The organism is Companilactobacillus nuruki, from assembly GCF_002872255.1.
In the GTDB taxonomy this organism is placed as follows: domain Bacteria; phylum Bacillota; class Bacilli; order Lactobacillales; family Lactobacillaceae; genus Companilactobacillus; species Companilactobacillus nuruki.
Genome location: NZ_NIPR01000001.1, coordinates 115,344 through 173,014, shown reverse-complemented (window position 1 = coordinate 173,014; position 57,671 = coordinate 115,344). Strand labels below are relative to the sequence as shown.

At 34.2% G+C, this 57,671-nt stretch carries 57 protein-coding genes (1 of these 57 only partly in view); 29 read left to right on the top strand and 28 right to left on the bottom strand.

Translation table 11 applies throughout. The features are described 5' to 3' along the window. Positions 1-686 carry the 3' portion of a redox-regulated ATPase YchF gene (gene ychF / locus CBP76_RS00850; RefSeq protein ID WP_102195037.1) on the top strand. Its footprint begins 418 nt before the window's first position, so the window shows 686 of its 1,104 coding nt (coding positions 419-1,104); the start codon falls outside the window, past its left edge; the stop codon is at positions 684-686. A gap of 14 nt (positions 687-700) precedes the next feature. After that, positions 701-1,447, top strand: a complete 747-nt coding sequence (locus tag CBP76_RS00845) for a DUF1129 domain-containing protein (protein WP_102195036.1) — start codon at positions 701-703, stop codon at positions 1,445-1,447. Between the two features lie 133 nt (positions 1,448-1,580). On the opposite strand, the gene CBP76_RS00840 is transcribed toward CBP76_RS00845, so the two are convergent. Continuing rightward, complete coding sequence (locus CBP76_RS00840; protein ID WP_102195035.1) at positions 1,581-1,916, bottom strand: iron chaperone; 336 nt, start codon at positions 1,914-1,916, stop codon at positions 1,581-1,583. A gap of 304 nt (positions 1,917-2,220) precedes the next feature. Here CBP76_RS00840 and CBP76_RS00835 point away from each other — a divergent pair, with 304 nt between their 5' ends. The 10 genes from CBP76_RS00835 (at position 2,221) to CBP76_RS00790 (ending at position 11,063) form a co-directional block, all read left to right on the top strand. After that, positions 2,221-2,907, top strand: coding sequence for a response regulator transcription factor (locus tag CBP76_RS00835; RefSeq protein WP_102195034.1), 687 nt, complete (start codon positions 2,221-2,223; stop codon positions 2,905-2,907). Positions 2,908-2,909: 2 nt separating this feature from the next. Continuing rightward, positions 2,910-4,004 (top strand): sensor histidine kinase, encoded by a 1,095-nt coding sequence (locus tag CBP76_RS00830; RefSeq protein WP_102195033.1) that lies wholly within the window; start codon positions 2,910-2,912, stop codon positions 4,002-4,004. A 21-nt stretch (positions 4,005-4,025) separates the two neighbouring features. Continuing rightward, complete coding sequence (locus CBP76_RS00825; protein WP_102195032.1) at positions 4,026-5,255, top strand: D-alanyl-D-alanine carboxypeptidase family protein; 1,230 nt, start codon at positions 4,026-4,028, stop codon at positions 5,253-5,255. Positions 5,256-5,269: 14 nt separating this feature from the next. Continuing rightward, positions 5,270-6,799 carry a UDP-N-acetylmuramoyl-L-alanyl-D-glutamate--2,6-diaminopimelate ligase gene (locus CBP76_RS00820; protein ID WP_102195031.1) on the top strand — a complete coding sequence of 510 codons (1,530 nt, stop codon included), beginning with the start codon at positions 5,270-5,272 and terminating at the stop codon, positions 6,797-6,799. Positions 6,800-6,803: 4 nt separating this feature from the next. Next, positions 6,804-7,541: an aspartate/glutamate racemase family protein gene (locus CBP76_RS00815; RefSeq protein WP_102195030.1), complete on the top strand. Its 738-nt coding sequence runs from the start codon at positions 6,804-6,806 to the stop codon at positions 7,539-7,541. A 74-nt stretch (positions 7,542-7,615) separates the two neighbouring features. Continuing rightward, positions 7,616-8,179: a hypothetical protein gene (locus tag CBP76_RS00810; RefSeq protein ID WP_102195029.1), complete on the top strand. Its 564-nt coding sequence runs from the start codon at positions 7,616-7,618 to the stop codon at positions 8,177-8,179. A gap of 120 nt (positions 8,180-8,299) precedes the next feature. Then, complete coding sequence (locus tag CBP76_RS00805; RefSeq protein ID WP_102195028.1) at positions 8,300-9,172, top strand: metal ABC transporter solute-binding protein, Zn/Mn family; 873 nt, start codon at positions 8,300-8,302, stop codon at positions 9,170-9,172. A gap of 2 nt (positions 9,173-9,174) precedes the next feature. Beyond that, positions 9,175-9,840 carry an ATP-binding cassette domain-containing protein gene (locus tag CBP76_RS00800; protein WP_102195027.1) on the top strand — a complete coding sequence of 222 codons (666 nt, stop codon included), beginning with the start codon at positions 9,175-9,177 and terminating at the stop codon, positions 9,838-9,840. Between the two features lie 2 nt (positions 9,841-9,842). Continuing rightward, positions 9,843-10,640 (top strand): metal ABC transporter permease, encoded by a 798-nt coding sequence (locus CBP76_RS00795; RefSeq protein ID WP_102195026.1) that lies wholly within the window; start codon positions 9,843-9,845, stop codon positions 10,638-10,640. Positions 10,641-10,655: 15 nt separating this feature from the next. Beyond that, positions 10,656-11,063, top strand: coding sequence for a GtrA family protein (locus CBP76_RS00790; RefSeq protein WP_102195025.1), 408 nt, complete (start codon positions 10,656-10,658; stop codon positions 11,061-11,063). A gap of 134 nt (positions 11,064-11,197) precedes the next feature. On the opposite strand, the gene CBP76_RS00785 is transcribed toward CBP76_RS00790, so the two are convergent. The 7 genes from CBP76_RS00785 to CBP76_RS00755 form a co-directional block, all read right to left on the bottom strand. Further along, positions 11,198-11,884 (bottom strand): VTT domain-containing protein, encoded by a 687-nt coding sequence (locus tag CBP76_RS00785; protein WP_102195024.1) that lies wholly within the window; start codon positions 11,882-11,884, stop codon positions 11,198-11,200. Positions 11,885-11,960: 76 nt separating this feature from the next. Beyond that, positions 11,961-14,492: a MucBP domain-containing protein gene (locus CBP76_RS00780; protein ID WP_102195023.1), complete on the bottom strand. Its 2,532-nt coding sequence runs from the start codon at positions 14,490-14,492 to the stop codon at positions 11,961-11,963. A 264-nt stretch (positions 14,493-14,756) separates the two neighbouring features. Continuing rightward, entirely contained in the window at positions 14,757-15,629 is an 873-nt protein-coding gene (gene scrK, locus CBP76_RS00775) for a fructokinase ScrK (protein ID WP_102195022.1), read from the bottom strand. A 79-nt stretch (positions 15,630-15,708) separates the two neighbouring features. Further along, positions 15,709-16,185 carry a nucleoside deaminase gene (locus CBP76_RS00770; RefSeq protein ID WP_102195021.1) on the bottom strand — a complete coding sequence of 159 codons (477 nt, stop codon included), beginning with the start codon at positions 16,183-16,185 and terminating at the stop codon, positions 15,709-15,711. Between the two features lie 227 nt (positions 16,186-16,412). After that, a complete protein-coding gene (locus tag CBP76_RS00765) occupies positions 16,413-18,023 on the bottom strand; it encodes a putative polysaccharide biosynthesis protein (RefSeq protein ID WP_102195020.1) in 1,611 nt (536 codons plus the stop codon). Between the two features lie 49 nt (positions 18,024-18,072). After that, the gene (locus tag CBP76_RS00760; RefSeq protein WP_102195019.1) at positions 18,073-18,444 is read right to left on the bottom strand and encodes a DUF1304 domain-containing protein; all 372 of its coding nucleotides are present in this window, start codon (positions 18,442-18,444) and stop codon (positions 18,073-18,075) included. Between the two features lie 164 nt (positions 18,445-18,608). Continuing rightward, entirely contained in the window at positions 18,609-18,923 is a 315-nt protein-coding gene (locus tag CBP76_RS00755; protein WP_102195018.1) for a nucleoside triphosphate pyrophosphohydrolase, read from the bottom strand. 144 nt (positions 18,924-19,067) lie between these two features. Here CBP76_RS00755 and CBP76_RS00750 point away from each other — a divergent pair, with 144 nt between their 5' ends. Together CBP76_RS00750 and guaB are read left to right on the top strand one after the other, a co-directional pair. After that, positions 19,068-19,421: a protein kinase family protein gene (locus tag CBP76_RS00750; protein WP_102195017.1), complete on the top strand. Its 354-nt coding sequence runs from the start codon at positions 19,068-19,070 to the stop codon at positions 19,419-19,421. Positions 19,422-19,551: 130 nt separating this feature from the next. Further along, positions 19,552-21,030 carry an IMP dehydrogenase gene (gene guaB / locus CBP76_RS00745; protein WP_102195016.1) on the top strand — a complete coding sequence of 493 codons (1,479 nt, stop codon included), beginning with the start codon at positions 19,552-19,554 and terminating at the stop codon, positions 21,028-21,030. 88 nt (positions 21,031-21,118) lie between these two features. Here guaB and CBP76_RS00740 read toward each other — a convergent pair whose 3' ends face one another. The 4 genes from CBP76_RS00740 to CBP76_RS00725 all read right to left on the bottom strand — a co-directional run bounded on the left by CBP76_RS00740 (position 21,119) and on the right by CBP76_RS00725 (position 25,113). After that, a complete protein-coding gene (locus CBP76_RS00740) occupies positions 21,119-21,874 on the bottom strand; it encodes an SDR family NAD(P)-dependent oxidoreductase (RefSeq protein ID WP_102195015.1) in 756 nt (251 codons plus the stop codon). Between the two features lie 11 nt (positions 21,875-21,885). Continuing rightward, positions 21,886-22,602 (bottom strand): IclR family transcriptional regulator, encoded by a 717-nt coding sequence (locus CBP76_RS00735; protein ID WP_102195014.1) that lies wholly within the window; start codon positions 22,600-22,602, stop codon positions 21,886-21,888. A gap of 96 nt (positions 22,603-22,698) precedes the next feature. Next, on the bottom strand, positions 22,699-24,087 hold the full coding sequence (locus tag CBP76_RS00730) for an amino acid permease (RefSeq protein WP_102195013.1): 1,389 nt from the start codon (positions 24,085-24,087) through the stop codon (positions 22,699-22,701). Between the two features lie 87 nt (positions 24,088-24,174). Further along, entirely contained in the window at positions 24,175-25,113 is a 939-nt protein-coding gene (locus CBP76_RS00725) for an AEC family transporter (RefSeq protein WP_102195012.1), read from the bottom strand. Between the two features lie 208 nt (positions 25,114-25,321). Between CBP76_RS00725 and CBP76_RS00720 the strand changes: the two genes are divergently transcribed. Then, positions 25,322-26,737 carry an NAD-dependent succinate-semialdehyde dehydrogenase gene (locus tag CBP76_RS00720; protein ID WP_102195011.1) on the top strand — a complete coding sequence of 472 codons (1,416 nt, stop codon included), beginning with the start codon at positions 25,322-25,324 and terminating at the stop codon, positions 26,735-26,737. 75 nt (positions 26,738-26,812) lie between these two features. Here CBP76_RS00720 and CBP76_RS00715 read toward each other — a convergent pair whose 3' ends face one another. Next, positions 26,813-28,240 (bottom strand): amino acid permease, encoded by a 1,428-nt coding sequence (locus CBP76_RS00715; protein ID WP_245865521.1) that lies wholly within the window; start codon positions 28,238-28,240, stop codon positions 26,813-26,815. Between the two features lie 286 nt (positions 28,241-28,526). On the opposite strand from CBP76_RS00715, the gene CBP76_RS00710 reads away from it, so the two are divergent. Continuing rightward, entirely contained in the window at positions 28,527-29,423 is an 897-nt protein-coding gene (locus tag CBP76_RS00710) for a helix-turn-helix domain-containing protein (protein WP_102195010.1), read from the top strand. 20 nt (positions 29,424-29,443) lie between these two features. Here the strand turns inward: CBP76_RS00710 and CBP76_RS00705 are convergent, their stop codons facing one another. Next, a complete protein-coding gene (locus CBP76_RS00705; protein ID WP_102195009.1) occupies positions 29,444-32,797 on the bottom strand; it encodes a Cna B-type domain-containing protein in 3,354 nt (1,117 codons plus the stop codon). Positions 32,798-32,960: 163 nt separating this feature from the next. Here CBP76_RS00705 and sufC point away from each other — a divergent pair, with 163 nt between their 5' ends. The 5 genes from sufC to sufB are packed head-to-tail and all read left to right on the top strand — an operon-like array spanning position 32,961 to position 37,978. Further along, positions 32,961-33,755, top strand: coding sequence for a Fe-S cluster assembly ATPase SufC (sufC, locus tag CBP76_RS00700; RefSeq protein ID WP_102195008.1), 795 nt, complete (start codon positions 32,961-32,963; stop codon positions 33,753-33,755). Between the two features lie 10 nt (positions 33,756-33,765). Beyond that, entirely contained in the window at positions 33,766-34,950 is a 1,185-nt protein-coding gene (sufD, locus tag CBP76_RS00695; protein WP_245865518.1) for a Fe-S cluster assembly protein SufD, read from the top strand. Continuing rightward, the gene (locus CBP76_RS00690; RefSeq protein WP_102195006.1) at positions 34,922-36,151 is read left to right on the top strand and encodes a cysteine desulfurase; all 1,230 of its coding nucleotides are present in this window, start codon (positions 34,922-34,924) and stop codon (positions 36,149-36,151) included. The genes sufD and CBP76_RS00690 overlap by 29 nt, the downstream gene beginning before the upstream one ends. After that, positions 36,148-36,594 (top strand): Fe-S cluster assembly sulfur transfer protein SufU, encoded by a 447-nt coding sequence (gene sufU, locus CBP76_RS00685; protein ID WP_102195005.1) that lies wholly within the window; start codon positions 36,148-36,150, stop codon positions 36,592-36,594. The genes CBP76_RS00690 and sufU overlap by 4 nt, the downstream gene beginning before the upstream one ends. Then, the gene (gene sufB / locus CBP76_RS00680; RefSeq protein WP_174683311.1) at positions 36,587-37,978 is read left to right on the top strand and encodes a Fe-S cluster assembly protein SufB; all 1,392 of its coding nucleotides are present in this window, start codon (positions 36,587-36,589) and stop codon (positions 37,976-37,978) included. Before sufU ends, sufB begins: the two co-directional genes overlap by 8 nt. 191 nt (positions 37,979-38,169) lie before the next feature. On the opposite strand, the gene CBP76_RS00675 is transcribed toward sufB, so the two are convergent. Then, complete coding sequence (locus CBP76_RS00675) at positions 38,170-38,892, bottom strand: GntR family transcriptional regulator (protein ID WP_102195003.1); 723 nt, start codon at positions 38,890-38,892, stop codon at positions 38,170-38,172. A gap of 145 nt (positions 38,893-39,037) precedes the next feature. Here CBP76_RS00675 and CBP76_RS00670 point away from each other — a divergent pair, with 145 nt between their 5' ends. Together CBP76_RS00670 and CBP76_RS00665 are read left to right on the top strand one after the other, a co-directional pair. Then, a complete protein-coding gene (locus CBP76_RS00670; protein ID WP_102195002.1) occupies positions 39,038-40,408 on the top strand; it encodes a glycoside hydrolase family 1 protein in 1,371 nt (456 codons plus the stop codon). Between the two features lie 19 nt (positions 40,409-40,427). After that, a complete protein-coding gene (locus tag CBP76_RS00665; protein WP_102195001.1) occupies positions 40,428-41,747 on the top strand; it encodes a PTS sugar transporter subunit IIC in 1,320 nt (439 codons plus the stop codon). 52 nt (positions 41,748-41,799) lie between these two features. Here CBP76_RS00665 and CBP76_RS00660 read toward each other — a convergent pair whose 3' ends face one another. Together CBP76_RS00660 and CBP76_RS00655 are read right to left on the bottom strand one after the other, a co-directional pair. Next, positions 41,800-43,014: an amidohydrolase gene (locus CBP76_RS00660; RefSeq protein ID WP_102195000.1), complete on the bottom strand. Its 1,215-nt coding sequence runs from the start codon at positions 43,012-43,014 to the stop codon at positions 41,800-41,802. An 18-nt stretch (positions 43,015-43,032) separates the two neighbouring features. Continuing rightward, positions 43,033-44,223 (bottom strand): MFS transporter, encoded by a 1,191-nt coding sequence (locus tag CBP76_RS00655; protein WP_102194999.1) that lies wholly within the window; start codon positions 44,221-44,223, stop codon positions 43,033-43,035. Between the two features lie 198 nt (positions 44,224-44,421). Between CBP76_RS00655 and CBP76_RS00650 the strand changes: the two genes are divergently transcribed. Then, positions 44,422-44,754: a metal-sulfur cluster assembly factor gene (locus CBP76_RS00650; protein WP_102194998.1), complete on the top strand. Its 333-nt coding sequence runs from the start codon at positions 44,422-44,424 to the stop codon at positions 44,752-44,754. A gap of 49 nt (positions 44,755-44,803) precedes the next feature. Here CBP76_RS00650 and CBP76_RS00645 read toward each other — a convergent pair whose 3' ends face one another. The 3 genes from CBP76_RS00645 to trpX are packed head-to-tail and all read right to left on the bottom strand — an operon-like array spanning position 44,804 to position 47,444. Next, positions 44,804-45,553, bottom strand: a complete 750-nt coding sequence (locus CBP76_RS00645; protein WP_102194997.1) for an ABC transporter ATP-binding protein — start codon at positions 45,551-45,553, stop codon at positions 44,804-44,806. Then, the gene (locus tag CBP76_RS00640; RefSeq protein WP_102194996.1) at positions 45,550-46,440 is read right to left on the bottom strand and encodes an ABC transporter permease; all 891 of its coding nucleotides are present in this window, start codon (positions 46,438-46,440) and stop codon (positions 45,550-45,552) included. The genes CBP76_RS00645 and CBP76_RS00640 overlap by 4 nt, the downstream gene beginning before the upstream one ends. Continuing rightward, positions 46,437-47,444, bottom strand: a complete 1,008-nt coding sequence (trpX, locus tag CBP76_RS00635) for a tryptophan ABC transporter substrate-binding protein (protein ID WP_102194995.1) — start codon at positions 47,442-47,444, stop codon at positions 46,437-46,439. The genes CBP76_RS00640 and trpX overlap by 4 nt, the downstream gene beginning before the upstream one ends. Positions 47,445-47,826: 382 nt before the next feature. Between trpX and CBP76_RS00630 the strand changes: the two genes are divergently transcribed. The 4 genes from CBP76_RS00630 to CBP76_RS00615 all read left to right on the top strand — a co-directional run bounded on the left by CBP76_RS00630 (position 47,827) and on the right by CBP76_RS00615 (position 52,128). Next, a complete protein-coding gene (locus CBP76_RS00630) occupies positions 47,827-48,903 on the top strand; it encodes a YibE/F family protein (protein WP_102194994.1) in 1,077 nt (358 codons plus the stop codon). Continuing rightward, a complete protein-coding gene (locus CBP76_RS00625; RefSeq protein ID WP_102194993.1) occupies positions 48,903-49,652 on the top strand; it encodes a YibE/F family protein in 750 nt (249 codons plus the stop codon). Before CBP76_RS00630 ends, CBP76_RS00625 begins: the two co-directional genes overlap by 1 nt. 94 nt (positions 49,653-49,746) lie before the next feature. Further along, positions 49,747-51,420, top strand: coding sequence for a glycoside hydrolase family 13 protein (locus CBP76_RS00620; protein ID WP_102194992.1), 1,674 nt, complete (start codon positions 49,747-49,749; stop codon positions 51,418-51,420). Positions 51,421-51,534: 114 nt separating this feature from the next. Then, positions 51,535-52,128 (top strand): helix-turn-helix domain-containing protein, encoded by a 594-nt coding sequence (locus CBP76_RS00615; protein WP_102194991.1) that lies wholly within the window; start codon positions 51,535-51,537, stop codon positions 52,126-52,128. 10 nt (positions 52,129-52,138) lie between these two features. On the opposite strand, the gene CBP76_RS00610 is transcribed toward CBP76_RS00615, so the two are convergent. The 8 genes from CBP76_RS00610 to CBP76_RS00575 form a co-directional block, all read right to left on the bottom strand. Further along, positions 52,139-52,999, bottom strand: coding sequence for an NFACT RNA binding domain-containing protein (locus tag CBP76_RS00610; protein ID WP_245865515.1), 861 nt, complete (start codon positions 52,997-52,999; stop codon positions 52,139-52,141). 37 nt (positions 53,000-53,036) lie between these two features. Then, positions 53,037-53,678, bottom strand: a complete 642-nt coding sequence (locus CBP76_RS00605; protein WP_102194990.1) for an FMN-dependent NADH-azoreductase — start codon at positions 53,676-53,678, stop codon at positions 53,037-53,039. 172 nt (positions 53,679-53,850) lie between these two features. Beyond that, a complete protein-coding gene (locus CBP76_RS00600) occupies positions 53,851-54,258 on the bottom strand; it encodes an Asp23/Gls24 family envelope stress response protein (RefSeq protein ID WP_102194989.1) in 408 nt (135 codons plus the stop codon). Between the two features lie 16 nt (positions 54,259-54,274). Next, the gene (locus tag CBP76_RS00595; RefSeq protein WP_102194988.1) at positions 54,275-54,709 is read right to left on the bottom strand and encodes an Asp23/Gls24 family envelope stress response protein; all 435 of its coding nucleotides are present in this window, start codon (positions 54,707-54,709) and stop codon (positions 54,275-54,277) included. Between the two features lie 3 nt (positions 54,710-54,712). Continuing rightward, positions 54,713-54,907, bottom strand: a complete 195-nt coding sequence (locus tag CBP76_RS00590; protein WP_102194987.1) for a hypothetical protein — start codon at positions 54,905-54,907, stop codon at positions 54,713-54,715. Between the two features lie 10 nt (positions 54,908-54,917). Further along, the gene (amaP, locus tag CBP76_RS00585) at positions 54,918-55,463 is read right to left on the bottom strand and encodes an alkaline shock response membrane anchor protein AmaP (protein WP_102194986.1); all 546 of its coding nucleotides are present in this window, start codon (positions 55,461-55,463) and stop codon (positions 54,918-54,920) included. Positions 55,464-55,475: 12 nt separating this feature from the next. Continuing rightward, the gene (locus tag CBP76_RS00580; RefSeq protein ID WP_102194985.1) at positions 55,476-55,730 is read right to left on the bottom strand and encodes a GlsB/YeaQ/YmgE family stress response membrane protein; all 255 of its coding nucleotides are present in this window, start codon (positions 55,728-55,730) and stop codon (positions 55,476-55,478) included. Between the two features lie 186 nt (positions 55,731-55,916). Beyond that, on the bottom strand, positions 55,917-56,837 hold the full coding sequence (locus tag CBP76_RS00575) for an aldo/keto reductase (protein WP_102194984.1): 921 nt from the start codon (positions 56,835-56,837) through the stop codon (positions 55,917-55,919). 338 nt (positions 56,838-57,175) lie between these two features. On the opposite strand from CBP76_RS00575, the gene CBP76_RS00570 reads away from it, so the two are divergent. Further along, entirely contained in the window at positions 57,176-57,610 is a 435-nt protein-coding gene (locus CBP76_RS00570; protein ID WP_102194983.1) for a MaoC family dehydratase, read from the top strand. Positions 57,611-57,671 lie beyond the last annotated feature (61 nt).

Sequence of the window (57,671 nt, the reverse complement as noted above, 5' to 3'; positions counted from 1 at the left end):
TCAATAAGCGTTATACACGTGTCGAAAAAGCTGCTAAGAGTGCTAAAGATAAGGAAGCTCAAGCTGAATTTAAGGTGCTTGAAAAGATCAAACCAGTACTTGAAGAGGGCGGAGCAGTTAGATCAATTGATTTTGATGAAGAAGAACAAAAGATTGTTAAAGGATTGTTCCTATTAACCTCAAAACCAGTTTTGTATGTTGCTAATATTGCTGAAGATGATATGGCTGATCCAGAAGCTTCTAAGTATTATAAATTAATTGAAGATTATGCTAAAAAAGAAAATGCTCAAGTTATTGGTGTTTCAGCTAAAACTGAAGAGGAAATTGCTGAATTAGATGATGACGAAAGAAAAGAATTCCTTGAAGCCGAAGGTGTAACTGAATCAGGTCTAGATAAATTGATCAAGGCAAGTTACAAATTGTTAGGTCTTAGAACCTTCTTCACTGCCGGTGGTAAAGAAACACGTGCATGGACATTCAATGAAGGAATGAAAGCACCACAAGTTGCCGGAATTATTCATTCTGATTTCGAACGTGGATTCATTCGTGCCGAAGTAACAGCCTTTAGTGATTTGGATACTTTAGGTAGCGAGAAAGCCGTCAAAGAAGCCGGTAAATTACGTGTTGAAGGTAAAGATTACGAAGTTCAAGATGGCGATATTATTGAATTCCGATTCAACGTCTAACCAGGGGGACTAAAATGTCAGAGGATTTAAGAGAGAAGAATAAGCAAGCTGCTGAGCAACAAAAAGTTAATTCAGCTAAGAATGAGAAAAAAGAAGAATTAAAGAGTGAGATCTATAGCACAGATGCTAATGATCTACGTAAGAAATTGAGTAATAAAAATGCTGAGTATGTTTTTAAGTTAAATAAGTATTTGACAGAAAATGGTTTCAAAGAGGAGGAAGCAAAAGAGGCCATTGATGGTTTGCTTCCTGAGATGATTGACAATCAATATAAAGGTATTCCTGCCAATCAACTTTATGGACCAGTAACTCAAAAGGCTAAGGATATTGTTCATCCAGCTAAAAAGGTCAAGAAAACTCCGTTCTGGGCTTCATGGATTGACACATCATTACTATTCTTCGCATTGTTTGGTGTACTTTATGGAATAGTTGCCTTAACAAGTAAGAAGCAAGATCCAAACAGTCAAACTGGTATCATCACATTGATCGTACTTTCTGCAATGTGGGGTGCATTATTGAATTGGTTCAATACCAAGATGAAATTACCTAAGTCAGAAAGACCAGGTTGGGGTATTACAATCGGCTACATGGTAGTTGGTTTAGCCTTTATGTTCGTCTTCTTGGCTGCTATGACGGTTGTTCCAGCAACAATTAATCCAGCACTTAATGCTATTGGTTACTTTATTGCTGCAGTTGTTGCGTATGGTGTTCGTTTTATATTCCGTCGTACAATGGGCATTCATGATCGTTCATTCTTTTAGATATCCAATTTTCGAATATTAAAATAAAAACTCCTAGTAATCAAAATATGATTACTAGGAGTTTTTATTTTAATCGGAAATCTTTCAAATCTTCTTTGTGTACAGTAAACAATCTTATTAAGATATCGGAATATTAATTTTCCAAATTCCAAACGGCAATTCTTTGAATTAACTTAGTAGGAACTTTGTCCATATCCTTCGGAAATTTTAGGGTAGTTTTTCCACTAAGATAAGTTTTTATTTCATCCTTAAAATGTTCAATTGGTTTATCGGTGGGATAAAAACCAATGTGTTGTTTATTGATGCCGAAGAAACAGACTTGTTTAGGTTGGTAGTAGCCAAGCAATCCATAAGATATTCTGATTTCAGCATCAGGCAAAGCATCTGAAATAATCTGATTCATAGCGATAGCCAATTCTTTGTCTTCAGATGAGGAAAGGCGGTTGAGATATTCTGTTAAGACATCCATATTATTTCACCCTGAAAAATTGAATTAAGCCGTACAATCCATAACCGCTACAAGCAATTTGTAAGATGGTCATATAGATGCCGACTTTTTTGAGATCTAGATTTTTGTCGTAATTTAGTTCATATTGGACGAATAAAATTATGGCTACAGAGAAAATAATTATCAATAAAAATTTCATTCGCTTTTTTAAATATTCCATAAAAACTCACTTTCGTTGTCTAATTAGTAATCTAGTGACTTCTTATTGTATAATACTAACTAGTTGTAGACTTGTAAATATATGTACGCTTGAGAGGTTTATTAAATGAAAATCTTAGTAGTAGACGATGACAAAGAAATTGTAGAACTACTTAGTATCTATATTAAAAATGAAGGTTATGAGCCAATTACGGCCAATTCGGGGCAAGAGGCTCTAGACCAATTGTCCGCTCATAGCGATATAGCGTTAATGGTTTTAGATATTATGATGCCTGGTATTGATGGAATTGAGGTCGTTAAACGAGTACGTAAAAATTCTCAAATACCAATTATTATAGTTTCGGCCAAAACAACTGATATGGATAAGATACAAGGTCTTATTACCGGTGCGGATGATTACGTTACAAAACCATTTAATCCATTAGAGATTATGGCTCGGATTCGTTCACTGCTTCGTCGTAGTACACAACAAACATCAAAAAATGTTCCTGATAAACTCGAAGTAGGTCCTATTACAATCTATAAAGATTCTCATGAGGTCGTTACCGATTCAGGCCAAAAAGTACAGTTAACTGCGCTAGAGTTTGGGGTGCTTTATTTATTGGCTAGCCATCCCAATCGAGTTTTCTCTGCAGATGAAATTTTTGAACGTGTTTGGAAACAGGAAAGTGTCGTCTCAGCTAAGACTGTCATGGTTCATGTGAGTCATTTGAGAGATAAGCTAGAAGAAGCAACTAACGGTGAAAAGGTGATTGAAACTGTTTGGGGCGTCGGCTACAAAGTGGAGGTTTGATTTTGGGTAAAAGAATCAAACTGAATGTAAAAGAAAAAGGTGTCCTCCTTTTTGAGGGAATAGGCACCTTTCTTTTATTTCAGGTAATAAATGTGGTATTAATCAGTAGTATTGGTAAAAATGATTTTTTAAGCAATTTACAAGTCAATTTTCAAATAATCATGTCTGATAGAATTTGGATAATAGGGTTAATCCTTCTTTTGAATCTATTCTTAACGTATCTTATCGTTATAAGTACTTATCATCAGATGGAATTGAATCAGATTAAGCTAGTCCTTCATAAAACAGCAACAGATAATTTAACCAAACCCGTAAAAATCAAAGTGAATTCTAGTTTGCAGAGTATTATTATCAGTTTTAATTTGTTGATATCTAATATGGATCGAAGAGCTGAAGAACAGCGACAGTCTGAAGAGAGCAAGGATGAATTAATAAGCAATGTTAGTCATGATATTAGAACGCCTTTGACATCAGTTATTGGTTACTTAGGTTTGATTGAGAGTAAAAACTACAATGACTTAGGACAAATTCTTAAATATACACACATTGCATATAAAAAGTCTTTAGAAATGCAAAATTTGGTTAATTCATTATTTGAATATGCCAATGTTCAACATGCTACAAGTCGTTTAAGTATGACACGATTTGATATGGCTCAGATGCTAGATCAGTTGTCGGCTGATTTTGAATTGGAAGCTAATAAGCGAGGTATGGAAATCCTTGTTAATTCAAAACCAGAAAAAATTATTATGGAGGGTGATACTGAGAAATTAGGTCGCGTTTTTAATAATTTAATTATGAATGCTTTAAAATATGGAAAAGGTGCAACTCATATTTGGCTAACGGCCGAAAAGAAGGAAACAGAGGTCGTTGTGACAGTTGCTAATAACGGTAAACCTATTCCTGAGGATTCTTTGAAACATGTTTTTGATCGTTTCTATCGAGTAGAAGATTCTCGTTCTAAAAAAACTGGTGGAACTGGTTTAGGGTTGGCCATTGCCCAAAGTATGGTGCAATTACATGGTGGTACAATTGCCGTAACATCAAATGAGGAAAAGACATCTTTTATTAGTCATTTTCCAATTTCTGAATCCTAGGATTTATGTGAGAGGTAAGTAATGAAAAATTTCGTCAGAAAATTAGTGTTGGTAATGTCAGTAGTAATCTTGACGTTACCAATTTTTACATCAACCGTTCAAGCGGAAACAACTGAGCCAGAAATAAATGCAACAGCGGGGATGGTTTTTGATGAACAGACAGGACAAGTCATTTATCAAAAAGACGCTGATGAAAAATTAGCAATTGGTTCGATTACAAAAATAATTACATTGTATTTAGTAACGAAGGCCATCAATAACGGCCAAATTTCGGAAAAAGATCAAATAACACCTACACAAGCTCAGGCATCAATGACACAAAAAAACGAATTAACAAATGTTAGGTTAGATGCTGATAAGAGTTATTCAGTAAAAGATCTATATGATGCTGCTTGGATTGTTTCATCCAATTCGGCGGCTATGATGTTGGCAGATAAAGTAGCAGGAAGTCAGAAAAATTTTGTCAAAAGAATGCGCCAGACTCTTAAAGATTGGGGCATTAAAGGTGCCCAAATTTATAACGTTTCAGGCTTGAATAATTCAGATTTGGATTCTGATATGTATCTAGGGACAAAAGATGGAGAAAACAAACTATCAGTTAATGATATTGGAATAATCGTTAAACATGTGTTGGATCAGTATCCAGAGATATTACAAACAACATCTCAAGCTAAATTATCTTTTCCAGTTGGTAATGAAACGAAAGAATATGAGTCATTGAATTTATTATTGAAAGGTAATCGTGACTATCAAGAAGGATATGAATTTGATGGTTTAAAAACAGGAACAACAGAAGCGGCTGGAGAGTCATTTGTTGGAACATTACCATTTAATAATACTAGAATCGTAACGATCGTTTTAAATGCTCAAGGCGAAAAAGCTGATAAGGATAAACGATTCCGTAGTACTCAAAATCTAGTTCATTATTTAAAAGATAATTATGAGCGTAAAGAAATTCTGAAAAAAAATCAGAGCATAACAATTAATAATAAAAAATATAAGACTTATGAACCGGTTTATACATGGTTACCTAAGAATTATAATGTTGAAGATATTAGTTATAATGTAAGTAATAATAAGTTAGGCTTTACAGCCATTAATGATAAAAAAACAGTCAAAGTTTTAATTAATAGCAATGGTAGCAGTTATTTGCCGTTCAAGAAGACAGATGTTAAAAAAACGATACATAAAAAAGCGGTCCATAAATCTTGGTGGGATCAAATCGTAGAATTTTTTAACCATTTATTTTAGAGGAGTGTCAAAAAATGAGTTTAAAAATTAAAAATGCTATAAAGATTTTGCAGGAGCATGATTTATTGGTTTCTAGCTCAATTAGTGATGAAAAGCTTGAATTAACCCATATTAGTTACAATTCCAGAGAAAATCAAAAAGATGGGATATTCTTTTGCAAAGGTAATAATTTTAAAGCTGAATATTTAAATCAAGCTATTGATAATGGGGTTAGGCTCTATGTTTCAGAACAAGAATATAGCCAGAAAGTGGATCGTTTGATTGTTAAAAATGCCTCCAAAGCGTTGTCACTTTTGAGTGCTGAATTTTTTGGCAATCCTCAAAATGATCTATTCATCGTAGCTTTCACAGGAACTAAGGGAAAAACAACGACATCATATTTTCTTTATGACATTCTTAAAAGATCTTATCCTAAACAAGTCGGTCTTTTTTCAACCGTTGATAGAATTGTGGGATCAGAGCCAAGTGATAAATTTAAATCTGATCTGACAACTCCAGAATCAATGGAGTTATTCCGTGACATGAGAAGATGTGTTGATAATGGAATTAAGTATTTAGTCATGGAAGTATCATCTCAAGCATATAAGAAAAATCGAGTTTACGGTTTGACATTTGATATTGGTGGTTTCTTGAACATTACTCCAGATCATATTGGCCCTAATGAACATCCAACCTATGCCGATTATTTGAATTGTAAGAAACAGTTAATGATCAATTCCAAAGTTAATATTATTAATCGTCAAACAAATGATTATGATACGGTTTATGAAGCTGCTAAGCAGACTAGTTCTGATGCTGATATTTACCGCTTTGCCAAGGGTTCAGTTGAAGATGCTGATTTTATTATTCAAAGTAAGGAATCAAATCTGAATGATTCGGTATTTACATTTACGGCTAGAAGTACCAAAGCTAAGGCAATTCAAGAACAAGATGAGTGTACATATCGTTTAGGTCTTGTCGGCGATTTTAATGAGCTTAATGCTGCTGCTGCGATTATTGCGGCTAAAAAGATGGGTATTAAAAATGAGATAATTGAACAGAGTTTGAAATCAGCTTTTGTACCAGGCAGAATGGAACATATTAATACAAAATCTCATGGTACGATATTTGTTGATTATGCTCATAACTATGCTAGTATGAATGCTTTATTAGGATTTCTGAAGCGAGAGTATCCTCAATCAAAAATCAAAGTGGTTGTCGGTAGCCCTGGTGATAAGGGCGTTTCCAGACGTGAGGGATTTGCTAAAGTTTTAACCGAGTTAGCTGATTATGCTATTCTAACGACTGATGATCCAGGATTTGAGAATCCGGCTGATATTTGTAAACAAATTGATGATAAAATTGATCATCAAAAAGTACAGATCAAAACGATATTGGATCGAAAGGAAGCAATTCGCAATATGATCGAATCAAGTACTAATGGTGACATTATTGTTCTTGCTGCTAAGGGTAATGATGCTTACCAAAAGACTAAAGGTGTCGATGTACCATATCCGAGTGATCCGGTAGTTGCTAAGAAAATTTTGAAAGATATTGAAGGTTAAAAAAATGAAGAAATTCTTTACTGTGTTGGGTGGCATGGGAAGTTTAGCCACTGAGAGTTATGTGCATTTATTGAATGAAAGAACACCGACTAAGAAGGATCAAGATTACTTAGATTATATTTTGGTTAATCATGCGACTGTTCCTGATCGAACAGCACATATTCTTGACCACAGCCAACCAAGTTTCTTGCCACCATTGCTTGAAGATATCAAACAACAAAGTAGTTTACATCCAGAGTTTATGGTGTTGATTTGCAATACAGCACATTATTACTATAAAGAGTTGCAAGCAGCTACGGATATACCATTAATTCATATGCCACATATGGCTATTAGCGTGATGAAGAAAAAGTATCCTAATGCTAAAAGGATTGGTTTGATTGCGACTAAGGGTACGATTGCTGATCATATCTATGAAAACGAGATCAAAGATGCCGGGTTTGAATATAGTCTCGGCGATCAAGAGGTTCAAGATAAAGTTGAAAGCCTGATTTATGATGACATCAAGGTCAAGGGAAAAGTAAATGCACCGAAATATTTTGAAATATTAAAAACTATGCATGATAAATTTGATTGTGATGTTATCGTTTTGGGATGTACAGAATTGTCCTTTGCTCAAGAGAAGGCATCTGATCATCCCTATAATGTGATTGATGGTCAAGGAATCATAGTAGATAAGTCAATTGAATTTGCTGAAAAGATTCGACAAGGCGAAAAAATTGAATTTGATAAGATTTATTAATGTTTCTCGTGGAACATTGCGGGGATAGGTGGATCTCCGATATACTATTAAGTGTATAAGGAGGTACTTTCCATATGTTTAAGAGATTATCTATTTTTACAGTTATCTTGTCAGGTATTTTATTGACAGGCTGTGCTAACCAGCAATCTGCAAGTACGCAATCAGCTGATAAAACTGAACAAACTAAGAGTAGTAAAAAAGAAACCCCTAAGAAATCTACCAAACCCGCTTCTTCAGCTGATAAAGATACTGAAGTAAATAGTAAAGATACAAATTCTGAAAATAGTGCTGCTAATTCTAAAACAACAACATCTCAGAACGGAAATAATAGTCAAACTACTAATAATCAAAATAGTGGTAATAATTCAAGTACTAATACAAATACAACTGATAGTAATCAATCCACGGATCAAACTCAATCAACGGTTAATTTGACAACGGCGGATCAAGCAACAGAGTATTTATCTGATCAATTGAGTTCAACGTATGATAAGACAACAACTCAATATGTTGCTAACGGTAAGGTTACTTGGAATGATGTTAATGGATATCAAATTAATATCTATAGCAAAAATTCTGATACACCAGTAGGAAGTTATTTGGTACCTGCTAATGGTCAGTATTTCCAAATTTGGTAATAGGGCATAACTTGCCTTTATAATAATAATTAGTTATATTTTTAAGAGGTCGGTACAAAACTTTAAGTTTTGTTCAGGCCTCTATTTTAGTTAGGCAATTATTTGAATAGAGGATAATAAATGCGAAAAAGAAAAGTAGTTTTATTGGTTTTATTTTCGCTACTGATATTTATAGGGGGATGCAGTCAAAAAACTACATCTCAAAAAGTTATCACAACAACGGTTAATACATATAAAGAACCGATTCAAAGCGTTGTGGGAAATAAGTATAGAGTTGAATCAATCATTAAGTCGGTCAATGTTGATCCACATAGTTTTTCACCATCTAGTAATGATGCTAAATTAATTGCGGATTCAAGACTGATTGTTTCTAGTGGCTTAGGTTATGATGATTGGGTTGAAAAAATTGTTACAGCCAATAGTCAAAATAAAAATTTAATTGATTTTGCCAATGTTTTGCATAAAAAAGATGGCGATAATGAACATATTTGGTTTAGTGTAAAAAACATTCAAAAATTAAGTCAGACAATATATCTTCATATGGCTACAGTCGATCCCAAAAATAAAGCTTATTATCAAGCTAATCTTAAGAAATATAATTTAAAATTAGATAGTTTAATCAAACGAGAACAAGCTTTAAAGAAGGAGACGAATGGCAAAAGGGCCTATGTCACAGAACCATTGCCTTACTATATACTAAGAGATTTGGGTGTAACAATTGCTAATCCACATTTTGCTAAGTCAATTGAGGATGATACCGATCCTTCAATTACTGATGTAAAAGATATGGAAAATGGTTTGAAAAATCACAAGGTCAGTTTTCTAGTAGTTAATAAACAAGTAACGAGTGGAATTATTACAAAAATGACTGGATTAGCTAAAAAATATCATGTTCCAATTATTTATTTTACAGAAACCCTACCAAGTAATTTGGGTTATTATGATTGGATGAATGAAAACATTACTCAAATTGAAAGGATAGTGAAGAGATAGCTGTGATTGAGGTAAAGAATTTAACAAAACGTTTTGGGAAGCAATTAGTTTTTGAGAATCTTAATTTTAAAATTAATGATGGTGATTTTATCAGTTTGATTGGACCTAATGGTTCAGGGAAAACAACCTTAGTTAAAATTATGATGGGGCTTGAGAAGAAAACTAGTGGCGAATTAAAAATCGATAAACAAACTATAGGTTATGTACCGCAATTTAGAAATATTGATTTGGACTATCCCTTGGATATAGAGCAATTTGTTCGTTTGAATTTAAAATTTACTTTGAGTCCCAAAAAACGCTGTGAAGACAATGAACAAATAAAAACAATTCTAGAGAAGACCAAATTAACGGAGATTAAAAAACGTCCACTGGGTCTGGCTTCGGGTGGTGAGAAACAAAAAGCTTATTTGGCTCAATCACTATTAAATGATCCAAGAATTTTGATCTTGGATGAATCGACTGCCAGTTTAGATGTTGAGGTCAAAATGCAATTGATGGATCTGGTCAAAGAGTTGAATGAAAAATATAATCTAACAGTCATCTTTATAACTCATGATTACGAGTTAACTAAAAAATATACCAGTCGAGCACTCTTCTTTAAGAATAAAACGATTGAGGAAGTGAATGTATCTGATGTTTCTGAAGATATGTTTGAGATGAGGGGTTAATTATGTTTGGATATGAATTTATGCGTGAAGCCTTTATTGCTAGTACATTTATTGCGATAACTGCTGGTTTAGTTGGTGTATTCGTTGTTTCTAGAAATATGTCTTTTCTGTCCCATACACTTTCTGAGATTGGCTTTGCCGGAGCCTCATTTGGTATTTTGATAGGAATTTCTCCATTAGCAGGGATGATTATCTTTACTTTGGTCAGTTCGATAGCAGTTGGTAGCTTGAGTACTGAATCATCAAGACGGGAGGCTTCAATCAGTGCTATATCATCGTTATTCATTGGTTTAGGGATTTTATTCTTGTCATTATCATCTGAGTCTAGTAGTTATGCGACAAATATTTTATTCGGTAGTATCGTTGGTATTAGTTCTAAAGAGGTTAACCAATTGATGATCTTGGCATTATTTGTAATCTTTGTGTTCATTATTTTTTATAAACCATTGGCCTTTGATTCATTTGACCATATCGGAGCCCGTGCAGCCGGTTTAAAGACAAGATTACTATCAATTGCTTTCTTGATTACATTGGCTCTAAGCGTAAGTATCGGTGCTCAAATCGTTGGTTCCTTGTTAGTTTTTGTTTTGTTAACTTTACCAGGTGCAACTGCAAAATATGTTGTTCATACAGTTCCTAAACTAATCATGGTTTCAGTCGGCCTGTCATTGTCTGGAGTTTGGTTGGGATTATATCTGGCCTTTGTTACTAATTGGCCAGTAACCTTCTTTATCTCAGTCTTTGAGGTAATTGCTTATTTCTTAGGATTAAGCTATAAAAATTGGAAATTAAACCACTAAGGAAAATAGTTAATAATGAAAGAATTATGGAATAAATATAAAGATGCGATTCCTTATTTATTTTTTGGAGTCCTAACCACAGTAGTAAATTATGTAGCCTTTGCCTTGTTATGGCGAGTTTTAGGTATGAACTCCCAAGTTGCTAATGCAATTGCCTATTTGATCTCAGTGTTGTTTGCTTACGTAACTAATAAGTTATGGGTATTTGATTCCCACACAACAACTTGGAAAGCATTCTTCAAGGAAATGGGATCATTTTTCTTATTTAGAGGTGGTTCTTGGATTTTTGATCAAGGAACAATGTTTATTGGAATGGAATTATTACATGGCAATGGATTCATCGTTAAATTGATTGCTAATGTTGTTGTTGTGTTGTTAAATTATATTTTTAGTAAGTTCATTATTTTTAGAAAAAGAGATTAATATAGAACGAAACACGCTCGGCTTGCGAGTAATAAGAGAAAGAGTCCTTAGCAATCATACTTTGATTGCTAAGGACTCTTTGCTTTAAACAAAATAAGTTGTGCCTTTTCTCATTTGCCTGCTATAAAATCGTATTATATTCTAGATTCGTTTTTTTGAATATTTAGTTTTTGATCGCGGCGAATAATTTCATACAATCCAAATAAAAGTAAAATTAGAATTACAGTTATGATAACTGCCTTAATATTACCAAAGATTAATTCGTCACCACCAAAAGCATAAAGGAATGAAACGGGTAGTGATCCAATTAAAATACAAAGGGCTTTATTTTTTAAGGAAAGGTGTAACTCTAAAGCAGCATAGTTAACTAGTAGTGTTGGCAACATTGGGATAGCATAGCCAATACTTAGTCCCATTCTAGGATGGTGCATGTTTTTTAATCTATCAGCCAAAGGTCTGAAACGACTGGGCTTAACTTTATGGGGGAATAATCCTAGGGTATAGATTGCCAGTAAATTTCCAAGTACAATTCCTACAATATTTATTCCGAAACCATACCAACGACCAAAGCAAACACCCGATAAAATGGCGATTGCAGCAATTGGAACACCAGGTATGGCTGATCCAATTGCAATTACTGCCATAAATAAAACGGCGTTATGCTTACCTTGATTTCTCAATAAATTGATTAAGTCTTGCCGATCGAAATTTGTGAAAAAGTTTATAACAATTGGTCGGTAATTTAACCAGATTAACAATAAAAGTCCTATTAACCCAACAATCCCTAATGTTATTAATACTACTTTATGCCAAAGTTTCATAAGAAATACCCCTAGATTATTAATGATAATCTCAACTTAGCATAATAAAAGAATAAAGTAATTAAAAATGCTGAATTTAATCCAAAGAATCTTCTAAGTTCCAAGTTAAAGTAGATGTATATTTTCCAGAAGGTATAGCCACACCGACAGGAAAACGTAACATTGGTCCAGATACTTGCCCCTGCTTAGTGTCAGCATCTTTCCACCAATACTTATCGAGATTCACAGAAGCTCCATCATTATTATAAGAGGCCACGATTTGATTATCATTATTGATGTTTACTTCTTGACCAGAGAGCGTTACATATTTTATAACGTTGCTAAGTGTATTTGTACTAGAAACAAGGTTGCTAGCGGATAGAGATAATTTCCAATCTGGATTTTTAGTAGTATCTAAAATAACAAGACTGTTACTTTCTTTTTTGATATGAATTAGACTGTCATTACCTGAGTTCATACTGCCATAGTCCAAATCAGGAGAGCTTTGAATAGAGACGGTCGTTTCACGAGCATATTTTAAAGTCACTTCGTTAGTACCAGATGCGATTGTACCATCAACATTTGAAGGCAATTCTTCTAAATCAAATTTTTCGCCATCAGATTTAGTAATCGTAGTGGGAAAGTAATGTGTGTTGGTTTTATCATATGAACTACCAACTGGTCCAAAAAGGGTTTTAGAATCTTGAATTTCATTGCCATCAGTATCTTGATAATTTATTTTTAGTGATCCAGTAGCAGGAACTTTTATAGTTTCAATATTTGATATTCTGATGGTTGGATCAGTACTGTTACCATTGTCTACACCATAAACATAAATGTTGTGTCCAGCAGATGAAGCGGTTGCCAATTTTTGTAGATCGTCTTGGTCAGTAATTTGTGAGCTACTTGGTGTGGTTTGATTACCAGGATAATTGACCCAACTAGGCGTAGTATTATCAGAAGATTTTAAATTAACAGTATTTAATAAAGTTCCACTGTTTGCACTTGCATCACTGTTGCTATCAACTGGATCATCGATTGTGTAGTAAATTTTTACTTGGGAACTATCAAAATCTCTTACGGTCCCAGTTATATCTATATTGGGTAAATTAGTATTTTCAGAATTGTTAGAATAGCCTATTTCCGATTCATTAGTTCTGATCATCGGAGCATAAGTATCAGAAGCAGATGTGGTGAAACCTAAAGTTTTAGTTGAATCGCCATAACCTAAACCACCGACTTGACTTGGAGAGTAGAGCATGGAGACGGCCGAATCTGAACCTGAGAAAGCAGATGAATCTGGAGTATGACTGGTAGTATTTAGACCCGGATCAGATGTACTTGTAAATGTGACAGTAGAGGGAGTCTTGGCTGACCAACCAAAAGGACCACCATTGTTGGAAAAATCAAAGGAAATTCTATAACGTTCAGGAGAAATATTAGTTTCACTAAAATATAGTCCCTTTGGTTTTCCGATATTGACGCCACTAGTTATTAGATCACTAAACCAAATGGGAACCCTATCGTTATCGTTTAATTTAGTATCATAATTTCTGAAAATGAAGAAATCGTTTGGCAAAGAGGTTTCTTTGCCATTAGAGTCAACAGAAAGATTGACGATCTTCATTTTTACCTGAACACTTTCACCTGAAGAAGTAGGTTCCATAATATGATAGATTCTAAATTTATATGTTTTATTACTTTTAGTTGTAACGCTATAATCCGATTGGGCCATAATTCTTTGATTATCGTTTGGATCAATAAACACATAATTATGACCTACTGTAGAAATTCCCTGATAGTCGCTTAAATATCCACCATGCAAAGTGTCAGCAGTATATAGATTAGTTAAGGGACTGTTAGCATCATCATACATTGTTTGAATTTTTTTGGACCCATCGATAATATTAAAATTAGGTGTAATATATTCCAGAGTACTTCCATCGTTGACGGTTGCTCCATCAGTTGGGGTTAGATTGTTTAAATCTTGATTAAACATATATTGTAATTGCATACCAGAACCAATGTTTAATCTAACGTATGGTCTTATAACGTAGTTTCTCCAAATGCCGATGGTCAATTGTGCACTTGTACCCGAAGGATTTTTAACGTTTAAAATAATTTGTGTACCAGAACCATTTGTCTTCATTAATGAATTATTATTCAATGTGATGTTCAAAGTAGATTCAGAATAAGTAAAGGTAAAATCTGAACTACTTAGTGGTGATGAGGAATCAATACTAAAATTACTAGTAGTAAGATTAGACAAGTCACTACTAGAGAAGTCTTTCAGGTAAATTGAATTAGTATTATAGCTAGACGGCCGGTTTCCAGCAATAATCGGAACGGCCAATTGAGTGGTAGATAAACCAACAAGTTGTCGATCAGTATAACTAGGATTTTCAGGTTGTGGTAAATTATGTTCACTAAAGGCAGCAAAGTCGGAATCATCCCCTAACGATCCGCTTGCCGAATTTATTGATAGTGAGTTTAATAGTTGAGAATTGCTGATTAAATTATTAACTGAATTGGTCAAATTGTTACTAGCCAAGACAGTTTTATTTTGGTTGAATAAAATAAAAATTAGGATCATCGTTTGAATAAAAAACAAAGTTAGTTTTTTGATCACGATAATTTCCTTCCCTCTTATTTAATAAAATATATTTAATTTATTTAAGATAATAATAAGACTAAATAATTATTGTTATTTTCAAATTTCATAATAAATAAATACATAAAATGAATATTTATAAAAATATATGTTTTATATCACAATATATATCTTTAATAAACCGAATTTTTGTAATATTTTAATTTTTGAAAAAAAAAGACAGAAAAATGACAATAAAAATCCCCTTTGATGTTTAACATCAAAGGGGATTTTAAAGTCTCATCATTCTTGTAATTCACGAGTAGCTAGAGCAAAGTCACCTAAGGTTGCGGAACTATTATTTTTAACCTCAGGCATGGTTATATACTTATCTAATTCTGGAACAACTACATATTCATTGAGTAATTCTTTAAATTGTGCACGAACCTTAACTAGAAATTGCTCACTAACAACACCGCCTCCAAAGACAATCTTATCAGGACGAAGGATCAAAGTAGCTTGCAGTGCTGCTTGGGCAACATAATAAGCCATAATATCCCAAACGTGATCAGTTAAAGGTACGTCTTTACCTGGCTTGCCAAGACGAGCATCAAAAGTAGGACCAGCGACTAATCCTTCTAGGCAATCACCATGAAAGGGACAAATACCTTTAAAGTCAAGATCATCAGGATGTCGTTTTAAGAAGGTGTGTCCCATTTCAGGATGTCCCATGTTACCGATAAATTTTCCATCTGAAATTGCACCAGCACCGACACCAGTACCGATAGTGTAATAAACTAATGAATCAATTTTTTCGTTAGATAATGTTGACATAACGTATTCGCCATAGGCTGATCCGTTTACATCTGTTGTCCAAAACATTGGAATATCAAAATTTTCTTTCATTTTTCCAATAAAATCTGTGTCTTTCCAACCTGGTTTTGGAGTTGATGTTATATAACCATATTTAGGTGAATTTTTACGCAGTTCAATAGGACCGAAAGAAGCAATCCCTAAAGCCTCAATATCGAATTTTTTAAAGTAATCAATTGCTTTTTGCAAAGTTTCTTCAGGCGTCGTAGTGGGAAAATGGATACTATCCTTAATCCTATAATCCTCATCGCCTACGGCACAAACAAATTTGGTTCCACCAGCTTCAATACTTCCAACTAACATAATAATCTCTCCTCAAACTTAAAGTAATCGTTTTCAATGTTTAAACAATACTATTTTTTGATTTTGAGGTCAAATTGGATTAGTACATCGTGTGGTTAGAATCAGCTCTAAAGTTGTTAAACGATACAATTGTTAAATCTCTATCATGTTGCTCTAGATTTAAGATATTTTTATCAGTTGAACCGTCATTCATAAATTCATATATAAAATCATCACGAAAACCAATTTCTTTGGCATCTTTGGCAGTATTGCCATAATAGCAAATTTTGATGTTACTCCAAATAATAGCTCCTAAGCACATAGGGCAGGGATAAGCGTTGGTGTATAGTTCACATCCAGATAGATCATGGGTACCTAGTTTTCTACAAGCCTCACGGATCGTAAAGATTTCTCCGTGTGCCGTAGGGTCTTTATTTAGTAACACATGATTTCTACCTTTGGCAATGACTTTACCATCTTTAATAATTATGGTTCCAAAAGGACCGCCTACTTGTGTGCCAACATTCTTTTCAGCCTCTTGGGCGGCCATTTTCATAAATTTTTTATTATATGACATATAAACATCTCCGTTAGATATATGGATCAGTATAATTCAAACTATTGCGAAAATAAAAAAACGATTGGAACATAAATTCGAAATAGTATAGTTTGTAGTTGAAATGTGGGATAAGATATAACTTTTTTAGTTTAAAAAAAATGAGACCTAGTAGTCTAAGTATGATGACTAGGTCTCATTTGCTTTAATGTTTGAAAGTTAAATATGTTTTTTCTATACTATTAAATTTAATAAATTTTAGTATCACGAATATCCTTTAAGATTTTTAACGAACCGTCTTTGTAACTCAAAAATCCATAGACAGCAACACCAATTAAACCACAAATAATTATATCTATCATTGCTCCGATTTTAGTTGCATCAGAAATTACTTTGACGACTAGGAAATCAGCTAATACTACGACTATTAGCATAATAATGCCATCGATAAAGATTCGGAATAATTTTTTACCCAAATCTTTATCAACTATTTGAAATTGCTTATTAATTAATCTAAAAGCAAAATGAGCCATAATTATGAACGAAATTGCTGTTGCACTAACAGGTCCGTAAACACCTAAAGCTAAGGTTAATGGAACTTGTAGGACGATTTTCAATAGATAAGCCCAAACTAAGTAGACAAGTGATTTTCTAACATGATGGGTAACTTGTAAGATATTTTCCAAGATCATGAAGAGGCAGTAGAAGAATGCCTCTACACAGGAAACAATTAAGACTTTAGAACCAAGAATGCTTTGGTCATAGAAGACAAAGACTGTCCATAATTGGCGACTGATGGCTATCATTCCAAAAGTTGCAGGCAAAATAATGAATAAAGTGAACTGAACAATATTTTGCATTAATTTTTGAATCTTATCTTTGCCAGCCTTTCGACTAATCATGGCTGAAAGAGCCGGGATTACAGAGGCTGAGACAGAGATAGCCAATGATACCAAGACCATAATCAACTTGTTAGCCTGAAAACCGAACATCGCATATAAATCGTCGATAGTCTTTTGACTGGCATGAAGGATCAACTCATAGATCCATGTGAATGTAGTTTGATCAAACAGTTGTAAAACAGTCATGATTGTATCAACTAATAAGAAAGGAATAGCTGAACGAAGCATAGAACTAAAATTAATTTCTGGGGTTTCAGTTGGTAATTCGGTAGTCGTTTTGACATCTGCAACGGTCACGGAACGACGAACTTTGACTCTGATCCAAAGTAAAAATAGGTAAGCCAAGGTTGCACCAATAAATGAAGCTAGGGTTGATTGGTTAACAGCTGACATATAATTGCCCTTTTGAAGAACCATAATGGTATAAGTTGCATAAAGCATGTAAGCAACACGAGCAATCTGTTCAATAACTTGTGAAAAAGCCGAATAAGAAATAAATGCGTAACCCTGGATATAACCACGTAAGATCCCCAAAGCAGGGATAATTAACATAGCGATGCTCAAGTACTTGATGGGAGTGACGACACGCATATCTCCGGCAGCTAAGACAATGGCAACATATTTAGCTCCGAAGAACATGATAAATGCCAAAACAATACCGACTAATGACATGTAAATGGTATATTTTTTAAAGAGTTTTTCACTTTGGTCAAATCGACCTAAGGCATTGTGTGCAGCAACTTCTTTAGAAATTGCTGAAGGAATTCCTGCAGTGGCAATGATCAAGAACAAATTATAAATGTTATAGACCTTACCATATAAGGCATTGGCAGCCCCAACGGCTAAAGGACCAATCCAAATATTCCACGGAATAATATAAATGACTGATAGAATTCGGGAAAGAATTCCACTTATTGAAATCCAGAGAGAACTTTTTAATAATGAATCTTTTTTCATTTTAGTTTCCATTCTTTATAAATTACTTGTATATTATAGATGATTTTCGTTAATGGTAAAAAATGATTACGAAGATCAAAGAAATTAAAGCGGGTAATCCCTGAATATAAAGGATTTTTTTAGTAGCCGTAAAAGCACCGTACACGGCGACAATGATAATGTATGACATCATCAAAATAAGGATTATCTTCAAAGTTGAACCAGTGAAGAATAAAATCATCATTAAAATTAAAACGCCCAGAAGCCCGTTATAAATACCTTGATTAGATAAGGCGGTTTGAGCTTCCTTGGTTTTTACAAAGTTTATGGGCATATCAAAAGCATTAGCTTGCATATCAGGTTTGCCAAACATCTCTAGTCCAGCAATAGCAAGGTGTTCTAAAGCAACCAATGCTACTAAAAATAAAGTTAAGATTTGCATTATAATCTTCTTTCTATTAAAAGTATAAGTAACATATTAAACTGTTTTGAGGCGTTGTACAAACAGAACTCGATTAAAATTAAGGTTAAAAAATATCAATTAGTTTCTGAGTAATAAAATAAACAGGCATGGCAACCAAATGTAGGTTAATATGCCTGTTTATTTTATATTAAATTTTCATCTGGTTCTATCATCGCAAATTTCTGAGTAAATTTACCTTTTTGATTAATTTTAGCCTGGCGTAAACTATCCATTTCTTCATAAGTAATAGATGCGTCTTCTAAGATGGCTCTGATGACCTCTTCTAAGTCACCTAGCTCTTCAACGAGACTAGCACGTGTATCAGTGGATTTTACCTCTTTAGCTTCTTCAATTATTTTGTCTCGAAGAAAAAGGCGATAGTCCTCATTTGAAAGTATTTCAAATTTGGTTTCGTCTGAAATAATATCGGGTATTTTATCCCGAACCAACTTCTTCATACTATATTCCCCCTAAAACGTTTGTAGAGAAATCTTACCATGAACGTAAAAATCTACCAAATTTAGAAAAGCGTCATCTTTGATAATAATAATAGTATCATGATATTATTTATTTAAATAAAACTATAAAAAGTGTTGATTATTATGGATTTATCAAGCGTATTAATGACAGAGATATATGGCGGTATACTATTATTTATTATAGGATGTATAATTTTAGTTTTCTTTATTAATGATTTTATTCGTAAGCGAATGGTATTTGCATGCCGTAAAGTATTACTTAATAAAGAAAAGGTAGTCAAAATATCGGTTGATAATAAGACCGCTGATTATTTGACGAGAAATAATAATCATGAGTTGTATCGAGTAAATGAATTCATTTCTAAAGAGAATGGTGTTATTAAATATAGATTGTGTTTGAAAAAAAGAAGTTTTGATTTTTATCTAAAAAAACAAAATTTATGGAATTATAATGTTGTAGCAATAAAAATGTATTAATCAACCTGTCGTTATAACGACAGGCCTTTTTTATTTTCACAAACTCTGATTGACTATGATGGAAAAATCAGCTACCATGTTTATAAATTTTACCCATTATTAGGTAAAACAAAAACTTAGGAGGAATATCATGTCGGCATGGGATACAAAATTTGATAAAAAAGGATTCACTTTTGATGATGTTTTATTAATACCAGCAGAGAGTCACGTTTTACCAAATGAAGTAGATTTATCGGTTCAATTGGCTAAGAATATCAAATTAAACACTCCAATTTTGAGTGCAAGTATGGATACAGTTACTGAAGCACCGATGGCTATAGCAATGGCTCGTCAAGGCGGTTTAGGTGTAATTCATAAGAATATGTCCGTCGAACAACAGGCTGATGAAGTTTCTAAAGTTAAACGTTCTGAAAACGGCGTAATCATCGATCCGATTTATCTAACAGCTGATGATAAGGTTAGTGAAGCAGAAAAATTAATGAGTGCCTATCGTATTAGCGGTGTACCTATCGTTACTAATACTACGGATCTTAAATTAGTTGGTATCATCACTAACCGTGATTTACGTTTTATCACTGATTATTCAGTCGAAATAGGTTCAGTTATGACGAGTGAAGATCTAATTACTGCACCTGTTGGAACATCTCTAAAAGAAGCCGAACAAATTCTCCAAAGTCATAAAATTGAAAAATTACCTTTGATTGATAAAGATGGTCGTCTAGGTGGATTAGTTACTATTAAAGATATTGAAAAAGTTAAAGAATTTCCAAATGCTGCTAAAGATAAGTATGGTCGTTTGTTAGTTGCTGCGGCTGTTGGTGTAACTAGCGATACCTTTGAACGTGCTGAAGCTTTATTAAAAGCTGGTGCCGATGCAATTATTATTGATACTGCTCATGGACATTCAGCTGGTGTGCTAAGAAAGATCTCTGAAATTAGAACTAAATTTCCAGAAGCAACTTTGATTGCTGGTAATGTAGCTACAGCAGAAGGAACTAGAGCACTTTATGATGCCGGGGTTGATGTTGTTAAGGTCGGTATCGGACCAGGTTCCATTTGTACAACTAGAATCGTAGCTGGTGTCGGAGTTCCTCAATTAACAGCAGTTTACGATGCAGCTAGTGTTGCTCATGAATATGGCAAAACAATTATTGCTGATGGTGGTATTAAGTATTCAGGTGATATGGTTAAGGCCTTGGCCGGTGGTGGTAACGCCGTTATGCTAGGTTCAATGTTAGCCGGAACAGATGAAGCACCTGGTGATTTTGAAATTTATCAAGGTCGTCGTTTTAAGACTTATCGTGGCATGGGTAGTTTGGCTGCTATGTCTCATGGATCATCTGATCGTTACTTCCAAAGTGGCGTTAATGAAGCTAATAAATTAGTTCCTGAAGGTATCGAAGGCCGTGTAGCTGCTAAAGGTGCTGTGGGAGATGTAATTTATCAAATGCTTGGTGGTTTGCGTTCAGGAATGGGTTATGTTGGTGCCCATAATTTGACCGAATTACAAGATGCTCAATTCGTTCAAATTTCTAATGCTGGATTGAAAGAATCACATCCACATGATGTAACAATTACTAAAGAAGCTCCTAATTATTCAGTTAAATAGAGTAGATAAAAAACAGTTCAGTTTGTAAAAAAAGACCTAATGACTATTTTTAATAGTCATTAGGTCTTTTTTACGTTTAATATACAATTTACTGTTGAGGTTGACTGATATAAATTCCAAACCCAGCGGTAACTGGAATATTTTGACCAGTAATTGATCTAGCATCGTCACTGACTAGAAAATACATCGTTGCAGCAATATCTTCTGGTTCAACAATTTTGTTGATAGGGCTGGCGGCGATGAATTTATCAATGGTTTCTTGGGGGTTTTTTTGAAACATTGGGGTGTTGGTAGGGCCAGGAGCAACATTATTAACACGAATACCATATTTTCCATAATCTAGAGCCATTGATTTTACCAAATTAGTAACTGCTCCCTTGGCAGCACTATAAGCGGCCATATTATAATCACCTAATAATCCCGAAACTGAGGCCGTGTTAATAATAACTCCAGATTTGTTTTTGATCATATCAGGTACGAAACTTTTGGTCATTAAATAGATTGATTTCACATCAACATTCATAATTTTATCCCAAGAGTTTTCGGGAATCTCATGCAAAGCACCACTGACAAAAATTCCTGCATTATTGATGATAGCATCGATTTTATCAAATATTTTATGACTAAAAGCAGCCAAATTTTGGACTGACTCGGCATCAGAAACATCGGTTTGTTTAAATACTACTTTAGAGTTAGTGAATTCTTTGCTTAAACTATCTGCTTTTACTTGACCATTCTTTGAGTCGAAATCAGCCATAACTACGTTCCAATTTTGACTGAGAAACTTTTTAGTAGCACAAAGTCCCATTCCTGAAGCTGCACCAGTAATAACAATTGTTTTCATATTATTCTCCTTTAGAAAAATTCATTTGTAATTTGTTGACTGCATTTGATTAATTCTTTAGCAATCGACTGTAATTTTTGACGTGGTAAACGTTCAAAGCTTCCTGAAATACCTAAGGAGGCGATGACTTGTCCATTACGATAGATAGGAACCGCTAAACAACGAATGCCAATACTACTTTCTTCATCATCTAAGGCATAACCTTTTTGGGCAGTAATTTTAAGATTCTTTAGAAAGGTTTTTTGGCCCGTAATAGTATATTTGGTACCTTTATCAAAGGTCAGTTTTTTTACAATATTGACCTGTTGTTCATCTGATAAGAAGGCGACAATTCCCTTGCCCAAAGCACTAAGATTTATAGGAGTTGAATTCCCTAAAACTTTAAATTCTTCAAAACCTTTTTTTGCTGGGAGCACTTGTGTTATAACGACGTTTTCGTTCCTTAAAATACCGATAAAAGCTGTTGTTTGAAAGTGGTTAGTAATTTCCTTTGAAACTGGTATAGAAATCCAATTCAAATAAGGGTCACTATTGTTGTGCTTAATTGAATAATGCTTGTCGATTTTTTTGACATAATTTAGTTCCATTAGAGTATCTAATAATCGAAGAACAGTCGACTTGTTGAGGATTAATTGATTAGATATTTCAGTTAATCTCAAACCACCATTCTTTCTTAACAGAGCAAGTATTGCCAATCCATTGCGAAGAGTTGATGAAGAATTTGCCATGATGTTTCCTTCTTAAATAATAAAGTATGATTATTTTTTTATAATAGCAAAAAATCTCCAAAAGTTTCGTATGCTGAAACTTTTGGAGATTCAAAATTATTTTTCATTACTATGATGGACACCGTAACCGAAGTAAATAATTAATCCGATTACGGTCCAACCAACGTACATTTTCCAAGTGAATGATTGTAGCTGAGTCATCAGATAAACACATGCTACAAAGGAAACTAATGGAAAGAATGGATAAAATGGTACCCGAAAGGCTGGAGTTAAATCACGAGTATTTTTACTGTGTCTTAGGAAAATAACTCCGATTGAAGTAACAGCAAAAGCCAGTAGAGTACCGATGTTAACCAGTTCAGTAATCTTTTCAATTGGTACGACTGCAGCAACGGTTGCGGCAATCAAACCGACTAGAATCGTACTACTGATGGGAATGCCTTGTTTGCTAAGGTTCTTAAATTGCTTTGGCAATAATCCATCACGACTGAGTGAAAAAATGAGGCGGGTTCCTCCATAAATAACTACTAACAAAACGGTAGTCATACCCATAATGGCACCTAAAGAAACTATTCCAGAGATCCAGTTAAGGTTTAGAAGATTCAAAGCATGAGAAACTGGGTCCGCAACATTTAATCGTTTGTAATTAACAGCTCCAACTAAGACTAATGAAACTAGACTATAAAGAATCGCTACAATTAAGAGTGAGGCAATGATCCCAATAGGCATATTCCGCTTGGGATTTTTAACTTCTTCACTGGCCGATGAAACAACATCAAATCCTAAGAAAGCATAGAATGCAACGGCTGCACCTCTACCGATTCCACCAACTCCAAATGGTAAGAATGGATTATAATTTTTAGGCTTAACATAAAAAACTGTTACGGCTACAAATAGTAAAATAACAAAGATTTTGACATAAACCATAATGGTATTGACCTTCATTGATTCATTCAAACCCTGTAACAATAAGGTAGTAGCAATTAAGACGATGATAAAGGCGATAATATCGAATCTACCACCAGAATTACCAGCTGTACCTGGAGCCGATTGCAAAGCTTTTGGTAAATTAATACCAAAACCCGCTAATAGATTTCTGAAATAGGCTGACCAACTAACGGCAGTAGAGGAGGCCGCAAAAAGATATTCGGAGATTAATGACCAACCAACGATCCAAGCAATTATTTCTCCATATACAGAATAAGAATAAGTATAAGCACTACCAGCTAATGGAATAGTTGAAGAAAATTCTGAATAACAAAAAGCTGCACCAATACAAACTAGAGCAGCTAACAAATAGGTCAATATAACACCTGGACCGGCATAATTGGCAGCAATGATTCCAGGTGTTATAAAAATACCGGAACCGACAATAACACCGACACCCATAATAATTAAATCTTTAGCGTTCAGAGTTCTAGGGAGACTAGTCTTTTTGTTCAATAAATCGTGAACAATGTCTTTTTTTCTAAACAATGATGGCATAAGTAACACCTCTAGGTAATATTTACTATTATTATAGTGGTTTTAGTCAAAAAAAACTCTTCAGAAATATATCTGAAGGGTTAGAAATTATTTGATTAACATCATGATGATAGGTACAACAATCAAACTCATTAAAGTAGTTTCCGTAACCATAATAGCCGCATAATCAGAATCAGCGTGATAAAGTTTGGCCACAACAGGGGCGTTTGTCATAACGGGCATAGCAGCTTGAACAATGAATACTTGTCTTATTAATGGAGTAGCTGGAATGAACAAGAATAGTCCGGCCATTAATAATGGGGCACAGAGGAAACGCCCGAAAAGGATAGCTAAATTATCTTTTTTAAAGGAAATGTTTTTCAGACCAGCGTTGTAAATAGAAATACCAATGAAAATCATTGATAACGGGATGGTAAGGTTACCTAAATATTGAAAATCTGACATGAGAAATTTAGGTAGTTGAATATGTAACATTACCAAAATTAAACCGATGATGAACCCCATTAATGGTGGAGAGAAGACCTTTTTAAGAGTAGTTTTAAGTTTGAAACGTCCTTTAATTTCCCCGTCCATTTGAATAAGGTAAGTGCCAAGTGTCCAAAAGAAAGTAGTATTAGCCATGTAATAAACTAATACATAGGGAAGACTTTTTTCGCCAAAAAGTGCCATGTTAACAGGAAGCCCAACAAAAACAGTATTTGAATTGAAGAACATAGATGCAAATAGGCCTTTATGTTTAGGGTCGATTTTTAAGATTTTAATTAAAAGAATGGCAATAAAAATCAAGATAGTCATCGAAAGTACAGGGATGCCTAAGTCAGGTAATAATTTGATTAATTTCTCAGCTGTAAAGTCCTTAGTGATCGTTGAAATCATATAAGTTGGCAATGCTACTTGTGTAACTAATTTGGCAATTAATCGTGTTGAATTTTCAGAAAACCAACCTAAATAACTTAATCCATAGCCAACGGCGATTAAACCAATAATGATTAAAATTCCTTGAATACTGGAAAAGAAAACGCTCATAGATAAAACACCCTTCATTAAATATATAGTGATTATGTTACTCTTTTTGAAAAGCTTTGAAAAATGAGATTATTTTTTCATAATGGGTACGGTCCAATTTTAAAATTGGATGAGTTCAAATGCTTGAATTATAAAATTATTGTCCTACAATGAACTTTGTAATTAAAATGATCTGGAATATGTTTTATGATTTTTGGAGGAATTTAATATGGCCTATAAAACAATTAACCCTTATACAAATGAACTTATCAAGGAATACCCAGATGCAACATCTGAAGAAATTGAAACAGCTTTAAGTACTGGATATGATCTTTATAAAAAATGGCGTGACAAGCCGGTATCAAGCCGTGCTGCCACATTACATAAAATTGCAGAATTATTGAGAAAGAACGAGGATGAATTAGCTAAAGTTGCTACTATTGATATGGGTAAGCTTTTATCCGAATCAAAAGGTGAAGTTGAATTGTGTGCGATGATTGCTGATTATTACGCTGATAATGGAGCAGAAGATTTAAAACCAACGCCTATTAGTAGCCGTAATACTGGAGATGCCGAGATTTTGCATCAAGCAACTGGTGTTTTGATGATGGTGGAACCATGGAATTTCCCTTACTATCAAATTATGCGTGTATTTGCTCCTAACTTTATGGTAGGTAATCCAATGATCTTGAAGCATGCTTCAAATACACCTGGTTCTGCTGCTGCTTTTGAAAAAATTGTTCAAGAAGCAGGTGCTCCAGCTGGTAGTTTAACAAATCTATTTGCTAGTTATGATCAAGTTTCTGAGATCATTGCAGACCCTCGTGTTCAAGGGGTTGCTTTGACGGGATCAAAACGTGGTGGACAATCAGTTGCTAAGACTGCTGGAGAAAATCTCAAAAAGAATTCAATGGAATTAGGTGGATCAGATGCATTTGTTGTTTTATCTGACTCAGATATCGACAAAGCAGTTGATTTGGCCTGGAGAGTTAGAATATATAACGCTGGTCAAGTATGTACATCGGCTAAACGTTTTATTGTTGCTGATAATTTGTATGATGAATTTTTGAAGAAGTTAAAGGCAAACTTTGAGAAATTAGTTCCTGGAGATCCAATGGACCCTAAGACAACTATCGCACCTATGAACTCTGAACGTGCTAAGAATAAATTACAAGGACAAATTGATAAAGCAGTTGCTGGTGGTGCTAAAATTTATTACGGTGATCAAGCAATTGATTTGCCAGGACAATTCCTTCAACCAACTATCTTAACTGATATTTCAAAGGATAATCCAGAATTTTATGATGAAATGTTTGGACCAGTTGCGCAAGTATTTAAAGTAAGTTCTGATCAAGAAGCCATTGATTTAGCCAATGATTCAGAATTGGGATTAGGTGGAATTGTTGTTTCAGCTGATCCTCAACATGGTAGAGCAGTAGCTGAAAAAATTGAAACTGGAATGGTTTTTGTTAACTCCTTCCTTGTTTCATTACCAGAATTACCATTTGGTGGTGTTAAAGGATCAGGTTATGGTCGTGAAATGAGTCAACTAGGACTTACAGCTTTTACAAACGAAAAATTAGTTGTAACAGCTCAAGAACCTGATTGGAATAATCCAGCTGGTGGTTTAGCAGTTTTTAAATAGAAGGTTATGAATAATAAAATAAAAAAGATCTAGTGACTATTTTTAGTCGCCGGATCTTCTTTTTTTGTAAGCAATTTAATCTAATTCTTCAGGTTCATTTTTATTTAAAGTTGATTGAATCTTACCATCAACGACGGTAACCTTATTACGTTCCTTTAGGAAATAAATCAAAGTCATAATTACCAAGAAGACAACTCCGACTAGTAAAGAAACGGTAGTTTCAGGATTTAGAAACATGAATACCAAAATGACTAATAATGATGCAATGGCTAGGTAATTACTGATTGGATAAAATGGCATTTTGAAAGGATGATCAACCATTTTATCTTTATTAATTTTTCTAAATTTCAATTCACTCAAAAGAATCACAAACCAAGGTACCATTCCAGGCAAGACACTAGAACTATAAACAATAACAAAAATATTGCTTGATGTATGTAGTAATAGAGGTAAAGAATAATTTAGAATTAATCCTAATAGAATACCAATTGAGATAGCCAATACGGGGATAAAAGGAACATTGTGTTTGGATAGTTTAACGAATGATTTAGGGAGATGATTTTCAAGTCCAAGGGTATAAAGCATTCTGCTAGAACTGAAAATACCCGAATTACAACCTGACATAGCAGCCGTTAGCATAACAAAGTTAATAATTTCGGCAGCAAATGTAATACCGACCTTTGAAAAGGTTTCAACGAATGGCGAGCCAATTGTTCCCAATTTATCCCAAGGATAGATAGCAACGATAACGAAAATTGCACCAATATAGAAAATTAAGATCCTACCAACGATTGAACGAATGGCTCTAACAATATTTTCTTGAGGGTTTTCTGCTTCACCGGCTGTGATACCGATAACCTCAATTCCTTGATATGAAGCGACAACAATTGATAACGCAAAAATAAATCCTTTTACACCACCAGTGAAGAAACCACCATTTGTCCAGAGATTACTGATACCAACGGGATGACCGTGATTACCGACACCAAAGACAATTACAAAGAAACCTAAAATTATCATCATAATAATTGTTAATACTTTAATCAAAGCAAACCAGAATTCCAATTCACCGTAAGCCTTAACGGAAGTTAAGTTGGCTAAGCATAATGTTACAACGACTACTACTCCAGCAATCCATTTCGGCATTGTTGGGAACCAGAATTCAAGATATGTTCCTACAGCGATAACCTCACTGATACCAACAACTAGATATTGAAAAACGTTACTCCAAGCAGTTAAATATCCGACAACAGGATGTAGATATTCAGTCGCATACTTGGCAAATGATCCAGTCGAAGGATCAACATAAAGCATCTCGCCAAGAGCCCTCATAACCATGTATAGGATTAATCCTGCTAAAGCATAAGCCAGTAAGACTGAGGGTCCGGTCCACTTAATGGTGGATGCTGAACCCATAAATAGACCGACTCCGATGGTTCCACCTAAAGCGATCATTTGCATTTGTCTTGAAGATAAACTTCGGCTTAAATTTTCTTTAGCCATATAAATCCCACCCTTAATGTTCATTTATAATGAACACCTGTATTTTTAATATGGTATACATAATAACTCACTCTTGTGAAATTGTCATATCTTTTTTTCATTTTTTTATGAAAACTTGATATTATACTCAAAAAACTTAATATCTTTGATAAAAAACACCATAATTCGGTCCAATATAAATTGTGTTATAAATATTTACAAATACAAATATAAATTAGATAATAAATAGTATTGATAAAAGACTTTTGGATTTAATTGTGGGTTCAAATGTATAAGGAAGAAATATATGGATATTAATATCTTTATTGAGCGCCGAAAAACGTTGAAGATATCCCAAACAAAATTGTGTAAGGATATATGTACACAATCAACGTTAAGCAAATTTGAAAATAATGGTCGTGTGCCATCGCTAAGTATTTTAAATAAATTGTGCGAAAGATTGGGATTATCGGTCGATGATCTTTATAAAAACTCAGAAACTTCAACAACACATATGAGTGGTGTTTTAGATCGGATTGAAAGCGAATTGATGATGGAAGGCTATTTAGAGGTTTCAAGCAGTTTAGCCAAGATCAATGTGAATGAAATTAATAATAATAATTTAGAGATGCAATTCTATTACCAAAAGGCATTGTTTACAGCACTTACCAATGGTCATAATGAAGAGTTGTTTTATTATTGTTCACAAATATTGGATGATTTAGATGAGACTCATCAGACTATTTACTCACAATTGGCTTATATCAGTCTGGGAATTCTCTATTCTCGTATAAGCCAGATTAAAGAGGCCAATTTTTATTTCTCTAAGACTTTAGACTATATTCGTAAATATAATGAGGAAAACTCTCGCAGTGAGATCAATGTCTATTTGAGAATCTTGACGATCTTTTTCTTTACTGCCGAGTTTTATATTAAAGTTGGAGATTTTGATGTTGGATCAGAGTTAGTTAAACGTGGTGTTCAAATGTGTTCAGAGCAGCATATAACTTATTATTTGCCACGCTTGAAGCTTTTAGCAGCTAGAATTGCAATTGGCAAGGGTGAATCAGATCAGGTTATTAAGAATCTACTAACTGAATCGTCAGCCTTTGCTAAAATTAATCATAATGAAGTGGTTGAACTACGTATTGCAGCTTTAAGGAAGAAATATGAAGAAAATAAAGAAGCTAACGACAATAAATAATTTGTCGTTAGCTTTTTATGTTAAATTCTTTTTTTCTTAAATGTCAAAACTAAAATCAATAATATTAACAAACCACTAATTGAGTATATAATATTAGACTCTTTTGATCCGGTTTGAGGTAACAGTGAACCATTATTATTTGATGAATGTGTGTAGGGAACATTAGGTACCATTGGATTTTGGGGAGTAAAGCTTTCTGAATTATCCGGTGTACTTGGAGTTTCTGGAATTAGAGGATTTGTATTCTCATCAGTTGATGTGGTGGTAGGTGTATGAGTATTGGTAATAGTTACTTGATTGCCTGATTTAACTTGGGAACTCACATAACCTGAGATAGAATCTTCTTGAATAGTGTATTGGTCATCTTCTGAAAGATTCTTCCAAATATATGACCAATTATTATCAGCGTTTAAAATAATTGGATCACCGGTAATTAGACCATTTTTTAGAAGATGAACTGTAACGTTAGCTGGCCGAATATTATCTTGATTATTATTATCATCCCAAACCTTTTTTACGGATAATTGAGATTTGTTAGTATGAATATTTGTATTTGGCGTATGCGTATTAATTATCTGAACATGGGTAGAGTCTAATGTATCAATATTTGAAGTGTAACCAGGAACAGAAATTTCTTTAATTGAATAAGTGTTATCAGTATCTAAGTTTGAAAAATCGTATTGCCAATTATTCTTAGCATTTAATTCAACTGTTTGCCCCGTCTTACCATTGACTAGCAGTTGAATTTTAACACTGTCTGGACGCAGTCCGTCTTGATTGTCATTATCAGACCATTTCTTTGAAACAGTTAGATGTGTTTTGTTATCACTAGGCGTTGGATTACTATTTAAAGTATTAGTAATTGTGGCTACCGTTTTATCATCGTTATATGTAGTTGATGATGAGTAACCATTTGGAACGGTTATTTCTGAAACAGTGTAATTAATATCTTTATTATTAGCTTTTTTATCGAGTTGCTTCCAATCATAAGTCCAGTTGTTACTTTTATCTAAAGTAACTGAATCACCGGAATTTTTACCGTTGGCTAAAAGCTGAACTTGAATGCTACTTGGACGTTTGGAAGAATTATTATCATTCCAGGACTTTGTAACCTTAAAGTCAGTCTTATCATCAGTAGGAGTAGTTGCTGTTTTTGTATTAGTAATAGTTGCACCTGCATCAGTTACATCTATATTAGAATCATAACCAGAAACTTTTTCTTCGGTAACTGAGTAATTAATAGTTTTACCATCGGAATCAGTTTTATCCAAGTCATTCCACGTATATGTCCAATTGCCATCAGTATCAGGTTTTAAAGTGATAGGATCACCTTGATTAGTGCCGTTGGCAGTTAATTGAACTGTGATTGAATTAGGACGACTTGATTCATCATTGTTGTCAGACCAGATCTTATTTACAGTAAAACTACGTTTATTGTCACTAGGACTAGTTGATGAGTCGGCCTTATTAGTAATAGTTTCTTCAGTATGATCAGTATTGTATGTGTTGGTTGCTGTATATCCCTTTGGAGTAGCAACTTCTTTAGCTGTATAAGTTATTTCCTTATTACTACTATCATATTTTGGAAGTTGATTTGTCGGATCGGTTGTATTAGTTGAATCATTTTTCCCAAATGTATATGACCAACTATTATCACTATTTAACGTAACAGGGTCGCCTAAGGCTTTTTCACCTTGATTGTCATCGTTAGCATATAGTTGCACTTGGATACTTTTTGGACGACTAGCTGAGTCATTGTCATCCCAAGCTTTGGTAACTTTCAAACTGGTAGCAAGAGTGTTAGTTACAGTCTTGTCGTAAGTATTACCGTTATTGTAGCTGTCGGTTGAGATATATCCACTAGGAATGTTCTCTTCAGAAACATACCAAATGGTATTTGAATCTAAGTTGGTAAATGTATATGACCAACCATTTTCTTTTGACAGTTCTACATTTTTAGGATAACCATCAGGGCGCTTACTCTCTCCATCGAAAATTCCGACTTCAATTGGATCATGATCATCTTGATTTTTGCCGTCATGCCAGATTTTAGTAACTTTAAACTGAGTTTTATCGGGCGTGATTATATTGGTTATATCGTAATTTGTCGAATCATATGTTGCTGTAAAGCCCGCAATAGGTTCCTCTTGAACGGTATATTTATACTCAGTTCCATTATCATCATATTTTGGTAGATTATTGAAAACATATGACCAATTACTGTCTTTAGTGATTGTCTGAGAATCACCGTATTTAGTTCCGTTTTGTAATAAATCAATTTTTACAGAATCAGGAAGGACGGTCTCTGATGGAACACTCCAAAGTTTATGTCCCATAACAGAAGTTTTTTCGGCGCTAGTGTGAGCATCACTACCAAAAGTAGTATTGGGTTGATTGATGGTAATATTTTGGAGCTCATCTTTATTGGAAAGTAAGTCTCCAGTATTAGAGTATGAACTTGATTTATTATCTAAATTAGTAATTTTAGTATAGTAAACGATAATAACTGGTTGATTTATATCACCTAAGTTAATTGTAAACCCGGAATCACTAGTATCAGCTTTTGTATCGGCAAATTTATTAGTAGTATCATTAGTGATTTTACCGGTTGTGTGATCGGCGGTTGCTGAATTGATGGAAATTGGATGATCGGCATCGTTTAATAATGTCTGATTTTCTCCAATCGTGTCTTTATAAACAGCATCTTTAATTTCTTCACCTTTATAGTTAACTCTGACAGTCCATTGAATCTCGTCACCAGACCCCATGTAGCTACCATACTTGTAAAGTGTTTCATTGGGGTCAGGAACACTACCGGTACTAACCTCAGAATTAGTAGTGGAGTCGGTGTTAGTTTCTGCTGCTCCAGTGACATTCCAATCCAGGGGTACTTTGTCTCCCGTAGTTACTTGTGTCTTGTCCCAACTAGTACGAACGAAAAAGGATCCAGTAACAGGGGTGTTTTTTGACTTCTCGGCAGCATAGGAATTGAAAGTGATCGTTACTTGACGTGTTGCTTTATTTAAAGTAGCCGTTCCAACCTCTTTGCCTCCAGCTGTTTCGGTAACTGGCTGTGGAGTTGTTATATCACCGGTAATAGTAAGTTGTTTAGGTACTGTTACAGTCATTGTATCTCCGTCATTGACTCCACCAGACGGTGTAGTGAATTCCCAATAGGCTTGGATAGTATCTTCCAATCCAAATGAATCTTGTGGTGTACCATTAGCATCTTGTAATTGAACTTTGGTAATTAGTTGATTGCCCCAGTCTTTACCACTGGTGGCATCTGCATTAACGATATTTGTAAAACTGGTCATAAAAATAGACAGGATTATGACTAGTAGACTAAATATGTTATTTCCCTTTTTAAACATATTTGAAATCTCCTCATTGATTAGCTTTGTTTCCTAAGCAAAACTTTATTAATAATATGATACTACTAATATAGAAAAAATTATAACAGTAAGCAAAGCTTAATAATAAGAAATTGATAATTATACTATAATGTTTTTATCTATTATATTTTGGAGGGTAATTATGGCCACACTTGAGATAAAAAATCTCCACGTTGAAATTGAGGATGAAGAACGTAAAACAAAAAGAGAAATCTTAAAAGGTGTTAATTTGGTAATGAAGACAGGTGAAATTCACGCCATTATGGGTCCTAATGGAACAGGTAAATCAACTTTATCTCAGACCATCATGGGTCAAAAGAATTATCATGTTACGCAAGGCGATATTTTATTGAATGACGAAAGCATTTTGGATATGCCAGTGGATCAAAGAGCGCGTAAAGGATTGTTTTTGGCAATGCAGTATCCAGCTGAAATCCCTGGAGTTACTAATGCAGAATTTCTAAGGTCAGCCATAAATGCTCGTCGATCTGAAGATAATCAGATTTCAGTAATGGACTTTTTAAAAGAATTGGATAAAAATTTAGAAATCTTAGATATGAGTCAGTCTATGACAGAAAGGTATTTAAATGAAGGTTTTTCAGGTGGCGAAAAGAAAAGAAATGAAATCCTTCAATTATTAATGATTAAGCCAAATTTTGCTCTACTGGATGAAATTGATTCAGGATTAGACATTGATGCTTTGAAAGTTGTTTCTAAAGGAGTGAATTCAATGCGAGGCAGTGATTTTGGTGCCTTGATAATCACCCACTATCAACGCCTATTGAATTATATTAAGCCTGATGTGGTTCACGTTATGATGGGTGGTAGAATCGTTAAAACCGGAGCAGCTGATCTGGCTGTTAAGCTGGAGAACGAGGGATATGCTGGTTTACGTGATGAATTAGGATTAGATATTAATTTGGTTGATGAAGATTAGGAGGAGTGAAATGACACCAGATAAATTAGTGCAAATCGCTACCGAAAATAATGAACCAAGGTGGTTTATTGAAAAGCGTATCAGAGCCTTAAAAATTATGTCTGAACTTGAATTACCAAAGATGCAACGATTTGATTATCATACTTGGTCGATGACACCTGAAACAACCAAAATAAGTATTATGGATCATGATCATTCTGAAAATTATGTTCTATTGGATATTTTTGAGGCCGCCAGAAGATATCCAGAGTTAATGCAGAAATATTATATGAATAAAGTTATTAAATCAAATGAGAACAAATTGACAGCTTATCACACAGCTTTTTTAAACCAAGGGTTATTCTTATTTATTCCTAAAAATACTGTTGTTGATAAGCCAATTGAAATAAATCTTCAACAAGATTCTAATATTTTTAATTCTCATATCTTGATTGTTGCAGAGGAGAATACACAAGTTTCTTTTATCCAAAAATCAACAACGGAAGTTGAGCAACAGTCTAGTGCTAACTGTATTGTTGAGATAGTAGCCAAAGCTAATAGTATTGTTAAATATGCTGCAGTTGATGAACTAGGTTCAAATGTAACCTCATATTTAAGTCGTCGTGCTTTTGTAGATCAGAATGCATATGTTGATTGGTCGATTGGCTTAATGAACTCAGGCAACACAGTAGCTGATTTCGATACTGATTTGTATGGTGAAGGTTCTCATTCGGAGATTAAAGTAGTTGATATTACAACTGGAAAACAGCAGGAGGGCGTAAATACCCGAGTAACCAACTATGGAAAGCATTCGATCGGTAATATAAATCAACGTGGTGTAATTATGGATCGATCTAAATTAATTTTTAATGGAATCGGTCATATTATTCATGGTGCTTCAGGTGCTAATGCTGAACAGCAGAATAGAGTCTTAATGATGTCTAATCATGCACATGGGGATGCTAATCCAATTCTTTTAATTGATGAAAACGATGTTTTAGCAGGCCATGCAGCCAGTGTTGGTCAAGTTGATCAAAAACAACTTTATTATTTAATGAGTCGAGGTATTGATAAAAAGACAGCTCAAAGATTGGTTATTAGAGGTTTTTTAGGTGATGTATTAACGTCAATTCCGTCTAAAAAAATTCGTGAACAGTTGATTCAAACGATTGAAAGGAAGTTGGCTGATGGACAAAAGCTTTCAGAAAATTCGTAATGATTTTCCGATTTTAAATCAAAGAATAAATAATGAGCCACTTGTTTATTTAGATAACGCCGCTACAAGTCAAAAGCCAAATCAAGTTATTAATGAATTAGTCCGTTATTATCAAAATGATAATGCTAATACAAGAAGAAGTGTTCACACTTTGGGCGAAAGAGCGACTGAAGAATTCGAAATAGCTCGTAAAAAAGTTCAGGTGTTTCTTAATGCTAAAGATTCACGTGAAATAATCTTCACTAAAGGAACAACTGATAGTTTAAATTTGATTGCCAGTACCTACGGCGAGGAAAATATTCAAGCTGGGGATGAAATTGTTATTTCTTATATGGAGCATCATAGTAATTTGATTCCTTGGCAACAGTTGGCGCTTAGAAAAAATGCTGTTTTGAAATATATTGGATTGACTAAAGATGGCCAATTAGATATGGAAGATGCTAGAAGAAAAATTACTGATAGAACTAAATTAGTTTCGATAACACATGTCAGTAATGTTCTGGGTGTCACTAATGATGTCAAAAAGTTAGCAATTATTGCACATAGTCATAACGCCGTTATCATTGCTGATGGAGCTCAAGCAGTAGCAAATATCCCTGTTGATCTGCAAGATTTGAATGTTGATTTTTACGCTTTTTCTGGGCATAAAATGATGGGACCAATGGGAATTGGTGTTTTGTATGGAAAATATGATTTATTAAAGAGTATGTCACCGAATCAATATGGTGGGGAAATGATTGATTCGGTTAAGAAATATCATAGTACATGGGCGGATGTTCCTTTTAAGTTTGAGGCTGGAACACAGAATGTTGCTGGAGTTATTGGCCTGTCAAAAGCAATTGATTATTTAAATGATATTGGAATGAAAAACATTTCTAAGTATGAGAATGAACTAGTTAAGTATATTTTGCCCAAATTGTTAAAAATTGAAGGACTTACAGTCTATGGTCCGCAAGATACTAAAAATCATAACGCCGTTATATCATTTAATTTGAATGGTATCCATCCGCATGATGTAGCAACCGCCCTAGACATGGATGGAGTGGCGGTAAGAGCAGGACATCATTGTGCGCAACCACTGATGAATTATTTGGGAGTAACGGCAACCGTCCGAGCTAGTTTTTATATATATAATAATCAATTTGATGCCGATCAATTGATCAAAGCAATCTATGATACGAAGGAGTTCTTTAATGTATGAGTTTAGCAGGATTGGATAATTTATACCGAGAGGTCATTTTGGATCATTCTAAAAATCCGCATCACAAACATACTTTGGATCATGCGACTGATAAGATCACATTGAAAAACCCCAGCTGTGGTGATGTGATCAATCTGGAGATTGAATTGAATGATGGAAAAGTAACCGATATTGGTTTTACCGGTGAAGGATGTACCATCAGTCAATCTTCAGCTAGTATGATGACCGATGCAGTACTTGGAAAATCAGTGAAAGATAGTTTGGAAATGGCACATATATTTTCAGATATGGTTATAGGGAAGAAACATTCACAAACTGATCTAGCTAAACTAGGCGATGCTGCCATTCTTTCAAGTGTTATGAAATTCCCTGCAAGAATTAAGTGTGCCACGTTATGTTGGTGGGCTCTGAGAAAATCATTAGGAGAAGATGAAAATGATTGATTTGAATAATTCCGATTATGAATATGGTTTCCATGATGATATAAAACCTAAATATTCAACTGGACGTGGTTTAACTGAAGAAACTGTCCGTAAAATTTCGGCTGAAAAAAAAGAACCACAATGGATGCTAAATTATCGTTTAAAGTCTTATGAAATGTACAAGAAGTTACCAATGCCTAACTTTGGTCCTGATCTGTCAGATCTTGATTTGGAGAATATGCTTTACTATCAAAAAATGACTGATAAAAAATATCGCGATTGGGATGATGTACCTGATAAGATGAAAGAGACCTTTGATCGATTGGGCGTTCCAGAAGCTGAAAGAAAGTATTTGGGTGGATCGTCTGCGCAATATGAGTCAGAAGTTGTTTATCATAATATGCGTAATGAGTTTGCTAAGTTAGGTATTCTTTTTACTGATACTGATACGGCCTTGAAGGAATATCCTGAACTATTTAAGAAGTGGTTTGGTAAACTTGTCAAACCAACTGATAATAAGTTTGCCGCCTTGAATGGAGCCGTTTGGTCAGGTGGTTCATTTATTTATGTTCCTAAAGGAGTACGGACTGAGATACCAATTCAATCTTATTTTCGTTTAAATTCTGAAAACTCTGGTCAATTTGAAAGAACCTTAATTATTGTAGATGAAGGTGCCAAAGTAGATTATGTTGAAGGCTGTACGGCTCCAAATTATTCATCGGATAGCTTACATGCGGCCGTAGTTGAAGTAAATGTACAAAAAGATGCTTATTGTCGCTATACAACGATTCAGAATTGGTCAGATAATGTTTATAGTTTGGAAACCAAACGAGCGGCAGCACAGGAAAATTCCACAATGGAATGGGTCGATGGCAATTTGGGATCAAAAGTAACAATGAAATATCCAAGCGTTTATCTTAATGGTGAAAATGCTAGGGGAACCATGCTATCTATTGCCGTGGCAAGTAACGGTATCCATCAGGATTCGGGTGCAAGAATGATCCATAATGCCAAAAATACTTCCAGTTCAATTGTTTCAAAATCAATTGCTCAAACTGGCGGGTCAGTAGATTATCGTGGAACTGTTCGGTTCGGTAAACATTCCGATGGATCGAAAGCACATGTAGAATGCGACACGATTATTATGGATGATCAATCATCCTCCGATACGATTCCTTATAATGAGATCGATAATGCTAATGTTTCAATGGAACATGAAGCCAGAGTATCAAAGATTTCGGAAGAGCAACTTTATTACCTAATGAGTCGTGGAATTTCGGAAGCAAAGGCTACTGAGATGATAGTTATGGGATTCGTAGAACCATTTACTAAGAAATTGCCGATGGAATATGCGGTTGAATTGAACCGATTGATTAGTTATGAGATGGAAGGGTCAATTGGATAAATTATAGTAAATGAGAGTGAGATAAAAATTAGCTTTTGAGCGTTATATTAAATAAGCTCTAGTAATCATATTTTTGCTATTTCTCAAGTATGGTTATAACAAAAAAATAGTGAATCCAAAAACCACTTGGATTCACTATTTTTTTGTGGGCAAATTAATTTCATACTGACAAAGATAAGAAAGCCTCAAGATTAATTACTATTGTGTGATACGAAAACAACATATCCACCGGTGTCATATGGACGATCTGTTGTCGAATATTCATAAGGAGTTCCATCATCCAAAAATACAGTTTGGGTTACTCTGAATACTGGATCATCTTCTTTGATTTCTAAGTATTCCATGTCTTCAGAGGTGGGTTTATTAGCTGTAAAGTTACGAAATGCGGCACCAATAATTAATTTTAATTCGTTTTGGATATATCCATAAATTGAATTATGCAAAACTTTTTCATCCACGCCAGGTATTAATTTAACTGGCATTGTAGTGTATTCCAGAGCATACGGTTTACCATCAACGATTCGCAATCGCTTTATATCATAAATGACATCAGTAGGATCTATTTTTAGTTTTTCTTGTTCATCTTTGTTAGGATATCGCATCTTAAACTTAATTATTTTACTTACTATTTGACGACTATCACCCAGCAGTTTTGTTGTGCCTACATATTGGTCAACTCCAACATCCATATTGGCAATACTATCGGCGTTACTTTTGACATAAGTTGCGGCACCTTGTTGACTGTAGACGAATCCCTTTGATTTAAGTATAGATAGTGATTTTTGAAGAGTCATTCGGCTTGTTGAATATTCTTTTGCCAGTCTTTTTTGATCCGGTAAGGGTTCTCCCGTAGGGTAAACACCAGATTTTATTTTTTCTATGATATCGTTTGCTACATCTTCGTATTTGGACATGATTGTATTACCCCCAGCGAATTGATTGTAATTATATAATACATCTTCTTACTCAAATTTAATAAATGATAGTTCATATTTTAAATTTGGGTTTACAAGTTAAATGTAAGCGTGTACACTATGCCGTGTAAAGGAGGATGTTAACATGAATGAATTTAAGAAGGATTTCTTATGGGGTAACTCGACCTCAAGTATGCAGACGGAAGGCGCCTATAACGAAGGTGGTAAAGGAAAGTCAGTTTATGATATTCGTAAATCCACAGAGGATACCTCTGATTGGAATGTAGCTATTGACGAGTACCATCGTTATCCCGAAGATATTAAGTTAATGAAAGATATGGGAATGAATTGTTATAGATTCCAGATTTCATGGAGTCGTGTTAATCCTGAAGGTGATGGGGATTTCAACGAAGAAGGAATCAAATTCTATGATAATTTGATCAATGAATTATTAGCCAACGGAATTGAACCAATGATTTGCTTGTACCATTTTGATATGCCGTTACATTTGGCAGAAGAGTACAACGGCTTTATCAGTCAACATGTTGTAGATGCTTTCATCCGCTACGGAAAAGAAATGCTTAAACGTTTCGGGGATCGTGTTAAATATTGGATCACTTTCAACGAACAAAATCTATATAGTGTTCCAGAAGCCTTTAAGATCAGTGGCTACAAAGGCAATAACTCAATTAGAGATTTATATCAAATACAACAACACGTAATTCTCTGTCATGCAGCAATTGCTAATGATGTTCATGATAATTATCCGAATATTCAAATTGGTGGAATGTTAGCCTATCAAGAAGTTTACCCTGCAACGGCTTTACCAACAGATGTTTCTGCAACGCGAAAGTTTCTTGAATTTGCAGATAACAACTTAATTCGTTTATTTACAGAAGGTAAGTACTCTAATGAAGTGGTTCATTATATGAAGATGAATCATTTAGATGATATTTTAGATGAGAAAGAAATGGCAATCATTTCAAGGACTACTAGTGATTTTATTAGTTTTAGCTATTATTCAACGTCAACAATTGACAGCACTCTAATTCCAGTTAATACGTGTCCTAACCTGTACGCCATTGAAGGTCACAAGCCCAATCCATATTTATTAACAAATGAATGGGATTGGCAAATTGATCCGGAAGGATTTAGAACAGTTTTAGCAACGATCTATAACGAAACACACGTACCAGTTTTCCCAATTGAAAATGGTATTGGCGTAAGTGAAACGTGGGATGGAAAGAACCCAATTAATGATGACTATCGAATTAAATATCATAGAGATCATATTCAAGCTATGAAAGATGCCGTTCATCTTGATGGAGTTGATGTCATGGGCTACTTGGGATGGGGACTAATTGATATTCCAAGTTCTAAAGGTAATATGGAAAAACGCTATGGAATGGTTTATGTAAATCGTGGTAATCATGATTTGAGAGATATGAAACGTGTCCCAAAAGAAAGTTTCAAGTGGTTTAAAAAAGTGATCGAATCCAATGGAAATATTCTTTAATAGAATGGGGGAAATAAAAATGGAGGAAACAAAGAGCGGTAAACAAAAATTTTTCGATAAATTCGCGGAAATTTCTGCAAAAATTGGTTCTGAAGTCCATTTGAGATCATTAAGAGATGCTTTTGCTGTAATTATGCCATTATTTATTCTTGCCGGTATTGGTGTTTTGATCAACAACGTTGTCTTTCCCAAAATAGCTAGTGGGACAACGTTAACCAGCTTACAAGTTTGGGGAAATCTTATTTCTAATGGTACTTTGAATATTGCTGGGTTAATGTTGGCACCAGCAATTGGTTATTGTCTGGCTAGAAATAAAAGTTATAGTAACCCAATTGCTGCAGCAATTATTTCTTTAGCAAGTTTAATCATGACAATGCCTGTAACGCTGAGCGTTATTCCCACTGGAGCAAAAAAGGCTGTTGATGTTACCGGTATTCTATCGTTTACAAATTTAGGAACCACCGGAATGTTTAGCGGTATTATTGTCGGGCTACTAGCAACTGAGCTATTTATTAGGCTCTCAAATGTTAAACATTTACAAATTAATCTAGGTGACAGTATTCCACCCGCAGTTTCGGCATCATTTAATTCATTAATTCCCGCAGTTTTAACGGCTAGTATTTTTGCATTGATTGCTGCTTTGCTTGCAGTTTTTGGTAATACAGACCTTGTAACTTTAATAACTACACTTATTCAAGAACCGTTGAGAAAAGTTAATACCAGTTTGTTTGGGATGTTGCTAATCTATTCAATTGGTAACTTTCTATTTACATTAGGTATCCATCAAACGGTTATCAATGGAACTTTACTTGATCCAGTACTATTGATTAATATGAATAAAAACACAGCTGCCTTTGCCGCTGGAAAACATATTCCATATATTTTGACTAATACATTCCGTGATACTTTTGGTATGATGGGGGGAACTGGTTCAACAATTTGCTTATTAATTGCTATTTTTCTATTTTCAAAACAAAAATCAGGAAGAGAATTGGCCAAACTAGCGATTGCACCAGGGTTGTTCAATATTAATGAGCCAGTTATTTTCGGATATCCAATCGTCTTCAATATTCCTATGATGATTCCATTTGTTTTAACACCAGTTATTGGAATTTTAATTGCCTATTTCTTTACTGCAATTGGATTTATTCATCGAGTAGTTGTAATGGTACCTTGGACGACACCACCATTGTTATCAGCTTATCTGGCAACTGCGGGTGATTGGAAAGCAGTTTTAGTTCAAATGTTAACTATTATTATTGGAGTTTTATTCTATATTCCATTTATGAGAATTAGTGAACGTGTTCAGGCTAAACAGGCCGAACCAGTATTGAACTAATAAGTAGTATATAAAAAGAGCTAAGAATCCCTCATTGGGGATCTCTAGCTCTTTATTTATTAGCCAAAAAATCCAAAGCAGCAGCACCAACAGTTTTAGCAGCCAGTGGCAATGCCTTTTCATTGATAACGAAAGTAGGACTATGATGTGCTGAGTAGACACCATCATCAGGCATTTCCCCAACAAACATGTAAACCCCAGGGATATTTTGACTGAAGTAGGCAAAGTCTTCAGATGCCGTATTCCGTGAAATTGTATCAACTTTTTCTAGCTCTTTAATATTACTATTTTCTAGGCTATATTGAACTTCTTTAGTAAGATTCTCATCATTATCAAGAACTGGGTAATCGGCGTTATAGAATAGGTCTACTTTAACACCAAACATTATTTCTAGACCTTTGACAATATTTTTGAAATTCTTTTCAATAATGGGTCTCTCAGCAACATTCATAAAACGAACATCACCTTCTAGAAAAACTGAATCCTTAATAACATTGAATGATCCACGGCCGTCAAAATTTCCAATAGTTAAGGTACACATGTCAAATGGATCGGTACGTCTAGAGATAATTGTTTGAGCGATAGTTACAAAATAAGATGCGGCTACATTAGCATCGTTGGCCAAATTAGGGGCCGATCCGTGTCCACCTTTACCATGAATGGTTAATTTAAAGCTAGAACGACCAGTCATTACTGGTCCAACAGTACATTGAACTGTTCCATATGGAACGATTGCCCAACCATGAACACCAATAATTCCGTCAACACCTTTTAATACCCCAGCTTTGATCATGCCAGGCGCACCACCAGGAGGAGTTTCTTCTGCGGGTTGATGAATGATTTTAACTTTTCCATCAAAATCATCTTTTAGTTCATTAAGACACTCTGCCAGAATCAATAAGTAAGCGGTGTGTCCATCGTGCCCACAGGCATGCATTACACCTTCATTCTGGGATGCATAAGGTAATCCAGTTTCTTCTTTTACAGGTAATCCGTCAAAGTCAGCACGTAAGGCGATTGTTTTGCCAGGTTTTCCAGAATCTATTGTTACAACGACACCATAACCATCACCATAGTTTGATTCAACTTTAACATCTAGATCTTTATAGAAATTAGCAATATATTTACCAGTTTCCTTTTCCTCAAATGATAATTCAGGATGCTGATGTAAATAACGTCTGATTTGAATCATCTTGTCAGTTTTTTCTTCAATCTTTTTATAGAGTTTATCTTTTAAATTTTGATCTGCTTGTTTATAGTCACTCATATAAAGTACCTCTAATTTTTAGTTTGGATGAACTGTGAACGTACTAAAACCACCTATAAGAATACTAATTGCTAAAAATATAAAACCAATCTTGAAATCTCCACCAGCTGATTGAACTAATGAGCCAATGATAATTGGAGCCAAGAAGCCACCGAACGTACCACCAGTATTGATGATACCGACTGATGAACCGATGACTTCTTGCTTGAAGATCTTTTGAGGCCATGTAAAAGTAGCAGTAAATGCAGAGATTGTTGTCATACCGATCAAAGCAACAAGTACAAGCGATAGAGCAATATTGTGAATATTAACTAATGTGTAGATACAAGTTGCACTGATAATGGAACAAATTAGAATAAACTGCTTTTGTTTACCTTCGAACCACTTTGACAGAATAATTCCCGTCATAAAACTACCAATAACTTGAGAAATTGCATTAACAGCCAAAATTGCACCAGCAGCTCCTAGTGATAATTGATAAGTTTTGGTCAAGTAACTTGGTAACCAGGACATTGCGCCATAGTAAGTAATGTTCAATAAGATCATAATTACGAAAATTAAGATAACATTACGATTAGTTATAACCTCTTTAAAGGGAACCTTAGGTAACTCTTCTTTTGTATCTTTGGTAACATTGGCGTCTTTAGGCAGTAAGAATAAGACTAATAGGAAGGCAATCAAAAATAAAGTACCTAAAAGAATATATCCATAGCGCCAGTTTATCGCTATAACGTTGGCACCGAGTACAAAAGCTAATAATCCACCAATTCCTGAGGTAGTCATAATACTAGATTGAACCATGACACGTTTTTCCTTGCTAAAGTTTTCAGCTACGGCCTTGGAACATGAAGGTGGATAGCCTCCGTGACCAAGACCGGCACCGAAGCGAATTGCAAAGAATAATATTAAGGAACTAACGAATCCAAAAGCATAAGAAAATAAACAAATAATTCCTAATGACAGTAGTAATACCTTTTTGGCACCAACCTTATCCGCCAACCAACCACCGGGAATCTGCATCAGTGTATAAGCTAGAAAAAACATACTCATGATCATACCAGTTTGAGACGTTGTAAAATTGAATTGCTTGGCAATCGGAATAATAGCGGTTGAGACCATATTCTTGTCCATATAAACCATTGAGTAACCGGCCATAAGTGCAACAATAGTTTTAGTGCCAGCATGGGTATTGGGTTCACTGAGATTCATTTCTTTTTCCAGACAGATCATCTCCTTAAAAAGATGTATTAATTCATTATTTATAACCTCCATCAAAATTGCGAAAACGTTTACAAAAGAATTGTATCATGCTATTAATGAGAGTTACCATTTTTTTTGAATTAAATATTATAGTTCATTTTTTGTCTGATATAATACAAATGAAAACAGCTGTATAAGGATATAAATATGGAAGAAAATAAAAATACTAAAAAAGACCAAGTTATGGATTCCTTGAAAAAGGTCATTGATCCAGAACTTGGTATTGATATTGTTAATCTAGGTTTGATTTATGAAGTTGAAATAGAAAATGATGTTAAGGCAATTGTTACGATGACTTTAACCACGATGGGTTGCCCGTTGAGTGATATGTTGCATGATTCCATTCAAGCGGCTGCTAAATCAGTTGCCGGTATTAATGAGTGTGAAATTCAATTAGTTTGGTATCCAATTTGGGATATCAGTAAGATGAGCCGCTATGCTCGTGTTGCTTTGGGTATACCGGAAGGTTTTGGTGTGTAAAATAGTTACACAAAAAAGGTCAATCCAACGGATTGACCTTTTAAAATACCTAAAAATACTGTAACAAATCACTTTCAGTTAATTTATCCTTTTCAGTTTTGTCTAAATCGAGAATAATCTCACCCTTTTTCAAGACAATTAAACGATTGCCATATTTCATAGCATCAGATAGATCATGCGTGATCATCATGCAAGTTAATTCCTTTTCCAAAATAATCTTATTAGTTAATTCCATTAAGTCTTTACTAGTCTGTGGATCAAGAGCCGCAGTATGTTCGTCTAATAATAATAATTCAGGACGCTGAGTAATAGCCATCAAAAAACTTAAAGTTTGTCTTTGACCACCAGAAAGTTTCTCAGTGAAGGTATTTAAACGATTATCAAGTGTAGGCAAATTGGAAATCAACTTTTGAAATTCAGGCATATTTTCTTTTAATTTACGTAATCTTAAACGTCTAGGTAAACCACGGCGTTTAGCTAATAAGAGATTTTCGGCTACGGTCATGCGTGGAGCAGTACCAGATTTTGGATCTTGATAAACCCGACTGATGTGACGGCTACGTTTAGCCAAATTCTCATTTGTAATGTCATCACCATTTAATAGGATCTTTCCAGATGTTAATTTATTGGTTCCCGTAATAGCATCAAGTAAAGTTGATTTACCAGCACCATTGGTTCCTAAGACGACTAAGAAATCTTTGGGATTAATGGTCAAATTGATATTATTTAGAATGTTTAAATTGTCGTCATCGTTATAAATAGTCTTAACGGCATCTTTTATTTCTAGTAGTGGTTTCATTTTGTTTTAACCCCGTTTCTTAAAGTCTTTAAAAATTGAGCTCTGATTGTTGGCAATGCCAGGCAAAGAGCCAAGATAATAGCCGAAATAAGTTTCAAGTCGTTAGTATTGAAGCCTAATTGTAGGACGACCATCAATATTAAACGATAGACGATACTACCAATCACGATAGTAATTAAACGGATGCTTAATGGAACATCAGGGTAAATAACCTCACCGATAATAATGGCTGATAGTCCAATAACAATAACACCGATACCCATATTAACGTCTGCAAATCCATTTTGTTGGGCAATCAATCCACCGGTTAAAGCAACGATGCCGTTAGATACCATCAAACCGATGAATTTCATTACAGTTGTGTTGATACCAAGGGATGCGGCCATAGTCTCATTATCACCAGTGGCAATAACGGCTTGTCCTTTTTCAGTATTTAGGAAAATAATTAGTAGGAAAATAATCAAAGCAATAACAATGATTCCTAAAATAATTCCGTTGAAATTAGTTGGTAACTTATTCAAACCAAACTGATTAAAAATATTTGTTGATTTAGTTAATGACATATTGGCTTTACCCAAAATTCTTAAATTAATGGAATAAAGGGCAGTCATTGTTAGAATACCAGCTAATAAGATAGGAACATTGAGTTTTGCATATAGAAAAGCAGTTGCAAATCCCGCTAAGCATCCAAAAATAAAGGCTATTAATAGGGAATATAGGGTTGAATGGCCACTTTGAATCAAACTGATAGCGGTAACCGCACCTAGCGGAAAGCTACCTTCAACAGTCATATCTGGAAAATCTAAGATACGAAATGTTATGAATAATCCAATTGCCATAATTGACCAAATGAAACCTTGACTTATAGTAGATACGATTAAATTCATTTTATGATTTGTCCTTTCTTTTGAGCTTCTTTAATGAGCGAATCAGGGAATTCAATATTAAGTTTTTTAGCCATCTTTTCGTTTAAAATTAGGTGTCCTTTTTTCATGAAGGTAACAGGAGTTGTAGCAGGGTCTTCCTTACCTTGAAGAATTCTTACAACATGTTTACCAGTTTCTTCACCCAATTCATATTGACTCAATCCAACGGTAGCAAGACCACCATCTTTGACCATAGTTGTAGCAGCTGGGAAGACGGCAATATTTTGTTTAGCCGCAATGGAAGATAATAATTTCATACCTGACGCTACAGTGTTATCAGTTGGAACGTAAATAGTTTGAACGTTTTGGGCTAATGCAGTTCCGACTTGTTGAATATCATTGACTGAATTAATACTTGAAACTTTGACGGTGATACCTTGTTTCTTAGCCAAAGTTTGCATTTTTTTCATTTGACTAGTGGCAGAAGCATCACTGGATGTATAAATAATTCCGATTGTTTTAAGATCTGGAATAACTTGTTTCATTAATTTCAGTTGAGCTTCAAGAGGTGCCTGATCGGAAACACCGGTAATATTTTTGCCAGGTTTATTATTATTGCTGACGATTCCAGCACCCTTAGGGTCGGTAACAGCTCCCATGACAATAGGAATCTTATTGGTAGCGTTTTTTAATGATTGAACTGATGGGGTGGCTATACCAACCGCTACATCAACGTTATCTTGAACGAATTGTTTACTAATAGTTCTTAAATTACTTTGATCCCCTTGAGCATTTTGAAATTCAATTTTGACGTTTTTACCATCAATATAACCATTCTTTTTTAATGTATCATCAATACCTTTATTGATTTGATCCAAAGCTGGATGTGACATTAATTGTAAGACCCCAACCTTAGGAATGGCATTGGCCTTTTGGCTATCGGCACGTCCTGTATAAAAATATGCAAAAATCAAGAACATTGCTAGTGCTATTAGTGTTACGTAAAGTCTTCTCGTATGTTTCATCGTTATATTTCCCCCAAATTAAAAAGGCAATCCCATAGTATGTGGGATTGCCTTAAAAAAATAAAATACCCACATGGTTTAAATTTAAAAAATTTATCCATGTGGGCTCTGAAATTATCATAGTTTAATAAGCCGACACGGATTCAATCCTATTCAGATCGAATCCAGTATCGGACCAATCTGAGTTATCGGCTTTGCCAACGAATATTCACGATGTTTAGAGAGTTAAATGATTTCATAATGTTTTCTCCTAACAAATTGATGTATCAAATATATTTCAATAGTTGAGGATTGTCAACAGGAAATTTGTAATACTAAAACTATTAATTATTTTCTGAAAAAACATATAATGTAGACATTGGTAAAAAAGGCAGGAAATTTTATGAGAAAAAATTTGCGAGTGTTGCTGATTGTCGGTTTATCGATAATCTTTGTAACTGGATTAACTTACTTTGATAGTTTTTTGTATCGCGATCCAGTTGTAAAAGTGCAACAAGTAACTAATTTGAATAAAAGTACATCAACTGATGAATATAAGAACACTGATACTCAAGTCACTCAGCGAGTCAGTGGTAAATTACTCAATGGTTCTAATAAGGGGAAGAATGTTTCCTTTAAAAACACTTATTATAAATCACAATTAACTGATACCAAATATCGAGTCGGGCAACAAGTTATTTTAATAAAATCAGGTAAAAGTTATGCACCAAAAAATGTTAAACGCGATACCAGTATAGTTTTTACCCTAGGACTGGTAGTATTTTTATTATTCTGTATGAAATTTGATCGTAAAAAGCTGTTTATTAGTATTTTAATTAATCTTGTTATTTATTATGGATATCTTCAAATAATTATCAAAACTCATAATAGTGTGTTATTGCCATTAACCGTTATAACGGCCTTGCTGATCTCTGCAACGGCATTATTAGTTATACTAGGACCGACTTATCCAGCAATTATGGCCTATTCTAGTACAGTTATTTCAACTACGGCAGCTATTTTATTAAGTATTTTTGTTTTAGCTATTTCAGGTTATAGTGGAGTTCATTTGGAACTGAATGATTTTGAACTGCAACCGTATTTGGGTGTTTTCCTTTCGCAAGTTATTTTTAGTGTTTTAGGAGTTATTTTAGATGAAACGATGGATATCTCTTCTTCATTAATTGAGATGAAAAAAGAGCTATCAGATGTCGAGGAGAAAACACTATTTAAATCTGGAATCAATATTGGTCGAGAATTAATCGGACCATTAATCAATATTTTGTTATTTATTGTAATTGCTGAGAATTTAAACATAGTTTTACTTTACTTAAGCAATGGTAATTCAATTGGGTATACAGTTAATATGACATTAAGTTTAGGAATAACCCAATTGTTAATTAGTGCAATAGGAATTGTATTAACGGTTCCTATTACTAGTTTTATTGCCAGTAAAATAATTACAAGGAGGTTAAACTAATGTTATATTTATTTTTAACCTTCGTAGTTTTGTTATTAATGGTTACTGGTACTAGAGGATTTACATTATTATTTGGACTTGGTATCAATATTATTTCTATTGTAGCCTTGTTAATTTTAATTGCCGACGGATTCAATGTTTTGATAACAACAGGGATAATCTCAATGATAATTTTGATTGTGGCTATTTATATGAATGTTGATAATGCCAATACTGCAAACACGGCCTTTAAAACGTCATTAATAATAATGGTTGTTATATTGCTAATTACTATTCCTTTGGAATATTGGGCTAGTGCACAGGGAATGGCAGCTGAGAACCAAGATGAATTAGAAGGATTTTCCTTGGCAGCTGGGTTGTCATATCCTCAATTAGCAATATCAATTATTGTTATCAATAGTTTGGGTGTTATTTCAGAAACTAGTGTGGCTATCACCAGTGGACTCAATGAAATAGTTGAGAATAAGCCAACCCTAACGCCATCAGAAATTTTTGACGATGGATTTTCAGTGGGTAATAAAATTCTCAATACTCAGACTAATACCCTATTGTTTAATTTCTTTGCCTCAACTTTTCCACTATTCTTCTTAATTCATACTTTGAATTATAAGTTTGGAGACATTATAAATGATAAGCTAGTTGTTGCTGAAATTTTGACGACTTTGATTTGTACGATTGGAGTTATTCTGACTGTACCGATTACGTCTTACTTGATTTATCGTAAAGCTGGTAAAAAGAATTCAAAATAAGAAGTTGTTACCGATAACTTTCCATGTAACCGTTGTCATGAAACTTTATTCAATCTAGAATAGAGATTATTAAGTTACCAAGGGAGAATGTCTTATGGCAAAGAGTGATTGGTGGAAGAAATCAGTAGTTTATCAAGTTTATCCAAGAAGTTATCAAGACAGTAACAACGATGGAATTGGTGATCTTCCAGGATTAACAAGTAGATTAGCTTATATCAAGGATCTGGGTGCAGATGTTATTTGGTTAAATCCAATTTACAAGTCACCAGATAAAGATAATGGTTACGATATTAGTGATTATCGTAGTATTCAACCTGCATACGGTACAATGGATGATTTTGATGAGATGCTTCAAAGGGCTCATGTTTTGGGATTGAAAATCATGATGGACTTAGTTGTAAATCATACATCTGATCAAAATAAGTGGTTCCAAGAAAGTAAGAAATCAAAAGATAATCCTTATCGTGACTACTATGTATGGCGTGACCCAGTAGATGGGCATGAACCCAATAACTGGGGCTCATATTTTAATGGTTCAGTTTGGAAGTTTGATGAAACAACAGGTCAATATTATCTTCACTTATTTGCTGATGGACAACCAGACTTGAATTGGGAGAATCCTAAAGTTCGTGATGAAGTTTGGAATATAATGCGATTTTGGCTTGATAAAGGTGTGGATGGTTTTAGAATGGATGTCATCAATTTAATTTCTAAACCAGCTGGGTTGCCCGATGGTCAAAAAGCACCTAATGAGAAATATGCTGATGTTGGCAAAGTCGTCGCTGATGGACCTCGTTTAAATGAATTTTTACAAGAAATGAACGAGAAAGTTTTATCCAAGTATGACGTTATGACAGTAGGTGAAATGCCTGATTCAACACCAGAGGACGCTATCAAGTATACTGGACTTGATTCTCATGAATTGAATATGGTCTTTCAATTTGATCATGTTGGTTTAGCAGGAAATCCAGACAAGAGATTAGGAAAATGGTTTGATGCACCGATTAAATTGGTTGAGCTGAAAAAATCATTGAGTAAGTGGGAAAAGGAACTCGATGGTAAAGGCTGGAACAGTTTATATTGGAACAATCATGATCAACCGAGAGCTGTTTCCAGATTTGCGACTGATGACCCTAAGTATCGTGAAAAAGTAGCCAAAATGTTGGGAACTACTTTACATCTGATGCAGGGAACACCTTATGTTTATGAAGGTGAAGAATTGGGAATGACCAATGTTCATTATTCAAAATTGTCCCAATATGAAGATTTGGAGTCTTTGAATGCTTATCATGAATTTGTTGAAGATGAGAAAATTATTGATAAAGAGTCAATGCTAAGATATTTATCATGTAAATCACGTGATAATGCGAGAACGCCAATGCAATGGGATAATAAAGATAATGCTGGATTTACGAGTGCAAAACCATGGTTTGAATTGAATCCCAATTACACAGAAATAAATGCTAGAGGTCAAATAGAAGATAAAGATTCGGTTTTTAGCTACTATAAGAAATTAATTGCCCTACGTCATAAATATGATGTGATTGTTTACGGTGATTATGAAGTACTTGATCCAGAAGATGATGATGTATTTGCTTATGTTCGTCGTTATAACGAAGAAAAAATTTTAGTTATTAATAATTTTACCGATAAAAAATTAACTAGAGATTATGGTCAAAATGAAGGTAAACTATTATTGGGAAATTATAATGACGACAACAAATTAGAAATTCGACCATATGAAAGTAAAGTTTACATGTTTAAATAGTAATTGTTTGTGAGGATAACCCTAAGGTTATCCTTTTCTTTGTTATGCTTAGAAACTTTGCTAGGATTTATTGAATATTCAATATAGTATTAAATTTGAAAGAAGGGATACGAAATGAAATTTGGAGATCACTTAAAAGAAGAACGCCAAAAAAAGCATTTAACCCAACAAGAAGTAGCCTCGGAATTTAATGTTTCACGTCAAACAGTTTCTAGTTGGGAGACAGAACATAGCTACCCTGATATTGAGAGTTTGTTACATTTAAGCGATTATTATCAAGTTTCATTGGATACTCTTCTTAAGGAGGATACTGGAATGACTGAATATTTAAAAAAACAAGAAATTCTTAAAAGCATTAAACCTGTCATAAGAATTTTAATGGTAATTGATATTATTTTTCTATTAATATTAGTGATTTCTTCTTTTGATGCAGTAAAAGCAAATTCGATAACTAGATTGATAATTTTTATGATGGGAATATTAAACGTTCTTGCTTTGCTTAAATTAGAATCTTTTCAAACAAAACTTACCGGTCAAAAGTATAATCATCCTAAAATTCAAAAAATGACTATCTATTTACTTCCATTAGCATTGGTTGGTGGAATTGGGTCTATGCTGTTTAAGCAGTATGAATTGTCGGGTGTATTCTCTGGAATAGCTTTCGGTATAGGAATAGCTTGGATTATAAATAAATTCAAAAAAAACTAGCCAAATTTGGCTAGTTTTTTTCAGCTAATCTTTGTGCCATCTCTGCATCAGGATAAACTGTTAAAGTGTCAGCTTTACCAGTAAACAGTACTAAACCAGGTTTTGCTCCTTTGGGTTTATGTAGTTGGCTAACTTTAACAACATCAACTGGGACCCATTTTAAACCACGGCCTTTACTGTAATAAGCCGTCAAACTAGCGGCCTCCAATAAGGTTTGTTCACTAGGATTAGTACTATGAATAACAACATGGGAACCAGCTAAATCATTAACATGCATCCAGTAATAATCTTTCTTAGCAGTTAACGTTAGATGATCGTTTTGAACACTATTTTTACCGACTTCTACTAACACATTATCAGTTGTATAAAAACGGCGAGGGTGGGCCGGTTCTGGAGTTTTATATGAATGTAAAACCTGCATTTTGATGGCACCTTCGTCAATTAACTTTTGTTTGATAGTATTTGCCTGTTGTAAATCGTTAGAATTAAATGACTTTTGACGATCTAATTGAGTTTGCAAAGTTAGCTTGGCCTTTTTGAGATTATATTGAATAGTATCTAAACCACGTTTGTCTCTTTTGTACTGGTGAAAATAAACCTCAGCATTTTCGATAGGTGATTTTTTTGAATCTAAATAAATCGTTATCTCAGTATTATTTCGATAATCGGGTAAGATAATATAATCCATTTTTTCATCAATTTGTTTGGCATAGGTTTTTAAAAGAGTACCTTTAACCTTCAAAGTCTCAATATCACCAATTTTTTTAATAGCTTTGTTCAAAGATTCGATTTGTTTTTTTGTATGATCGATTTGCCATATCATGGCTTGTGTTACTTGTTCTATAATATTCTGATCTGATTCAGTAAACATAATTTTCCTTAGTTTAATTAATCGTTATAACGGTCAATTAAAAATTTTGACCTGCATTTTCGGCCTTAATATAAGCGTTATCTAGTATTTCGATTGCATTCACTGGATCTTGATCCATACCTTCAGCGAATACACTGGTATAATCATCGATTCCCATAACATGCAACATTGTTTGGAGATATTGGTCAGCTAAATCTTGAATTTTTGGATCAGGGTCACTGGCGCTACAATGATATTTTCCACCACTGCATTGTAAATGAATGGCTTTTTTGTTCTTCAAATCACCGACGTAAAAACCGTTTTGATCATAATGAAAGGTTGTATGGGCCTGCATAACCATATCGATATAACTTTTCATCTCAGTGGGAAGAAAAAGATTATACATTGGGTTTACGAAGACGTATTTGTCGGCATCAACAAATTCGTCGATCCATTTTTGACGGGCTTCACTGAATCTTTCTTCATCGGCATTTAACTCACTCTTGGCTAGAGTTTTGTTATAAATAGAAACAGCAATTCTCTTTAATGGAAATGGCATATATTCAGAAACGTTATGAACAATGATTTCATCATTAGGATTCTTTTTGGAATATGAATTGATGAAATGTTTATATAGCTCACGTGTCGAAGATCCCTTGGCAGTTTCAGGATGGGCATAGATAACTAGTACTTTTGGCATAGGAAGAACCTCTTTCTTCACAAATATGCTTATATTATAAACATATTTGTGAAGATAAAACATAGATTTTCCGCTTAAAACAAAACAAACCCTGGTAATCAAAATATGATTACTAAGGTTTGTTTACTTTTTGTTTTTTAATTAATAATATTTTTTGTCCTGAGGAGTATTTTTACTTATCGTTGTTCTTATCTTTTTTTGATTTGTTTTGATCTTTCCATTCAGCCATAGTCATTAAGTCATCTACTTCTAAGGAAATCTTATTGACATCTTTACCTGTCATTTCTTTTACTGAATGACTAATAGTATTGACTATTCTGTCGAAAATCTGTGGCGCAGATTTTCCATATTCTAAAACGGCTTTTAACTCGAATGATACATTGTCTTCATCAGTATCAACATCTACCCCTTTAGTGGGATTATCAATGAATCTATCTGCAAAATCGCTGATTGCACCGCCAGATAATGATAGAACTCCATCAATAGATTGGGCAGCATGATTAGCAATTTTCTCTAAGACTTTATCTGAAAAATTCAATTCTTTTTCAACTCTAGATGGTTTAGGATTTTGGTTTGGCATATTTTTTTACCTCGCTTTAATTTACTCTTTCATTAGTATCGTTGTTTTTATTCTGTTTTTGCCATTCTTTTTTAGTCATAACATCGCCAACGTAAACATTGGTTTCAACAACTTTTAGACCAGTCATTTGTTCAACCGCTGAACTGACTGAATTCAAAACATTTTCAAAAACATCGTGTGCGTTTTTTCCATATTCAAGAATTATTTCTACGTCTAAGGCGGCTTGTTTTTCACCAACATCGACGTTAATTCCCTTAGTGATATCCTCTTTGCTACGGATTCGATCAGCAATGTTATCAAAAACATTGCCATTCAGTGACAATATGCCATCAATGTCACGGATGGCCATACCAGCAATTTTAGCAATAACATCTTCATTAAATGTTAATTTACTATTATTGATTAATTTACTGTTATTAGCTAATTCATTGTTTAATGGTTGATCTATCATGAGCTACTCCTTCAATTGTAAGATTTTTATTAATTTTGATCTTAAACTTTCTTTATCTTGCTCACTTCCGGTTAAGGCAGCGATTAGGTATCCGATTAGACCAGCTCCAATAATTAATATTAGATTCAAGAAGCCAAGTGTAATCCAGATAATAACTAACAGGCTACCTACCAGAAATCCTAATAGTCTTCTTCTCATAATATTTACCTCATATTACGCGTGTAGTATTATCTTGAACATTTGGTGATAAATTAACGATAGTCTTTTTAACCGGAATTCCTAAATCGTTATGCAATTGCTCAGCAACTAAACGTTTTACCTGTTCTCCTTGCTGAGTTAGATTAGAATTTCTACTGCTTTTAGCGGAAATAGTCGTTTTAGCGGCATGTTTTTTGCCTAATAATTTAACTTTAACGTCGATATCGTGTAGAGATGAATTTTCTTTTATCTTATTCATTAGAATTTTTTCGATAGAAGTTTTTGATATCTTCAATTTTCCATTTTCAGATTTAAAACTTAAATCATTGTATGAAGATATTGCGAATAGTCCATACATTAAGATAAATAAAAAGACAAATCCGGTTACGACAGAAAATCCCAGTGCTATGTAATTTGTTGGAATATTCTTTATCGGTAAGCTATTGAAAAATTTTAATATTGGGTTGAGAGGATAGGTAATGGAGATGAACCAGATGGTTTGGATGATTCCCAACAAGGCTAATAAAATTAGAAAAAATCTAGTAAATTTTTTCATAGTTGATCTTCACTAGGCATGGTGGAAACTTCTAAAAGCCCAAGAGATTAAGATAACTACAATCAAGGCGCCGATGATTGCTGGGAAAATTGCCATTCCGGCCACATTTGGTCCCCATGTTCCTAAAAGACTCTCACCCAACCAAGCTCCTAATAAGCCACCAATAACATTTCCAATCCAACCAAGAGGCATATTTCGGTTGACAATCATACTGGCAATAACGCCAATAATACCTCCGATGATGATAACCCATATAGCATGTAGCATATACAACATCCCTTTCTTAACCGATTAATTAAATAATTAATCTTTTTTTATTTCTGACTTCATCATAACTTTTCGGGAAATTTATCACAAGAAATAACTAATGACGTATATACGGAAAAAATAATAAAGGGCCTAAAATCAATCCTTGATGGACTGATCTTAGGCCTTTTAAAGTAATTAATTTTTTTATGGTAAATCGTTTCCAGCAGCAAAATATATGTCGTACCATTCTTGTTTTGTAAGGTCAACGTCTCCACCTTGGGCACTATCTGCAATGTGTTCAGGATTCATTGTTCCGATGATTACTTGAATATTGGCAGGATGTCTAAGAATCCAAGCGGTAGCAATGGCATTTTTACTTACGTCGTATTTAACAGCTAACTCCTGTAATTTATCGTTTAGTTTAGGGAATTGATCATTGTTTATGAAGGTTCCGGCAAACATACCGTATTGGAATGGGGACCATGCCTGAATGGTTACACCCATGCGTCTAGAGAATTCAAGAATACCACCGTCATGGTTAATTGAACGAGTATCAGCCATATTTGTATGCATACCAAAATCGATCATTCCCGTATGCATGATACTAAATTGCAATTGATTGATCATCAATCTTTGATCAACGGATTCTTGGACAAACTTGAATTGTTCAGGGTTAAAGTTAGATACTCCAAAATGTCTGACCTTGCCACTTGCCTGTAGTTCATCAAAGGCTTCGGCGATTTCTTCTGGTTCCATGAGCGGATCGGGGCGATGAAGTAGGAAAGAGTCTAGGTAGTCGATTCCTAATCGGTCCAATGATCCATCAACAGCATCAATTAAATGTTGTTTGGAAAAATCATATCTTTCTCCAGGAATGATACCACCCTTAGATTGAATATAAAGATCCTCACGTTTAACGCTACTTAATTTTAATGCTTGGCCGAAGACTTTCTCAGAATCACCATTACCATAGATATCGGCTGAATCGATATAATCAATTCCATTATCATAAGCAGTATCGATAGCCTTAGCAGCTTGATTAGCATCTAAATTATTCATTCTCATAATTCCTAAAGCAACGGCAGATGCCTGCCAATTAGTTTCACCAATATAACGCTGTTTCATAGAAATACCCTCCATATTTGAATATCAATTCAATTATTTAAGTTTACATGATAAAAGTCAATGGTTAAGATTGCGCTTACAAAGTTGTGATAAAGCTAATTCAGCAAAATACTGAAAATGGTTGAATATTAACTATTTATTTTTAATAAAACCAATTAAATAAGGAGTTTACAAAAGTCGATTTTCATAAATATGGTTAAAATTGTCATAATTTTGTGGGTATTTCAATTCGTTATAGCAGCTATAAAAAACTTGTATTTGTTATATGTAAGCGCTTACCGAGATAATAGATGATGAAAGATGTGATATTAATCACATTTAATAGGAGGCTGCATATAATGGAAAATTATAAAATTTTTTACGAAAACGAATTAAAGGTTGGAATGTCTGGATCAGTTTCTAAGCGTATAACTGAGGATGATGTAAATACTTTCGCCAAAGTAACTGGAGATTATAATCCTATGCACGTCGATGAAGAATTTGCTAAGAGTACTCAGTTTCATAAGCGTATTGCTCATGGAATGCTATCGGCAGGAATGATTTCAGCTTGTTTAGGTACTAAGATGCCAGGACCTGGAGCAATATATCTGAATCAGAGCTTGAGATTTGATAAGCCAGTTTATTTTGGGGATGTACTAGTAGCAACTGTTACAGTAGTGAAAGTTGAGCAAAAAGCTCATTTTCAAATTGTCACTCTCTCAACAATTGTAACTAATCAAGATGGTGAAAAGGTAACTGAAGGAGAAGCCCAAATTATGCCAGCCAAAAAATAAATATGGACCTATGTCCAATTCCTTAACGTTAATAAGCAGCACTAGTAATTAAGATCAATCG

What these genes read in the sequence shown, in the direction of transcription:
- CBP76_RS00845 (WP_102195036.1), top strand. Translation starts at nt 701, where the DNA reads ATGTCAGAGGATTTAAGAGAGAAGAATAAGCAAGCTGCTGAGCAACAA.
- CBP76_RS00840 (WP_102195035.1), bottom strand. Translation starts at nt 1,916, where the DNA reads ATGGATGTCTTAACAGAATATCTCAACCGCCTTTCCTCATCTGAAGAC.
- CBP76_RS00835 (WP_102195034.1), top strand. Translation starts at nt 2,221, where the DNA reads ATGAAAATCTTAGTAGTAGACGATGACAAAGAAATTGTAGAACTACTT.
- CBP76_RS00825 (WP_102195032.1), top strand. Translation starts at nt 4,026, where the DNA reads ATGAAAAATTTCGTCAGAAAATTAGTGTTGGTAATGTCAGTAGTAATC.
- CBP76_RS00820 (WP_102195031.1), top strand. Translation starts at nt 5,270, where the DNA reads ATGAGTTTAAAAATTAAAAATGCTATAAAGATTTTGCAGGAGCATGAT.
- CBP76_RS00815 (WP_102195030.1), top strand. Translation starts at nt 6,804, where the DNA reads ATGAAGAAATTCTTTACTGTGTTGGGTGGCATGGGAAGTTTAGCCACT.
- CBP76_RS00810 (WP_102195029.1), top strand. Translation starts at nt 7,616, where the DNA reads ATGTTTAAGAGATTATCTATTTTTACAGTTATCTTGTCAGGTATTTTA.
- CBP76_RS00805 (WP_102195028.1), top strand. Translation starts at nt 8,300, where the DNA reads ATGCGAAAAAGAAAAGTAGTTTTATTGGTTTTATTTTCGCTACTGATA.
- CBP76_RS00795 (WP_102195026.1), top strand. Translation starts at nt 9,843, where the DNA reads ATGTTTGGATATGAATTTATGCGTGAAGCCTTTATTGCTAGTACATTT.
- CBP76_RS00790 (WP_102195025.1), top strand. Translation starts at nt 10,656, where the DNA reads ATGAAAGAATTATGGAATAAATATAAAGATGCGATTCCTTATTTATTT.
- CBP76_RS00785 (WP_102195024.1), bottom strand. Translation starts at nt 11,884, where the DNA reads ATGAAACTTTGGCATAAAGTAGTATTAATAACATTAGGGATTGTTGGG.
- scrK (WP_102195022.1), bottom strand. Translation starts at nt 15,629, where the DNA reads ATGTTAGTTGGAAGTATTGAAGCTGGTGGAACCAAATTTGTTTGTGCC.
- CBP76_RS00770 (WP_102195021.1), bottom strand. Translation starts at nt 16,185, where the DNA reads ATGTCATATAATAAAAAATTTATGAAAATGGCCGCCCAAGAGGCTGAA.
- CBP76_RS00765 (WP_102195020.1), bottom strand. Translation starts at nt 18,023, where the DNA reads ATGAAAAAAGATTCATTATTAAAAAGTTCTCTCTGGATTTCAATAAGT.
- CBP76_RS00760 (WP_102195019.1), bottom strand. Translation starts at nt 18,444, where the DNA reads ATGCAAATCTTAACTTTATTTTTAGTAGCATTGGTTGCTTTAGAACAC.
- CBP76_RS00755 (WP_102195018.1), bottom strand. Translation starts at nt 18,923, where the DNA reads ATGAAGAAGTTGGTTCGGGATAAAATACCCGATATTATTTCAGACGAA.
- CBP76_RS00750 (WP_102195017.1), top strand. Translation starts at nt 19,068, where the DNA reads ATGGATTTATCAAGCGTATTAATGACAGAGATATATGGCGGTATACTA.
- guaB (WP_102195016.1), top strand. Translation starts at nt 19,552, where the DNA reads ATGTCGGCATGGGATACAAAATTTGATAAAAAAGGATTCACTTTTGAT.
- CBP76_RS00740 (WP_102195015.1), bottom strand. Translation starts at nt 21,874, where the DNA reads ATGAAAACAATTGTTATTACTGGTGCAGCTTCAGGAATGGGACTTTGT.
- CBP76_RS00735 (WP_102195014.1), bottom strand. Translation starts at nt 22,602, where the DNA reads ATGGCAAATTCTTCATCAACTCTTCGCAATGGATTGGCAATACTTGCT.
- CBP76_RS00730 (WP_102195013.1), bottom strand. Translation starts at nt 24,087, where the DNA reads ATGCCATCATTGTTTAGAAAAAAAGACATTGTTCACGATTTATTGAAC.
- CBP76_RS00725 (WP_102195012.1), bottom strand. Translation starts at nt 25,113, where the DNA reads ATGAGCGTTTTCTTTTCCAGTATTCAAGGAATTTTAATCATTATTGGT.
- CBP76_RS00720 (WP_102195011.1), top strand. Translation starts at nt 25,322, where the DNA reads ATGGCCTATAAAACAATTAACCCTTATACAAATGAACTTATCAAGGAA.
- CBP76_RS00715 (WP_245865521.1), bottom strand. Translation starts at nt 28,240, where the DNA reads ATGGCTAAAGAAAATTTAAGCCGAAGTTTATCTTCAAGACAAATGCAA.
- CBP76_RS00710 (WP_102195010.1), top strand. Translation starts at nt 28,527, where the DNA reads ATGGATATTAATATCTTTATTGAGCGCCGAAAAACGTTGAAGATATCC.
- CBP76_RS00705 (WP_102195009.1), bottom strand. Translation starts at nt 32,797, where the DNA reads ATGTTTAAAAAGGGAAATAACATATTTAGTCTACTAGTCATAATCCTG.
- sufC (WP_102195008.1), top strand. Translation starts at nt 32,961, where the DNA reads ATGGCCACACTTGAGATAAAAAATCTCCACGTTGAAATTGAGGATGAA.
- sufD (WP_245865518.1), top strand. Translation starts at nt 33,766, where the DNA reads ATGACACCAGATAAATTAGTGCAAATCGCTACCGAAAATAATGAACCA.
- CBP76_RS00690 (WP_102195006.1), top strand. Translation starts at nt 34,922, where the DNA reads ATGGACAAAAGCTTTCAGAAAATTCGTAATGATTTTCCGATTTTAAAT.
- sufU (WP_102195005.1), top strand. Translation starts at nt 36,148, where the DNA reads ATGAGTTTAGCAGGATTGGATAATTTATACCGAGAGGTCATTTTGGAT.
- sufB (WP_174683311.1), top strand. Translation starts at nt 36,587, where the DNA reads ATGATTGATTTGAATAATTCCGATTATGAATATGGTTTCCATGATGAT.
- CBP76_RS00675 (WP_102195003.1), bottom strand. Translation starts at nt 38,892, where the DNA reads ATGTCCAAATACGAAGATGTAGCAAACGATATCATAGAAAAAATAAAA.
- CBP76_RS00670 (WP_102195002.1), top strand. Translation starts at nt 39,038, where the DNA reads ATGAATGAATTTAAGAAGGATTTCTTATGGGGTAACTCGACCTCAAGT.
- CBP76_RS00665 (WP_102195001.1), top strand. Translation starts at nt 40,428, where the DNA reads ATGGAGGAAACAAAGAGCGGTAAACAAAAATTTTTCGATAAATTCGCG.
- CBP76_RS00660 (WP_102195000.1), bottom strand. Translation starts at nt 43,014, where the DNA reads ATGAGTGACTATAAACAAGCAGATCAAAATTTAAAAGATAAACTCTAT.
- CBP76_RS00655 (WP_102194999.1), bottom strand. Translation starts at nt 44,223, where the DNA reads ATGAATCTCAGTGAACCCAATACCCATGCTGGCACTAAAACTATTGTT.
- CBP76_RS00650 (WP_102194998.1), top strand. Translation starts at nt 44,422, where the DNA reads ATGGAAGAAAATAAAAATACTAAAAAAGACCAAGTTATGGATTCCTTG.
- CBP76_RS00645 (WP_102194997.1), bottom strand. Translation starts at nt 45,553, where the DNA reads ATGAAACCACTACTAGAAATAAAAGATGCCGTTAAGACTATTTATAAC.
- CBP76_RS00640 (WP_102194996.1), bottom strand. Translation starts at nt 46,440, where the DNA reads ATGAATTTAATCGTATCTACTATAAGTCAAGGTTTCATTTGGTCAATT.
- trpX (WP_102194995.1), bottom strand. Translation starts at nt 47,444, where the DNA reads ATGAAACATACGAGAAGACTTTACGTAACACTAATAGCACTAGCAATG.
- CBP76_RS00630 (WP_102194994.1), top strand. Translation starts at nt 47,827, where the DNA reads ATGAGAAAAAATTTGCGAGTGTTGCTGATTGTCGGTTTATCGATAATC.
- CBP76_RS00625 (WP_102194993.1), top strand. Translation starts at nt 48,903, where the DNA reads ATGTTATATTTATTTTTAACCTTCGTAGTTTTGTTATTAATGGTTACT.
- CBP76_RS00620 (WP_102194992.1), top strand. Translation starts at nt 49,747, where the DNA reads ATGGCAAAGAGTGATTGGTGGAAGAAATCAGTAGTTTATCAAGTTTAT.
- CBP76_RS00615 (WP_102194991.1), top strand. Translation starts at nt 51,535, where the DNA reads ATGAAATTTGGAGATCACTTAAAAGAAGAACGCCAAAAAAAGCATTTA.
- CBP76_RS00610 (WP_245865515.1), bottom strand. Translation starts at nt 52,999, where the DNA reads ATGTTTACTGAATCAGATCAGAATATTATAGAACAAGTAACACAAGCC.
- CBP76_RS00605 (WP_102194990.1), bottom strand. Translation starts at nt 53,678, where the DNA reads ATGCCAAAAGTACTAGTTATCTATGCCCATCCTGAAACTGCCAAGGGA.
- CBP76_RS00600 (WP_102194989.1), bottom strand. Translation starts at nt 54,258, where the DNA reads ATGCCAAACCAAAATCCTAAACCATCTAGAGTTGAAAAAGAATTGAAT.
- CBP76_RS00595 (WP_102194988.1), bottom strand. Translation starts at nt 54,709, where the DNA reads ATGATAGATCAACCATTAAACAATGAATTAGCTAATAACAGTAAATTA.
- CBP76_RS00590 (WP_102194987.1), bottom strand. Translation starts at nt 54,907, where the DNA reads ATGAGAAGAAGACTATTAGGATTTCTGGTAGGTAGCCTGTTAGTTATT.
- amaP (WP_102194986.1), bottom strand. Translation starts at nt 55,463, where the DNA reads ATGAAAAAATTTACTAGATTTTTTCTAATTTTATTAGCCTTGTTGGGA.
- CBP76_RS00580 (WP_102194985.1), bottom strand. Translation starts at nt 55,730, where the DNA reads ATGCTACATGCTATATGGGTTATCATCATCGGAGGTATTATTGGCGTT.
- CBP76_RS00575 (WP_102194984.1), bottom strand. Translation starts at nt 56,837, where the DNA reads ATGAAACAGCGTTATATTGGTGAAACTAATTGGCAGGCATCTGCCGTT.
- CBP76_RS00570 (WP_102194983.1), top strand. Translation starts at nt 57,176, where the DNA reads ATGGAAAATTATAAAATTTTTTACGAAAACGAATTAAAGGTTGGAATG.